This window comes from Alteromonas infernus (assembly GCF_902705815.1).
The window spans coordinates 346029-400498 of record NZ_CACSIG010000008.1 but is presented as its reverse complement, the minus strand read 5'-3'; the positions used below and the strand labels follow the sequence as shown (position 1 = coordinate 400498).

At 44.2% G+C, this 54470-nt stretch carries 52 protein-coding genes and 2 pseudogenes (1 of these 54 only partly in view); 37 read left to right on the top strand and 17 right to left on the bottom strand.

Going from position 1 to position 54470, the window contains the following annotated elements:
• Positions 1-85: 85 nt before the first annotated feature.
• Positions 86-1129 (bottom strand): CDP-glycerol--poly(glycerophosphate) glycerophosphotransferase, encoded by a 1044-nt coding sequence (locus ACX5J7_RS03735; protein ID WP_015065847.1) that lies wholly within the window; start codon positions 1127-1129, stop codon positions 86-88.
• Between the two features lie 145 nt (positions 1130-1274).
• On the opposite strand from ACX5J7_RS03735, the gene ACX5J7_RS03730 reads away from it, so the two are divergent.
• Positions 1275-1817 carry a gamma carbonic anhydrase family protein gene (locus ACX5J7_RS03730; RefSeq protein ID WP_012516554.1) on the top strand — a complete coding sequence of 181 codons (543 nt, stop codon included), beginning with the start codon at positions 1275-1277 and terminating at the stop codon, positions 1815-1817.
• Here the strand turns inward: ACX5J7_RS03730 and aroE are convergent.
• On the bottom strand, positions 1814-2653 hold the full coding sequence (gene aroE, locus ACX5J7_RS03725) for a shikimate dehydrogenase (protein ID WP_012516553.1): 840 nt from the start codon (positions 2651-2653) through the stop codon (positions 1814-1816). The genes ACX5J7_RS03730 and aroE overlap by 4 nt on opposite strands.
• Here aroE and ACX5J7_RS03720 point away from each other — a divergent pair.
• Positions 2652-3083, top strand: a complete 432-nt coding sequence (locus ACX5J7_RS03720; protein ID WP_012516552.1) for a group II truncated hemoglobin — start codon at positions 2652-2654, stop codon at positions 3081-3083. The two genes, aroE and ACX5J7_RS03720, sit on opposite strands and share 2 nt — an antisense overlap.
• A gap of 115 nt (positions 3084-3198) precedes the next feature.
• On the opposite strand, the gene ACX5J7_RS03715 is transcribed toward ACX5J7_RS03720, so the two are convergent.
• From ACX5J7_RS03715 to ACX5J7_RS03685, 7 genes are all read right to left on the bottom strand, one after another.
• Positions 3199-3873 carry an OmpW family outer membrane protein gene (locus ACX5J7_RS03715; RefSeq protein WP_012516551.1) on the bottom strand — a complete coding sequence of 225 codons (675 nt, stop codon included), beginning with the start codon at positions 3871-3873 and terminating at the stop codon, positions 3199-3201.
• A 235-nt stretch (positions 3874-4108) separates the two neighbouring features.
• Positions 4109-5041, bottom strand: a complete 933-nt coding sequence (gene hemF, locus ACX5J7_RS03710) for an oxygen-dependent coproporphyrinogen oxidase (protein ID WP_012516550.1) — start codon at positions 5039-5041, stop codon at positions 4109-4111.
• The gene (gene tsaC, locus ACX5J7_RS03705) at positions 5038-5643 is read right to left on the bottom strand and encodes an L-threonylcarbamoyladenylate synthase type 1 TsaC (protein WP_474372361.1); all 606 of its coding nucleotides are present in this window, start codon (positions 5641-5643) and stop codon (positions 5038-5040) included. The genes hemF and tsaC overlap by 4 nt, the downstream gene beginning before the upstream one ends.
• A 22-nt stretch (positions 5644-5665) precedes the next feature.
• Positions 5666-6208: a DNA topoisomerase family protein gene (locus ACX5J7_RS03700; RefSeq protein ID WP_012516548.1), complete on the bottom strand. Its 543-nt coding sequence runs from the start codon at positions 6206-6208 to the stop codon at positions 5666-5668.
• A 94-nt stretch (positions 6209-6302) separates the two neighbouring features.
• Positions 6303-6779 (bottom strand): DUF494 family protein, encoded by a 477-nt coding sequence (locus ACX5J7_RS03695; protein WP_498706152.1) that lies wholly within the window; start codon positions 6777-6779, stop codon positions 6303-6305.
• The gene (gene dprA, locus ACX5J7_RS03690; RefSeq protein ID WP_474372360.1) at positions 6776-7885 is read right to left on the bottom strand and encodes a DNA-processing protein DprA; all 1110 of its coding nucleotides are present in this window, start codon (positions 7883-7885) and stop codon (positions 6776-6778) included. The genes ACX5J7_RS03695 and dprA overlap by 4 nt, the downstream gene beginning before the upstream one ends.
• Positions 7886-7924: 39 nt before the next feature.
• Positions 7925-8998: a LysM peptidoglycan-binding domain-containing protein gene (locus tag ACX5J7_RS03685; protein WP_474372359.1), complete on the bottom strand. Its 1074-nt coding sequence runs from the start codon at positions 8996-8998 to the stop codon at positions 7925-7927.
• 216 nt (positions 8999-9214) lie between these two features.
• Here ACX5J7_RS03685 and def point away from each other — a divergent pair, with 216 nt between their 5' ends.
• From def to trkA, 4 genes are all read left to right on the top strand, one after another.
• Positions 9215-9724, top strand: a complete 510-nt coding sequence (def, locus tag ACX5J7_RS03680) for a peptide deformylase (protein ID WP_012516544.1) — start codon at positions 9215-9217, stop codon at positions 9722-9724.
• Positions 9725-9732: 8 nt separating this feature from the next.
• The gene (gene fmt / locus ACX5J7_RS03675; RefSeq protein WP_278383249.1) at positions 9733-10683 is read left to right on the top strand and encodes a methionyl-tRNA formyltransferase; all 951 of its coding nucleotides are present in this window, start codon (positions 9733-9735) and stop codon (positions 10681-10683) included.
• Between the two features lie 2 nt (positions 10684-10685).
• Positions 10686-12005, top strand: a complete 1320-nt coding sequence (rsmB, locus tag ACX5J7_RS03670; protein ID WP_015065843.1) for a 16S rRNA (cytosine(967)-C(5))-methyltransferase RsmB — start codon at positions 10686-10688, stop codon at positions 12003-12005.
• Between the two features lie 65 nt (positions 12006-12070).
• Positions 12071-13450, top strand: a complete 1380-nt coding sequence (gene trkA / locus ACX5J7_RS03665) for a Trk system potassium transporter TrkA (protein ID WP_012516541.1) — start codon at positions 12071-12073, stop codon at positions 13448-13450.
• 145 nt (positions 13451-13595) lie between these two features.
• Here the strand turns inward: trkA and ACX5J7_RS03660 are convergent, their stop codons facing one another.
• Positions 13596-15047, bottom strand: coding sequence for a TrkH family potassium uptake protein (locus ACX5J7_RS03660; RefSeq protein ID WP_012516540.1), 1452 nt, complete (start codon positions 15045-15047; stop codon positions 13596-13598).
• Positions 15048-15235: 188 nt separating this feature from the next.
• A complete protein-coding gene (gene elbB, locus ACX5J7_RS03655; protein WP_474376566.1) occupies positions 15236-15889 on the bottom strand; it encodes an isoprenoid biosynthesis glyoxalase ElbB in 654 nt (217 codons plus the stop codon).
• Positions 15890-16310: 421 nt separating this feature from the next.
• On the opposite strand from elbB, the gene polA reads away from it, so the two are divergent.
• Positions 16311-19103 carry a DNA polymerase I gene (gene polA / locus ACX5J7_RS03650; RefSeq protein WP_474376567.1) on the top strand — a complete coding sequence of 931 codons (2793 nt, stop codon included), beginning with the start codon at positions 16311-16313 and terminating at the stop codon, positions 19101-19103.
• 384 nt (positions 19104-19487) lie between these two features.
• Here the strand turns inward: polA and yihA are convergent, their stop codons facing one another.
• Entirely contained in the window at positions 19488-20126 is a 639-nt protein-coding gene (gene yihA / locus ACX5J7_RS03645) for a ribosome biogenesis GTP-binding protein YihA/YsxC (protein WP_012516537.1), read from the bottom strand.
• Between the two features lie 174 nt (positions 20127-20300).
• Between yihA and ACX5J7_RS03640 the strand changes: the two genes are divergently transcribed.
• The 4 genes from ACX5J7_RS03640 to ACX5J7_RS03625 all read left to right on the top strand — a co-directional run bounded on the left by ACX5J7_RS03640 (position 20301) and on the right by ACX5J7_RS03625 (position 23037).
• On the top strand, positions 20301-20924 hold the full coding sequence (locus tag ACX5J7_RS03640; protein WP_012516536.1) for a c-type cytochrome: 624 nt from the start codon (positions 20301-20303) through the stop codon (positions 20922-20924).
• A 300-nt stretch (positions 20925-21224) separates the two neighbouring features.
• A complete protein-coding gene (locus ACX5J7_RS03635) occupies positions 21225-21920 on the top strand; it encodes a class I SAM-dependent methyltransferase (protein ID WP_498706151.1) in 696 nt (231 codons plus the stop codon).
• Between the two features lie 127 nt (positions 21921-22047).
• Positions 22048-22551, top strand: coding sequence for a Der GTPase-activating protein YihI (yihI, locus tag ACX5J7_RS03630; RefSeq protein WP_015065839.1), 504 nt, complete (start codon positions 22048-22050; stop codon positions 22549-22551).
• A gap of 18 nt (positions 22552-22569) precedes the next feature.
• A complete protein-coding gene (locus ACX5J7_RS03625) occupies positions 22570-23037 on the top strand; it encodes a DUF2489 domain-containing protein (RefSeq protein ID WP_012516533.1) in 468 nt (155 codons plus the stop codon).
• An 86-nt stretch (positions 23038-23123) separates the two neighbouring features.
• On the opposite strand, the gene ACX5J7_RS03620 is transcribed toward ACX5J7_RS03625, so the two are convergent.
• On the bottom strand, positions 23124-23732 hold the full coding sequence (locus ACX5J7_RS03620) for a DNA-3-methyladenine glycosylase I (protein ID WP_474376568.1): 609 nt from the start codon (positions 23730-23732) through the stop codon (positions 23124-23126).
• A 145-nt stretch (positions 23733-23877) separates the two neighbouring features.
• Between ACX5J7_RS03620 and glyQ the strand changes: the two genes are divergently transcribed.
• From glyQ to ACX5J7_RS03605, 3 genes are all read left to right on the top strand, one after another.
• Positions 23878-24783, top strand: coding sequence for a glycine--tRNA ligase subunit alpha (gene glyQ, locus ACX5J7_RS03615; RefSeq protein WP_012516531.1), 906 nt, complete (start codon positions 23878-23880; stop codon positions 24781-24783).
• A 2-nt stretch (positions 24784-24785) separates the two neighbouring features.
• Positions 24786-26864, top strand: coding sequence for a glycine--tRNA ligase subunit beta (gene glyS, locus ACX5J7_RS03610; protein WP_498706132.1), 2079 nt, complete (start codon positions 24786-24788; stop codon positions 26862-26864).
• 84 nt (positions 26865-26948) lie between these two features.
• Positions 26949-27392 carry a putative periplasmic lipoprotein gene (locus ACX5J7_RS03605; RefSeq protein ID WP_015065836.1) on the top strand — a complete coding sequence of 148 codons (444 nt, stop codon included), beginning with the start codon at positions 26949-26951 and terminating at the stop codon, positions 27390-27392.
• Positions 27393-27602: 210 nt separating this feature from the next.
• Here ACX5J7_RS03605 and gyrB read toward each other — a convergent pair whose 3' ends face one another.
• The 4 genes and pseudogenes from gyrB to dnaA form a co-directional block, all read right to left on the bottom strand.
• Positions 27603-30023, bottom strand: a complete 2421-nt coding sequence (gyrB, locus tag ACX5J7_RS03600) for a DNA topoisomerase (ATP-hydrolyzing) subunit B (RefSeq protein WP_474376571.1) — start codon at positions 30021-30023, stop codon at positions 27603-27605.
• Between the two features lie 8 nt (positions 30024-30031).
• Positions 30032-31121 (bottom strand): annotated as a pseudogene (gene recF, locus ACX5J7_RS03595) (DNA replication/repair protein RecF).
• A gap of 111 nt (positions 31122-31232) precedes the next feature.
• Positions 31233-32333 carry a DNA polymerase III subunit beta gene (gene dnaN / locus ACX5J7_RS03590; protein WP_015065833.1) on the bottom strand — a complete coding sequence of 367 codons (1101 nt, stop codon included), beginning with the start codon at positions 32331-32333 and terminating at the stop codon, positions 31233-31235.
• Positions 32334-32365: 32 nt separating this feature from the next.
• Positions 32366-34030 (bottom strand): chromosomal replication initiator protein DnaA, encoded by a 1665-nt coding sequence (gene dnaA / locus ACX5J7_RS03585; RefSeq protein WP_498706129.1) that lies wholly within the window; start codon positions 34028-34030, stop codon positions 32366-32368.
• Between the two features lie 626 nt (positions 34031-34656).
• On the opposite strand from dnaA, the gene rpmH reads away from it, so the two are divergent.
• The 23 genes and pseudogenes from rpmH to ACX5J7_RS03470 form a co-directional block, all read left to right on the top strand.
• Positions 34657-34791: a 50S ribosomal protein L34 gene (gene rpmH, locus ACX5J7_RS03580; RefSeq protein WP_014290886.1), complete on the top strand. Its 135-nt coding sequence runs from the start codon at positions 34657-34659 to the stop codon at positions 34789-34791.
• Between the two features lie 16 nt (positions 34792-34807).
• Positions 34808-35167 (top strand): ribonuclease P protein component, encoded by a 360-nt coding sequence (rnpA, locus tag ACX5J7_RS03575; RefSeq protein WP_015068520.1) that lies wholly within the window; start codon positions 34808-34810, stop codon positions 35165-35167.
• Positions 35152-35400, top strand: a complete 249-nt coding sequence (yidD, locus tag ACX5J7_RS03570; RefSeq protein WP_012520236.1) for a membrane protein insertion efficiency factor YidD — start codon at positions 35152-35154, stop codon at positions 35398-35400. The genes rnpA and yidD overlap by 16 nt, the downstream gene beginning before the upstream one ends.
• 10 nt (positions 35401-35410) lie before the next feature.
• The gene (yidC, locus tag ACX5J7_RS03565; protein ID WP_015068519.1) at positions 35411-37066 is read left to right on the top strand and encodes a membrane protein insertase YidC; all 1656 of its coding nucleotides are present in this window, start codon (positions 35411-35413) and stop codon (positions 37064-37066) included.
• A 63-nt stretch (positions 37067-37129) separates the two neighbouring features.
• The gene (locus ACX5J7_RS03560; protein ID WP_012520233.1) at positions 37130-37612 is read left to right on the top strand and encodes a YajQ family cyclic di-GMP-binding protein; all 483 of its coding nucleotides are present in this window, start codon (positions 37130-37132) and stop codon (positions 37610-37612) included.
• Positions 37613-37614: 2 nt separating this feature from the next.
• Positions 37615-39005 (top strand): annotated as a pseudogene (mnmE, locus tag ACX5J7_RS03555) (tRNA uridine-5-carboxymethylaminomethyl(34) synthesis GTPase MnmE).
• A gap of 57 nt (positions 39006-39062) precedes the next feature.
• Entirely contained in the window at positions 39063-39500 is a 438-nt protein-coding gene (gene mioC / locus ACX5J7_RS03550) for an FMN-binding protein MioC (RefSeq protein WP_278383275.1), read from the top strand.
• A 27-nt stretch (positions 39501-39527) separates the two neighbouring features.
• The gene (locus ACX5J7_RS03545) at positions 39528-40196 is read left to right on the top strand and encodes a DnaT-like ssDNA-binding domain-containing protein (protein WP_012520230.1); all 669 of its coding nucleotides are present in this window, start codon (positions 39528-39530) and stop codon (positions 40194-40196) included.
• 6 nt (positions 40197-40202) lie between these two features.
• A complete protein-coding gene (locus ACX5J7_RS03540; RefSeq protein ID WP_020744591.1) occupies positions 40203-41030 on the top strand; it encodes an ATP-binding protein in 828 nt (275 codons plus the stop codon).
• Positions 41031-41749: 719 nt separating this feature from the next.
• The gene (gene mnmG, locus ACX5J7_RS03535) at positions 41750-43651 is read left to right on the top strand and encodes a tRNA uridine-5-carboxymethylaminomethyl(34) synthesis enzyme MnmG (RefSeq protein ID WP_498706126.1); all 1902 of its coding nucleotides are present in this window, start codon (positions 41750-41752) and stop codon (positions 43649-43651) included.
• A gap of 176 nt (positions 43652-43827) precedes the next feature.
• Positions 43828-44463 carry a 16S rRNA (guanine(527)-N(7))-methyltransferase RsmG gene (gene rsmG, locus ACX5J7_RS03530; protein ID WP_012520227.1) on the top strand — a complete coding sequence of 212 codons (636 nt, stop codon included), beginning with the start codon at positions 43828-43830 and terminating at the stop codon, positions 44461-44463.
• A 32-nt stretch (positions 44464-44495) separates the two neighbouring features.
• Positions 44496-45290 (top strand): ParA family protein, encoded by a 795-nt coding sequence (locus tag ACX5J7_RS03525; RefSeq protein ID WP_012520226.1) that lies wholly within the window; start codon positions 44496-44498, stop codon positions 45288-45290.
• 45 nt (positions 45291-45335) lie between these two features.
• Positions 45336-46214 (top strand): ParB/RepB/Spo0J family partition protein, encoded by an 879-nt coding sequence (locus ACX5J7_RS03520; RefSeq protein WP_012520225.1) that lies wholly within the window; start codon positions 45336-45338, stop codon positions 46212-46214.
• 243 nt (positions 46215-46457) lie between these two features.
• Entirely contained in the window at positions 46458-46781 is a 324-nt protein-coding gene (locus tag ACX5J7_RS03515; protein WP_498706148.1) for an ATP synthase subunit I, read from the top strand.
• Between the two features lie 101 nt (positions 46782-46882).
• The gene (gene atpB, locus ACX5J7_RS03510; RefSeq protein WP_012520223.1) at positions 46883-47716 is read left to right on the top strand and encodes a F0F1 ATP synthase subunit A; all 834 of its coding nucleotides are present in this window, start codon (positions 46883-46885) and stop codon (positions 47714-47716) included.
• 100 nt (positions 47717-47816) lie between these two features.
• Positions 47817-48038 (top strand): F0F1 ATP synthase subunit C, encoded by a 222-nt coding sequence (gene atpE, locus ACX5J7_RS03505; RefSeq protein WP_012520222.1) that lies wholly within the window; start codon positions 47817-47819, stop codon positions 48036-48038.
• A gap of 45 nt (positions 48039-48083) precedes the next feature.
• Positions 48084-48554 carry a F0F1 ATP synthase subunit B gene (gene atpF, locus ACX5J7_RS03500; RefSeq protein ID WP_012520221.1) on the top strand — a complete coding sequence of 157 codons (471 nt, stop codon included), beginning with the start codon at positions 48084-48086 and terminating at the stop codon, positions 48552-48554.
• A 15-nt stretch (positions 48555-48569) separates the two neighbouring features.
• The gene (gene atpH / locus ACX5J7_RS03495) at positions 48570-49103 is read left to right on the top strand and encodes a F0F1 ATP synthase subunit delta (protein ID WP_015068512.1); all 534 of its coding nucleotides are present in this window, start codon (positions 48570-48572) and stop codon (positions 49101-49103) included.
• 13 nt (positions 49104-49116) lie between these two features.
• On the top strand, positions 49117-50658 hold the full coding sequence (gene atpA / locus ACX5J7_RS03490; RefSeq protein WP_012520218.1) for a F0F1 ATP synthase subunit alpha: 1542 nt from the start codon (positions 49117-49119) through the stop codon (positions 50656-50658).
• Positions 50659-50716: 58 nt separating this feature from the next.
• The gene (gene atpG / locus ACX5J7_RS03485) at positions 50717-51577 is read left to right on the top strand and encodes a F0F1 ATP synthase subunit gamma (protein ID WP_012520217.1); all 861 of its coding nucleotides are present in this window, start codon (positions 50717-50719) and stop codon (positions 51575-51577) included.
• Positions 51578-51610: 33 nt separating this feature from the next.
• Positions 51611-52996 (top strand): F0F1 ATP synthase subunit beta, encoded by a 1386-nt coding sequence (atpD, locus tag ACX5J7_RS03480; protein ID WP_025257162.1) that lies wholly within the window; start codon positions 51611-51613, stop codon positions 52994-52996.
• Positions 52997-53056: 60 nt separating this feature from the next.
• On the top strand, positions 53057-53470 hold the full coding sequence (locus tag ACX5J7_RS03475; RefSeq protein WP_012520215.1) for a F0F1 ATP synthase subunit epsilon: 414 nt from the start codon (positions 53057-53059) through the stop codon (positions 53468-53470).
• A gap of 201 nt (positions 53471-53671) precedes the next feature.
• Positions 53672-54470 carry the 5' portion of a hypothetical protein gene (locus tag ACX5J7_RS03470; protein ID WP_287151072.1) on the top strand. The gene runs 149 nt beyond the window's last position, so only the first 799 of its 948 coding nucleotides appear in the window; its start codon is at positions 53672-53674; its stop codon lies beyond the right edge, outside the window.

Here is a 54470-nt window from a genome sequence, read left to right as displayed (position 1 = left end):
ATGCGCATTTTAGGGAAATGAGCGCTCACGTCAACACTTATTTTAAAAAAAGTGTCACATTCTTTCCGAACGCTCAAAATACCTACTATTTCCAGTATTTCAGCTTATTTCTTAATCTAAACTTACGCCACAGGTTTAAAGGCTTAGCTTTTATTCGGCCTTCGAAGTTAGATTTGAAATGGTCTACAGCATCTAAAACGCGAGAACAGTTATTTCCATCTCTATGCGCTTCGTGGTTCAACGTATATGTATCAATAGCTTCCATTAAGGATTTAGGCCTTGTTAATGCCGTCTCTAATGCAGGCTCGACGGCATCACACTCATTCACGTCTATTAAATGCGGTCCTGGGTTTGTATTTTTAAACGTGACTACGGGCTTACTAAGTAACATAAATTCAAGAATTATTGATGAACTGTCACAAAGCATTACATCTGCACGTTGGAATGTTTTTAAACCTTCATTTCTTTCAAAACTAACATTGTCGAACTTTTCTGCCAGCTTTTGGTATTTGTTTATTATCGAATGATCAGTGATTTTGGGATGAAAGGTTATTATCCATTCCCAATCTCTACGTTCAGCAATCTGATGTATTGTGTCATATAAGGCCTCTACCGAAGTTATACCCCGACTAAATGTAGGCGAATATAATATTGTAGTTTTACCTTCGTTCTGCAGAGTAGGTTCTGTAAAAAATGGATCAACCTTACACCAACCTGTTTCATAACATTTAAAGAAACCAAGCTTTTCTTCCAATTGCTTGAATACAGGTGTGCTGCTAGGACCTTGTGTACAATACAAGTCAAACCAATTTCGAATTGTAAAATGGTCATCCAGTACATTTCCCTTCTCACCACGTTTCCCTACTGCATACCCATGAAATACTGCGACCTTTATTCCAGGAAGAAAATGATAAATAAAGTTACCGCACGCAAAAATTGCAAGTGGGTCATAACTTTTTACGTCATCAATGTTTGCAAGCAAGACTTCAGTGTCATCAAGTAAATTTTCACACGTAGACTCTAGGTACCACGCAACGTCATCACCTCTCGCTCTTATCTCAGCTTGAAGTGGACGCAGAATTGAATATGCGTAGGGAAGAGACGCGAATAGTACGTAACGTTTAGCCATGTAAATTTCTTCTTAGCTTCTTTGTTTTGATAAGCGGATTTTCAAGTATAACTAACTTACCGTACTATTAGTATTATGAGCGCAACAAGACACTCATTGGTTAGTTGATTAGCTAATATGTTCATACTCAAAAGGAACGTTATAGATGAAGAACACTGTAGGTAGCTTTAAGGGCATTTTCCCATCAATAGATAAATCAGTATATATAGACGCTTCATGTCGAATTGTTGGTGATGTAAAAATTGAAAAAGATAGTAGCGTCTGGCCTTTAGTTGCTGCTCGAGGCGATGTAAACAAAATACGTATTGGCGCTCGCTCTAATATTCAAGACGGTAGTGTTTTGCACGTTACCCGTAAATCTGAGAAAAACCCTGATGGATTTCCGCTTATTATTGGGGATGACGTTACCGTTGGGCACAAATGTATGCTTCATGGTTGTCAGTTAGGCAACCGTATATTAGTAGGCATGGGCGCTATTGTCATGGATGGTGTTGTCGTTGAAGACGATGTGTTTATTGGCGCGGGTACATTAGTACCACCAAACAAGCGATTAGAGAGCGGTTTTCTTTACGTTGGAAACCCAATGCAGAAGAAGAGGCCGCTCAATGACGCTGAAATGGCGTTTTTAAAACAGTCTGCTGTTAATTATGTTGTGTTAAAAGATGAATACTTGGAAGAAGCGAACTAGTTTCGCTTCTCACTTTGCTCAACAATGTCACGAACTCGCTTAACAATATCAGAAGTGTCTGGGCGCTTTTGTGTCCATATATAGAACGCTTCAGCCGCTTGCTCAACCAGCATCCCTAACCCATCTATTTGCGTTTTAACACCTAGTTCAGCCGCATCTCTCATAAAACGCGTGGGTGAATTTTTATAAACCATGTCGTACACCACTTCACAGTGTTGTAAAACACCGTCATTCAAACTGCACGGCAACGCATTGCTTAAACTAGCTGCTGTTGAATTGATAATAATATGAGGTGCAATCGTTGCGATATCCTCAAGGGCCACTACGTCCACTTTAGGGTTTGAAGCAGCGCTTGCCACTTCTTCAGCTTTGGCTTTCGTTCTATTCGCAATAGTCAGTGTAGCAGCGCCCGCTTTTAATAACGGAGAAATGACGCCACGGGCTGCGCCGCCGGCTCCGATAAGTAACACGTGTTTATCTTTAATTTTCACGCCGCTATTTAGTAAATCATTGACTAGCCCCACACCATCTGTGTTGAACCCTAACAGCTCACCTCTGTCACCATTCATTAGTGTATTAACAGCTTGTGCGTCTTTAGCTGCTTGATCATCTACCTTTGCTAAGTTAAAGGCATCAAGCTTAAAAGGCATGGTGACATTGCAGCCTACAGCGCCTTCTTGAGCTAAAAACGCTTTGGCAGCTTCAACAAAACCATCTTCAGGCGCAAGTATCTTTTCATAAGAAATCTTTTCTCCGACCTGATCTGCAAACATCTGATGGATGGTTGGTGATAAACTCTGTGCAATAGGGTTGCCAAATACAGCGAATTTTTTCATGGGAATACGAGACTTATTTAATATAAAGAAGAAAAGCGATAATCGTGTTACGCAGAGTACACCATATGCGCGTATAGGTGGAGAGAAGAAAGTACGCGAATTGGCGAATACGTTTTACGACATAATGGAAACCGACCCATTAGCAAGCGAACTTTTGGCTCTTCACCCTCAACCGCTTGATAGAATTCGCCACGTGTTCTTTTTATATTTAAGTTTGTGGCTTGGCGGCCCAGATGATTATCAGCAGCAATTCGGCCACCCGCGACTTCGTGCACGCCACCTTCCTTATACCGTAACGCCAGAACTTAAAGCGCAGTGGATGTACTGTATGCGCAAGGCTATGTTTAAAACTGTCGATGATATAACGTTAGCGCAACAGCTACTTGAAGCACTTGACCAGCTTGCCAGCCATATGGTGAACACCAAATAAAAAAGCGCGTTGAAAGGAATAACCTTTAACGCGCAAGTCCCCTGTTACTGTCTACGCTCTTTGTGGCGTATAAAGTAGTACAATTACGAAAGCCTCAATTTTTGGGTGTTCGGCCTTAAAAGGTATAGCCTACCGATATGGTGTACACCCAAGGGTCTATTTCAATATCACTCACCTTACCTGCGGCATCACCAACCTTAAACGTGGCTTCAGTATCAATATCGATGAAACGTACTGATGCATTTACATGCCACTTTGTATCAATTTGGTAGTCCATACCCACTTGAGCTGATAAACCAAATGAGTTATCGAGTGATAGGTCGCTTAAGCCTGCATCCTCGTTTGCGCCAGTAAATTCCTCATCAAAGATAAAGGTGTAGTTAATACCCGCACCAATATATGGCTGAAAGGCTGAACTTGCATCGTTGAAGTAATAGTTAGCGGTGAGTGTTGGCGGTAAGTGAGTAACTTCACCAAGCTGATTTCCCGTACCTAACGGGTCGGCAACAGAGAAGTTCACGTCGTGCTTAAAGGGCGTTGCCGCAAGCAGTTCGATATTAATTTTATCAGTAATGAAGTATGCAACGTTCAAACCTAGCTGGGTATCGTTATCAATATTAAGGGCAACACCAAGATCATTGCCACCAGCGACGATGTTAGAAGTAGATTCGTCAGGAGCAACGGTAGTCAGACCGCCTCGAACAATCCAATCGCCCTGCTGATGAGCGCTAGCTAAAGGTGAAAGTGCAGCAAGGGTAAGACAAAGTGCAGATAAAGTGTGTTTGCGCATGATGTGTCTCTTTTGTGTTTAACTAAGATGGCGCTACTTTACGCCGTTAGCTAAACGAAACATTGATCCAGCGCAAAGTTAATAACCCACTGAAACACCAACGGTATTTGAAATTGATATAGATCAACAAGAAATGCCGCAGAGTGACTTCATGCGGCGTTTTTGTATGACTTTTTTATGCTTAAACTTTCTTTGGTGTAAGCCTGGATAAAGAAGTGATTGAATTGAACACTTTTTACCACGGAGTAGGTTTAAGCCAATCCGTAAGCTTAGCCTCAGCACTCCCTGGTGCCGGGGTATAGCAGTATTCCCACCGGGCCAACGGCGGCATAGACATTAAAATAGATTCCGTACGTCCACCGGTTTGCAAACCAAATAAGGTGCCACGGTCGAATACTAGATTAAATTCAACATAGCGACCTCTGCGATAAAGCTGAAAATCACGCTCTCTTTCGCCATAATCAGTTTGCTTGCGTCGCTCAACAATAGGGACATAAGCATCAATAAAACCATTGCCAACCGCCTGCATAAAAGCGAATGACTGCTCGAAGCCCCATTCATTAAGGTCGTCAAAGAACAACCCACCTACGCCACGGGTTTCGTTGCGGTGTTTTAAGTAAAAGTACTCATCGCACCATTTTTTGTACTTGGGGTATACGTCTTCACCGAATGGCTTGCATAATTTCTTGGCTGTATCATGCCAATGCACCACGTCGTCTTTAAAGGGATAAAACGGCGTTAAATCAAAGCCACCGCCAAACCACCAGATAGGTGCTTCGCCCTCTTTTTCTGCAATAAAAAAGCGCACGTTTGCATGAGAGGTGGGAATATACGGGTTGTGGGGGTGAATAACTAAAGATACTCCCATTGCCTGAAAGTTTCGCCCTGCAAGCTCCGGACGATTAGCCGTAGCAGACGCTGGCATTTGACTGCCGAACACATGGGAAAAGTTTACGCCGCCTTGCTCTATCACCGCACCATTTTTAAGCACGCGAGAGCGTCCACCGCCCCCTTCTTCGCGCTGCCAACTGTCTTCAACAAACTGGCCCTTACCGTCGGCAAGTTCAAGGGTTTGGCAAATGGTATCTTGCAACCCTAGTAGATAGCTTTTTACTTGTTCTATTACTTCAGCGGCATTTTTACCGTCCAATAACTCTGCTGATGTCATGCTCTTATTACCTCTGCTGTGTCACCATCGCGAATGGTACTGGGTTTAGTTGCACCGCCTACTTTACCTTCTACATAAAATACAGAATCTGCAAACACGGCTTTGGCTTCGTCGGTGTCTGTCGCTGGCGGTTGCCCTGTTAGGTTAGCGCTGGTTGAAACAAGTGGCTTACCCAACTTATTGCATAGCGCTACAACCACAGGATGATTAGTTACGCGCACCGCTATTTTACTATGTTTGCCGGTTAACCAAACAGGCGCCGATGACGACTTAGGTAATAGCCAGGTGTTAGGGCCAGGCCAGCTTGAAAAAATATCGGTACGTCTATCGGGACGAATTGCATTGTCATCTACGTAGGGCAAAAGCTGGCTGTAATTAGCGGCAATTAATATTACGCCTTTTTCAACAGGCCTTTGTTTGATATCTAATAGTGCATTAACCGCTGCTTCGTTGTCAGGGTCACATCCTATACCCATTACCGCTTCGGTCGGATAAACAATTAAACGCCCCGCTTCGAAAGCGGCAACAACAGGGCCGACTTCAGATGCATTAGCCTCAACGGGGGTAAACGTATTTACGTTCCCATTTTGAGTATCAGACATGATTTTTGTTCTCTACGTATGATTACTTTTTGTAGCCACAAGTTGGCTGCGGGCACTGAATTTGCCCTTTTTTATCTATCAACACTGTCCATCCACAGTCTGGGCAGCTTTCATTTACAGGCGTGAAATTTAGCACATATCGGCATTGCGGATAATGGTTACACGCAAAAAACTGTTTGCCGTATTTATTGGTGCGTGAAATTAAATGCCCTTTCTTACACTTTGGGCAGTCAACTAAGGTGTCTTCTTTTTCTTTGATAGGCTCAATGTGATGGCATGAGGGAAAGTTGGTACAGCCTATGAACATGCCAAACCGACCCTTTTTAATGGCTAGATCGCAGGCGCACTTTGGGCAGGCCATACCGTCTAGCGTTTTAAGGACCGTGGTTTGGGTATCGTGAAGCGGTTTACTGAAATTACAATCAGGGTAGCCAGTACAGCCTAAAAACGGCCCTGATTTGCTGTTCTTAATATGAAGGGGCTTGCCACATTCGGGACAGTCTCCAAAATTATCTTCTAGAGCGTGCTCGTGAGCAGAAAAAAGTGAGTGGTCTATTTTAGACATGATGTAGACATAAAAGCCTCGAACGCGCTACCAGCTGGCAACGCATTTAGTTAAATACAGATTCGCGAACCTAAATTGCAGCTGGGCTACCGCATTAATGTAGTATGCCGTCTGGTTCTTCAAACAATAGGTCTTCCATTTGTGCGTAGGCTTTTTCTTTACCGGGTACATTAAATAGCACCATTAGCACAACCCATTTTAAATCTTCTAAACAGAATTCGCTGGAATCGATTTCCATTACGCGGTCTATCACCATTTCACGCGTAGATGCGTCTAATACGTTAACCTGCTCTAGAAACATTAAGAAACCACGACATTCCACATCTAAACGCATTTGTTCTTCGTGGGTATATATCCGGCTTAAGCTAGTGCTAATGCCTTTGCAAAAATACGGCTTGATGTCTGTTTCTTGCAATGCCGCTAACTTTTCTAACCATGCGAGGGCTTTATAAATCTCATCGTGATGGAAACCCGCGCGCACAAGTTCTTCCGTTAACTCGTCTTGATCAACACGAATTTCCGTTTCACTGTGAATGAAGTTTTCAAACAGATACATGAGGATATCTATTATTTTCCCCTCAATTTAACGTAACCACCAGGGACAGCGGCTACTAAACCACGCAACTCATATTCTAATAGTGATGCCATTGCTTGCGATACAGATAAGGCATTGCGCTGCGCTATAACATCAATAGCGGTGATGTCATATTCCACACTAGCTAATAATTTATCAGTTGCCAAGCTATTCACTGCACTTTTTTCATTTTGTTCGCCAACATCAAAGCTCATTTGCTGAGGTTGAACCCCAATTTCCAAAAGAATATCGTTTACATTAGTTACTAACTTAGCACCTTGTTGGATTAACCAGTGACAACCTTCAGAGTAAGCGTGAAAGAGGCTACCAGGTACAGCGAATACATCTCGCCCCATATCTGCGGCCAAATTTGCAGTTATCAAGGTACCGCTTTTAATTTTTGCTTCCACAACCAAGGTTCCGAGTGAAAGTGCGGCAATAATTCGGTTACGCCGGGGAAAATGCCACGGCTTAGGCCCCTGCCCCGGGAAAAACTCTGTAACACTAACGCCGCCACTATCGTGTATTTCGTTATAAAGCTTACTGTTCTTTGTAGGGTATATTTTATCCGGCCCCGTACCCATAACAGCGATGGTACCTATACTGCCGGATATGGCACCCACGTGAGCGGCGCTGTCTATGCCCATCGCCAAACCACTGGTAATGGCAATGCCATTGTTAGAGAGCCCCATTGCAAAGTCAGTCGCTATACGCTTTCCTTGAATACTCGCCCTTCTACTGCCAACAATGGCTATTTGCGGTTGTTTTAGTAGCGCTTTACTTCCGGTAGCAAATAATACAAGCGGAGGGCTGTCTAGCTGCTTGAGTAACGGTGGATAGTCCGGTGAATCAAGGGTAATGACGTGCCTGTTTTCACTTACCTTCGCCCAATTCAACGCTGTGTCGATGTGCTTTTGTGTTATTTGATCAGTGAGTGTAGTGACCGCACTTCCCAAAGAAGAAGCTTGGCTTAAAAGTTCAATGGGAGAACATTGATGTTGCTCGAGCGCCTGTAACCACAGTTTAGGTGAAACACGCTGTGCAGAGGCTAGCGCTATCCATGCCGTTGCCGAGCTGTCTAAAGATGTAAATTGTGCGCTCATTGCCGCTCCTTACTAAGCGACAATGAGGCACTCGGAACGTTAAGGTTTAGCGACAATAAAGCCGCGCTTAATGCCTTTGTTCGCTCGTGAGATTAATCCGTAACTTGCCGCGTCAAATGTTTTGAATACCACAACTTCACCAACTTTAAGTGCGGGTTGCGACACTGTATCGATAAACCATTCACCACTTGTTTTTACGCCCGGTTCATCTACATAACGCGGACTTTCTTCATCTATGATGGCTGGACCTTGTGCGTAAACACCTAACACGGTTCCCGGTAAGACATCTGCCGCGCCCAAATCAAGGATAACAACGTCATACTTTCCTAACAGGTCGTGATCGTGTAGGTCTCCCACAACGGCCCCACGCTGAGACTTCGCAGGAACAAGTTCAAAGCTTTGCGGCTGTTTAAACCCACCAGCCATTAGCTTATCGCCGCGTTTAGCCTCTTGATTCGCATCATCAATAAAAAGCAGCATGGTGTCGTCTGCCTGACCTTTTTCTACTAAAGATGCCGTGGAAACATGGGTAACTTGTACGCCCAATATTTCTCCATCAAGGTTTTTAATAGTAGCGTGCTTTCTTATGACTCTATACTGGTCGTCAGTACTGAATTGCTGTTGGCTTAGTACAAAGTCATCTGCAGCAAACCTTACGTTTCCGTCTTGGTTCCCTAACAGTTTCGGTAATGCCTGATAACTCTCTTCGTCTAGTAACATATGTTGTTTAATAAACGGCGATATGGTTGTCCAAGAAAGTACGTCTACAGGCTTTGGTTTTAACCGTTTGTCCGTTGAAGGTGACAGTTTGTAGCTAGGTTTATCTCGTTTTACCGATAAAACAGGCTGTCCGTCTATATAGCCTACAACGATGACATCACCAGGATAAATTAAGTGAGGATTTTCAATTTGTGTGTTGGTGCGCCAAAGCTCTGGCCATAACCAAGGTTCATTCAAAAAAATGTTAGCAATGGCCCAGAGTGTATCACCACGTTTTACCGTGTAGGTTTCAGGTGCGGTATCTTTGAGTTGAAGTGCAAACGCTGGCAAAGACAGAATTGCACAAAGAAGGAGTGTTGCCCCGCGACGAGCGCTTATTAATCGCTTTTTCAAATTAACCACCTTCAAATTATTCACTATCACTTATTGTTGTTTTTTCAGACAATAGCACTATATCGGCATAAGTTCGTATTCTTATAGGGGTTCGGCAAAAAACTGCACGAATGCTCCCGATATACGTTAGAATAGTAACTTAATAAGCACTGTAAAGTGTGCTGGCAATTAGATCGTATATGTATTTATACAGCGAAAAGGTGAAGTAAGCGAGAAATGGCAATTTTAGACGTATTAAGTTTTCCTGATGAACGTCTTCGTACGGTAGCTAAGCCGGTAGAAGAAGTTAACGACGAAATTAAACAATTGGTATCGGATATGTTCGAAACCATGAAAGACGAGAACGGCATCGGCCTTGCGGCGACGCAGGTGAACCGTCATGTTCAAGTTGTTGTAATGGACGTATCGGAAGATCAAAACGAGCCACGTGTATTTATTAACCCAGAAATTACTCGCAAAGATGGCTCAACGATTAGTGAAGAAGGCTGTTTATCTGTTCCGGGTAATTACGCCAAAGTTGAGCGAGCAGAAGCGATTACGGTTAAAGCGTTAGATCAAAATGGCGAGGCATTCGAGCTAGACGCAGAAGGTCTACTTGCGATTTGTATTCAGCACGAGCTTGATCACTTAAAAGGTAAGCTGTTCATTGACTACCTTTCTCCGCTTAAGCGCCAACGTATTCGTAAGAAGCTTGAGAAAGAAGCGCGTCTTGCTGCGAAAGCCTAAGGAATAACGTGACAACTCCATTGAAAGTAATTTTTGCCGGTACACCGGATTTTGCAGCTAAGCATTTATCAGCCTTGCTTGATAGCGAGCATGAGGTCATTGCGGTTTACACACAGCCTGACAGACCCGCAGGGCGAGGCAAAAAGCTGACCGCCAGCCCAGTGAAAGTGCTGGCAGAAGAAAACGCTATTCCCGTCTATCAACCTCAATCACTTAAAGCCGAGGACGCACAGAAAGAATTAGCGGCCCTTAACGCGGATTTGATGGTAGTTGTTGCCTATGGCTTATTACTTCCCACGGCGGTACTTAACGCACCTAGGCTTGGCTGTATCAACGTACACGGCTCTATTTTGCCTAAATGGCGAGGCGCTGCCCCAATTCAACGCTCTATATGGGCCGGGGATGCCGAAACTGGCGTAACCATTATGCAAATGGATGAAGGCTTGGACACGGGTGACATGTTACACATTGCCACACTGCCCATTGCCAATGACGACACCAGCGCAACAATGTATGAAAAGTTAGCTACACTTGGCCCTAAAGCCTTAGTGGATGTGGTTAACGATTTCGAGAGTTATACCCCAACAAAACAAGACGATACCCAGGCAACCTACGCTAAGAAGCTATCTAAAGAAGAAGCGTTAATTAATTGGTCTGACGATGCTAAGCAAATTGAGCGCAACATTCGTGCATTTAACCCATGGCCGGTTGCTTGGATGCAAGTTGAAGATCAAAACGTAAAAGTGTGGTCTGCTGATGTAGTTACATTAGATAAAGACGTGAAGCCGGGCACGGTAATAAGCGCAGATAAAGCAGGCATCACTATTGCGACAGGACGAGACGCCCTTCGCATTACCTCTCTTCAAATACCTGGTAAAAAGGCGCTACCTGCAGCAGATGTTTTTAATGCCCGCCAGTCGTGGTTTGAAGTTGGCCGTTGTATTAAACAAGCAGACTAAAAGTGAAACCATTACCCCTTCCCAAACAAAAAAACCTGCGTGCAGATTGCGCGTGGGTTATTTACCAAATCTTAGAGCAAGGCAAATCATCACGCGAATGTTTAGAGCGAGTTCAGCGTAGGCACAATGCACGTGATAACGCTTGGTTACAAGAAATGTCGTTAGGGGTAATGCGTCGCCTTCCTCTTTTACAACATTGGCTAAGAGCCCTATTAGATAGGCCCCTTAAAGGTAATAAGAAAGTAATAGAGCACCTTATCCTGCTTGGGTTATATCAGCTGAACTTTTCTCGGGTTAGCAACCACGCGGCCGTGGGAGAAACCGTAGCAGCGGCGTCTTATTTAAACGCCGCTGGCCTTAAAGGTTTAGTCAATGCCGTTTTGCGTAATTTTCAGCGTGAGAACCTTGCCGATAAACCCGTCGACGATGCTATTATCAATAGCGGCTTACCGAAGTGGCTTTATAAAGCGATAGAGCAAGCCTACGGTGCAGAGGCCGACAATGTGCGTGCCGAAACTAACGCAATGGCACCGATTTGGCTTCGAGTGAATAGGCAGCAGGTGAGTTTTAGCGCCTTTACCGAAGCACTTGATAAGGCAGAAGTAAAATACACGCTAAGTGAAAGCCACCGCGATGCAATCGTCCTTTCTCAACGCGAAGATATTACGGGCTTACCCGGGTTTGAAAAGGGTCACTTTGCCGTACAAGACGGCGCGGCCCAATTAGCGGCACATTATTTACAACCACAAGCTAATGAGCGCATTTTAGATTGCTGTGCCGCTCCGGGCGGAAAAACCGGTCACATTGTAGAGTGTGCTCCTGACACTGAGTACGTGTTAGCACTCGATGCTGATGCCACACGCCTTAAACGCGTAGAAGAAAATATGACGCGATTGCAGCATAAGGTAGACATTAGGCAAGGTGATGCAGCTAACCCTGAATCATGGTGGGACGGAAAACCCTTCGATAGAATTTTGTTAGACGCTCCCTGCTCTGCCACTGGTGTTATTCGTCGTCATCCAGATATTCGCTGGCTGCGTAAAGCAAATGACATAGATAACTTAGCACAGCTACAACGCCGCATCTTAGATACATTGTGGGGCTTATTGAAACCTGGCGGTACGCTGCTTTATGCCACCTGCTCTATTTTACCGAAAGAGAATATGGCGCAAATACAACAGTTCCTTGCTGACACGCCAGATGCGTCGCTATCTCCTATTTTAAAAACGGAAACACCAGACAAGCCAGGCCGTCAAATTACACCAGGTGAGCAACAAATGGATGGTTTCTACTATGCGAGGCTGGTAAAGTCACAAGACTGAGGGCTCACGCATTGTGCAGCGGTACAATGTAAGACCAGCAAGAAGACGAAGGCAAAATAATAACGATGAAAATCATCATTTTAGGGGCAGGCCAAGTAGGCGGTACGCTTGCTGAAAACTTAGTTGGTGAAAATAACGAAATTACCGTTATAGATTCAGACCCCACCATTCTACGGGCACTTCAAGACCGTCTAGATCTACAAGTAGTCACGGGTGTTGGTTCTCACCCTGACGTACTGCGTAAAGCAGGGGCAGAAGACGCTGACATGCTTATCGCCGTTACTAACAGTGACGAAAGTAACATGTTGGCGTGTCAGGTGGCCTACAGCTTATTTAAAACCCCCACAAAAATAGCCCGCGTACGCTCTGAACAATACATTATTTATCAAGAGCAGCTGTATAAGCAGCAAGATATTCCTGTCGACCATATCATTGCCCCCGAACAGCTAGTGACCAAAGCAATTAAGCGCCTTATCGATTATCCCGGCGCGCTACAGGTAGTAGAGTTTGCTGAAGGCAAGGCAAGTTTGGTCGCGGTTAAAGCCTATTATGGTGGCCTGTTGGTAGGTCATGCGCTATCTGCCCTGAAAGACCATATGCCTAACGTTGAGACCCGCGTGGCCGCCATCTATCGCCGCGGCCGCCCTATTCGACCATTGGGCACGACGGTTATAGAAGCGGATGACGAAGTCTTCTTTATTGCAGCGACCAAACATATCCGCGCGGTAATGAGTGAACTACAAAAATTAGAGTCTAGCTATAAGCGCGTCATGATAGCGGGCGGTGGTTTAATTGGTGCAGGACTGGCTAAGCAGCTCGAGCACAACCACAATGTAAAACTTATCGAATACAGCCCTGAACGGGCTAAATACCTTTCTGCTAACTTAGATAAAACCATTGTTTTCAGTGGCGATGCCTCTGACCCTGAGCTACTCAGCGAGGAAAATATCGAACAGGTAGATGCGTTTATCGCGGTTACCAATGACGATGAAGCGAATATTATGTCGGCCATGCTGGCCAAGCGTATGGGTGCACAGAAAGCCATGGTGCTTATCCAACGCAGCGCTTACGTGGATTTAGTTCAAGGTGGCGAAATCGACATTGCGTTTTCACCCCAGCAAGCCACTATATCGGCCCTGCTTACTCACGTACGTCGTGGTGACATTGTGAATGTTTACTCGTTGCGCAGGGGCGCTGCTGAAGCCATTGAGGCCATCGCGCACGGCGATGAAAACACCTCTAAAGTGGTGGGCAGACAAATTGGTGATATTAAACTGCCACCGGGTACTACCATTGGCGCTATCGTTCGCGATGAACAGGTTATTATTGCTCATAGCGATACCAAGATAGAAGCTAACGATCACGTTATTCTGTTTTTGGTAGATAAGAAATATATCAACGACGTGGAAAAGCTCTTCCAACCGAGCGCTTTTTTCTTTGGCTGACACGCCATAGTCTGACCGTAGGGCTTACGCTGCGCAACCTAAGTCGCAGTTTGAGCACAGAAAATTAAACACAAAGGGCGATAGTTGCAGTTATCGCCCTTTCTAGTTTAATAAACCGATAATTTTAGCGTGTACCGCGAATGTATTAGCTGCGCCAAAAGGTAGGCGAGAACAGTACAAGAAGCGAGAATACTTCTAAACGACCAAACACCATACCGGTAACCAAAATCCACTTTCCGGCGTCGGTTACATCGGCATAGTTTGCCGCCACACTGCCTAAGCCTGGGCCTAGGTTGTTCAACATTGCCGCCGTTGCGGTAAACGCACTTAAGTTATCAAGACCAGTAGCGATAAGGCCAATCATAAGCACAACAAATACCACAGCATAGGCTGAGAAGAACCCCCAAACAGCCTCTACTACTCTATCGGGCATGGCACGGTCGCCAAACTTAACGCTGTACACAGCTTTAGGATGAATGAGCCTATCGACTTCACGTTTACCTTGTAAGAACAAGAGGCAAACCCTTACAACCTTCAACCCGCCGCCTGTCGAGCTTGCGCAGCCCCCGATAAAGCTTGAGAATATTAGCATTATCGGCAAAAACGTTGGCCATATTGAAAAGTCAGTGGTAGCGAAACCTGCTGTAGTGCTTATCGATACCGCTTGGATCATGGCTTGATCTAAAGCCTGCTCGGCGGAAGTGTAATAACCTGACAATGTCAGCACTAAGAAACAAATGCCAATAAGTGAAGCCTGAATAATAAAGAACGCTTTAAACTCAGGGTCTTTGAAATACCCTTTAACGGAACGAGAACTCACCGCGGCATAGTGCAACGAGAAATTAAGGGCGGCGATAAGTAGAAATACCGTACACACTACGTTGACCATGGGGCTATTGAAATACCCCAAGCTCGCGTCGTGGTTAGAAAAGCCCCCAATGGCGACGGTAGAGAACGCATGACAAATAGAATCGAACACATTCATACCCGCGAGCCAATAAGCACCTGCACACGCAATAGTAATTGATAAATAGATATACCAAAGGTGCTTTGCGGTGTCGGCAATACGCGGCGTCATTTTGTTATCTTTTACAGGGCCAGGCGTTTCAGCGCGGTAAAGCTGCATGCCACCCACACCTAGAATTGGCAAAATAGCGACAGCGAGTACGATGATACCCATCCCGCCTAACCACTGAAGCTGCTGGCGATAAAACTGTACAGAATGGGGCAGAAAGTCTATCCCTTCGATAACTGTTGCCCCAGTGGTGGTAAGGCCTGAAAACGACTCAAAAAATGCGTCGGTCACTGTCATGCTCGGCTGCTCGAGCAAGATAAGCGGAATTGCACCTACACTTGCCAGTACTGACCAAAACAGCGCCACGATAAGAAACCCTTCTCGTGCTCTTAAGTCACTTTTCTCCAAGCGGTTGGGATACCATAACGCCATGCCTCCTATAACGCACAATATAAAGGCCAGGGTAAAAGGTAAGCCACTGCCATCTTGATAAATCAACGACACAATAGCCGGTGGGATCATGGTTACGCTAAAAAGCGCGATTAATAACCCAAGTATTCGTATGATGGCACGGTAGTGCATTGTTCGTTATGCCTTTGTTTTTATAGTGGCGCAGTGTTAAAAAGTGCATTTATGGACACGCTAAAATGCTATTCGTAAAACGCGAATGCATCAATATTGCGTATAGGATTTTGATTATAGGACTATAATGAATGTGGGGAAACCTTTGTATCCCCACATCGCGAAACAAAAATAAACCGTACTTGTCGCTATTTCATTGCTAATACGGTTTTAACCATTTTAGTGATGCTGCTATGGGCTTGAGAAACACTTTCAGCCAACATATAAGCAGGGGTGGTGACAAGTTTGGCATCATTATCAACGACCACTTCATCTACTTTACAATCTACGTGTGATGCACCTAACGCATTGACACCATTAGCCGTGCCATCATCGTTACCAATAGTCAGCTTTACGTGGTTAGCGTATACCTTGGCAGCCAATACTGGAGCAATACAGGCATAGGCGGCTGGCTTTTTCGCCTGAGCAAAAGACTTGCACACATTTAATACGTCTTCATTAAACGAGCAGTTTTCGCCGTCTACCGCGAATGTACAAAAGTTCTTAGCGGCACCAAAGCCACCCGGCACAATTAGCGTGTCGAATGCGTTTACATCGCATTCAGTGACGGGCTTGATGTCACCCCGCGCCACGCGCGCAGACTCTACAAGTACGTTTCGAGTCTCGCCTTCTGATACTTCACCGGTTAAATGATTTACCACGTGTAATTGCTCTACATCTGGTGCAAAACACGTATAGGTTGCCCCTTCTTGTTCGATGGCTAGAAGCGTTAATACGGATTCATGCAATTCAGCTCCGTCGAACACCCCACTACCACTTAAAATAACGGCTACTTTTTTCATATTGTCCTCCTAGACGCGATGCCATCTACTTATTCAAAATTTGGCTATTAATCACACAACTGTTCAAAAAAAGTTCTTAATAAATCGTGTATACATTGTTAATGGTTATGCTACATTACTTGACCAACTTGGTTAAACCAAAAATAAACGTACACCAAGTTATCCACACAAAATGGAATGTTTAGTAGCAGGTACGCTGTTTTCACACCTTAGGCTCATTCCCTTATTTTTCTTGATTTGAAAGGTGATCTTTAACTTGACAAAGATCGCCACGATCGTCGTGCACCAAACTTTAGATCACAAAGTTATCCACAGGCAGATTGTGATCGCATATTGTCCTTAATGTGCCTTCATGATATGGCGATCAGCGCTAGTCTGTGGCATCCTTGCGCTCATATTGTATCTCGGAAAATCGCTATCTATGCCTGATTCTAAAAAGCCGCCATTTATTCTTGTTGATGGATCGTCTTATCTCTTTCGTGCTTTTCACGGTCTACCACCTTTAACCAACTCAAAAGGTCAAGACACCGGCGCTATTTACGGCGTTGTAAATATGCTCAAGAGCCTGATCAAACAATATAACCCAACTCACATGGCGGTTATTTTTGACGCTAAAGGCAAAACCTTTCGCGACGATATTTATAAAGAATATAAAGCTAACCGCCCGCCTATGCCGGAAGAGCTAAGAAGTCAGATCGCGCCCTTACACACGATTATCAAAGCGATGGGTCTACCGGTTATTGTTGAGTCGGGTGTGGAAGCTGATGATGTTATTGGTACATTAGCAAAGCACGCTACAGAAAAAGGGATCGATACACTTATCAGTACGGGCGACAAAGATATGGCTCAACTGGTGAACAAGCATGTCACACTAATCAATACCATGACTAACCAGCTTATGGATGTGGAAGGTGTAAATACTAAATTCGGTATCCCTCCTGAACTTGTGATCGACTTTCTCGCGCTTAAAGGCGACAAGGTTGATAACATCCCAGGCGTGCCAGGGGTTGGTGATAAAAGCGCTCAAGCACTATTAAACGGTATCGGCGGTATTGACGATATATATAAGAATTTAGACAAGATCGCCGACCTTTCATTTAGAGGCAGTAAGTCGATGGCAGCTAAAATGGAAGAGTATGAAGAACAGGCCCGCCTGTCTTACACCCTCGCCACGATTAGTATCGATCTGGAATTGGACTACGATGTCGAAACGCTAATGCCTTGCCAAGCCGACAATGAACAACTTCGTGATCTATTTGCCGAATACGAGTTTAAGCGGTGGCACGCTGAAGTGAGTGCTTTGTTAGCAGGCGGCGATACATCTAGTGCTACAGAATCCACAAGCGCAGAAAGCAGCGACTCTACGCAAACGAGTGAATCTGCGACATCTGGCGATATTGATAAGTCTAAGTATGAGACCGTGCTAGATGAAGAAACATTTAATACTTGGCTTGGCAAATTGCAAAAAGCACAGCTCATTGCGTTTGATACTGAAACGACCAGCCTTAATTATATGGATGCAGAGCTTGTTGGCGTCTCATTTTGTATTGAAGAAGGTGAGGCTGCCTATGTACCTGTCGCGCATGATTACCCAGATGCTCCGACACAGTTATCTCGCGAGTTTGTATTAGATGCACTTAAGCCTATTTTAGAATCGAACGATATCATTAAAGTAGGCCAGCATATCAAATACGATAAAAACGTATTGGCAAACTACGACGTTACGTTGAACGGTATTGGCTTTGACACCATGCTTGAGAGTTATGTGCTCAACAGCACTGCACAACGTCACGACATGGACTCCCTTGCTCTTGCCTATCTCGGTCACAAAACCATTCACTTTGAAGACATTGCCGGTAAAGGAGCGAAGCAACTTACGTTTAACCAAATTGCTCTTGAGGAAGCTGGGCCGTATGCTGCTGAAGATGCGGATATTACGCTTCGCTTGCACAATACAATATGGGCTAAGCTGAAAGAAATTCCAGAGCTTAAGAACTTGTTAATTGATGTAGAAGTGCCCCTTGCTTGCGTACTGTCGCGAATGGAGCAAGAAGGGGTATTAATTGATAGTCAAAGATTGAGTCAGCAAAGCCAAGATCTTGCCGCCCGTATCGCTGAGCTGGAAAAAGAAGTCCATGAAGAAGCCGGCGAACCATTTAACCTTGGTTCAACAAAGCAGCTTCAACATATTCTATTTGAAAAGATGTCGCTGCCCATAATAAAGAAAACGCCTAAAGGCGCGCCATCAACGTCTGAAGACGTGCTACAGGAGCTTGCCCTTGAATACCCGCTTCCCAAGAAAATTATGGAATACCGGGGATTAACCAAGTTGAAAAATACCTACACCGATAAGCTTCCAAAGATGATCAATCATCGAACAGGCCGTGTCCACACATCTTACCATCAGGCCATAACAGCCACCGGAAGACTCTCTTCTACCGATCCGAATTTACAAAACATCCCTATTCGCAACGAAGAAGGCCGTCGTGTACGCCAAGCCTTTGTTCCCCGTAAAGGAAACAAGTTTGTTGCTGCCGATTACTCGCAAATTGAACTGCGCATTATGGCTCATCTGTCAGGGGATAAAGGTCTGTTAGATGCGTTTGCACATGGCAAAGATATACATAAAGCCACCGCATCAGAGGTATTTGGGGTGCCGCTTGACGAAGTAACAACCGAACAGCGACGTAGCGCTAAGGCCATTAACTTTGGCCTTATTTACGGCATGAGTGCATTTGGGTTGGCTAAGCAATTAAATATTCCCCGTAATGAAGCCCAGAAATACATGGATCTTTACTTCGAACGTTACCCTGGTGTACTTGAATATATGGACTCAACCCGCGAGAGTGCAAAAGAAAAAGGCTATGTTGAAACGGTATTTGGCCGACGCCTTTACCTGCCAGATATTAAAGCAAGCAATGGTGCCCGTAGAAAAGGCGCAGAGCGCGCCGCTATCAATGCGCCTATGCAAGGTACAGCCGCAGACATCATTAAAATGGCTATGATCAAAGTGGATGACTGGATTTCAAAGAATGCCGCAGACGATGTCACTATGATGATGCAAGTGCACGATGAGTTAGTATTCGAAATAAAAGAAGATAAAGTCGATAGCTATGTGAAGACCATCAATACGCTTATGGAAAGCGCTGCAACGCTTAATGTACCGCTTGTTGTTGAAGCGGGTGTTGGTGAAAACTGGGACGAAGCGCACTAGTTTAGTAATTAGATTACAGTTTTATCGTTAAAAGGCAGCGTAATTTCATTAATTTTGGTAATTTAATTACATAACGCTCTTGCCTTTTCTGTGCTTTGTTGTAATATTACGCATGTAGGGTACAGAGGTGAGAAAGCTGTTTTCAAACCTTTGCTTTAACCCCGACAGTTTTGTCGGGGTTTTTTTATGTCTGAAGAAAATAAATAATCATTAATTATCAACAGTTTAAATAAAAACAAAGAAATAATTTAGATTTTTCTGAACTTCTTCACTTTTAGCTACTCTATATCTTCGGTTTTTATGTGTTTTCTCTCAGTTTACGCCTCGCACTATGCGAGGCGTTTCTTTTTTCTAACACAGCAATTTGTGACATCATCTCAAGCGCTAATCTTGTCCCTCGACAACAGCCCCCTCTTCATCACTTTTTTTGTCTAGCCCGAACCATCCATCTAGAATACGTTCAAGTTCTGGTAAACCGTGTTTATTTAATGAAGAGAAAGTCTGAACCGTGACATCCCCCATAAACGCAAGTGCTGCTTCTTGTGCCATAAGCAGCTGCGCCTTACGCTTACCACTTTTTAATTTGTCGGCTTTAGTTAATAGCGCTAACACTGGAATATTCGACTCTACAGCCCAGTGAATCAAGTCTTGGTCTAGGTCTTTAAAAGGATGGCGGATGTCCATTAATACGACTAACCCTTTAAGCGACTTACGCTTTTGTAGGTATTCGCCCAACGACGCCTGCCACTTCTTTTTCATCGCGACAGGGACTTTTGCAAACCCATAGCCAGGTAAGTCAACTAAACGCAGTTCTTCTTCTAATTCAAACACGTTGATTAACTGTGTACGGCCAGGGGTTTTACTGGTTCTTGCCAAATTTCGTTGGCGCGTTAACGTATTTAGTGCGCTTGATTTTCCCGCATTTGAGCGGCCGGCAAACGCTACTTCAATTCCGGTATCGTTCTTCAAGTGACGAATATCAGGTGCACTCGTAAAGAACTTTGCTTTGGTGTAATACGACATCTAGACTTACCTCCACATGCGTCTCAACCTTCGGTTTACAGTTTTTTAATGAATAAACCAACTAAAAACCATAGTTTTATCATGGAATAGGTTTTTCTGACGCGTTAAATGTGTAAAATACGCATGATATCACGTATATCACGCTAGCCGTTGGATCCATTAAAGAGATTTATTATGAAAAAACTGTGTTTGTTGGTATGTATGTCTTTAGGTTTAAGCGCAACTGCGATAGCAGAAGGCGACGCCGAGGCAGGTAAAGCGAAATCTGCAGTCTGTGCAGCCTGTCATGGCCCTGATGGCAATAGCATGATTGACATGAACCCTAAGCTTGCTGGCCAACATGAGAAGTACATTGTTAAGCAATTAACCGAATTTAAACTTGCTTCACAAACAGGTGGTGAAGAAGGACGCAACAATGCTGTGATGAATGGTATGGCTGCCCCACTTTCAGAGCAAGACATGAAAGATTTAGCTGCTTACTTTTCTAGCCAAGAGCCTAAAGCGGGTGAGACACCAGAACAATACGTTGAAGCGGGTCGCGCACTTTATCAAGGCGGCGATGAGTCTAGAGGCGTAACAGCGTGTATTGCATGCCACGGTCCGAAAGGTAACGGCATGGGCTTAGCAGGTTTCCCTGATATTAGTGGGCAACACGCTACCTACACGGCTTCACAGTTAAAAGCATTCCGTTCAGGCCAACGTCATAACGACATGAATGGCATGATGCGTGATATTGCGATGAAATTAACTGACGAAGATATCGAAATTTTATCTAATTATATTGCGGGCTTACACTAAGACGCAGCCTGTTTACACATTGTTGTTAAATATTTGTTACCAAAAAAGTTGTATTTTAAAATTATTCGTGTAATCTAACGGCGTAGTTTGTAGGTGCCTTTGAAAAGCTACAAACTAAATAACAAGAATAATAATAAAAATGCAGCATGGAAGACGGGATAAAGAGCCACGAGGGCCAAAAACAACAATACAGCTCTGCGAACAATAAAAATAAGGGGAGCATAGCTAGGGAAGCCAGCTACACATAGAAGTGTATAACGGGAGAGGTGTCATCTGACACTCAATCAATGTAAGGTGATGGTGAAAGCCATCACCTTTTTCTTTTTCAGCGCTTTAATATTCACGTTTCCTATGACTTGCCCTTTATGCCAAAGCCCTCACGCATCTCATTATCACACCGATAAGAAACGCGATTATTTTCAGTGTAGTCGGTGCGAGCTTGTTTATGTGGGACCTGCCTATTTGCCCTCTAAAGAACGCGAAAAGCAAGAGTACGACCTTCATGAAAACAGTTTTGAAGATGTCGGCTATAGAAAGTTTTTACGAAAGGTTTTAACGCCACTTACACCTTATATTGATGCCCATGAGTCTGGCACACTAAAAGGCTTAGATTTCGGCTGTGGCCCTGCTCCTGTACTCGCGGCGATGCTAACAGAACAAGGCGTTCAAATGAGTACGTATGACCCGTTTTACGCCAACACGTCCGATGCGTTATCACACACATATAATATTGTTACATGTACAGAAGCCATCGAACATTTTCATGCTCCTCACAAGGAATGGGCCTTGCTCAATTCGCTTTTGGCACCAAAGGGTATACTTGCCATTATGACGAAGCGCGTTTTAGATAAAGCGCGGTTTGAAAATTGGCATTATAAAAACGATATTACCCACGTCAGTTTTTTCAGTGAGGCAACGTTCAGATTTTTAGGGCAAAGAGACGGCTTAGACGTGGCCTTCCCTGCTGACGATGTTGTTTTACTGAAAAAGATCTAGAACAGAACCGTCTACAAGTAAGCTTCACCCGTATTGATTTTACATAGCTAACCCAAAGATCGATACGTAGATACGAATTCGCGCTATAATAGCGCTGTTTTTTCATTCTCTTTGTTATTTGGAAATTATGGCACGTTCAAAGAAATCTCGTAAAGTCGGCCTCATCGGCGTTCGTAAAGATCCAGACTTTAAACCTAGCGAAAACCGTAAATCAGACTCGCCTCGCCCTAAAAAACATAAGGGCAAGCCCGCTGGTAACCGCCACAATGTTGAACAGAAAAAAGTGACGGGCAAAAAGAGTGCAGAGAATAAAGACCCTCGCCATGGCAGCAAAAAGCCAATCCAGCTTGTTAAAACGGTAACGCCTACTCCAGTACAGAAGAAAAAGTTTGCTACGCCAGCACAAGAACTCGCAGCTCTTGAAGCAGATCAACGCCTAACGGACTTACTTGACAAGCTAGATGATGACAAGACCTTAACCCGTGAGCAACAAGCTTATGTGGATGAGAAAATGGCGCGCCACCGTATATTGTGCGACCTACTAGGCATAGTAGAAGAAGATGATGAAGACGACGATATGGATCCGTTTGACGATTTAGACGCTATTAACATCGACGACTTTAAGCATTAATAATTACGGGAAAGAGTCATGCTTTGGGCAGTACTTTCAGGCATTGCGCTACTAATCATTCTTGGGCTTGGGTTTTACGCAGGCAAGCTGCTGTTTTTATTGAATCAACAGAAGAAACGACAGGAAGCCGCAAGGCAGTCTCGGATTGTCAATATCACCGACAGCGTCATTGTAATAGCCAAAGCAATGGACCAGCAACAGTGCGACCTTTCAGAAGGTGTGATCCGCATTGTAAACTTGCTTAATGCACTGCCGATTAGTTCGCCACCCGATTTTAAAGCGCAGTATCCTCATATTCATGCGCTTTTTACAGAAGTAAGTGGCTTCGCTATTTTAGAAGAGAGGCAACAACTTCCTAAAAGCGAGCGCCGAAAGCAGGATATTGCCAGAGAGCAAATCGAGTCGGAATATGAGTCAAAAGTGTTAGAAGAACTTCCTGCTTTGCAGTCCTATTGTGGAAGCTTGTTGGCGGCTCAGAACGGCTAGTATTAGAGCGACAGTAATAGAAGAAGATTTAGGCTGAGTACTTAGTGTGCTCGGCCTTTTTTATTTGAATTGTACTTTTTGCGCGTTTACTTCACTGCCAGTTCGCAGGTACGTTCGTAACAATGACAGCTAATTTCATGGTCATTCACCATACCTACCGCCTGCATAAACGCATAGCAAATTGTTTCGCCAACAAAATTAAACCCCTGCTTTTTTAACGCTTTTGACATGGCTTTTGATTCATCGGTCGAGGTAGGCGCTTGCTTAAAGTCTTCCCACCTATTGATAACGGTGCGCCCGTCTGTGAACTGCCAAATAAATTCACTAAATGGCTGCGTTTGTTCTATAGCGAGAAAGCCTTTAGCATTTCGGATGATCGACGCAATTTTTAATCGATTGCGAATAATACCTTTATCTTGCATAAGTCGCTCGATATCAGATTCGCCCATTACGGCAATCTTTTCTGGGTTAAATTGATGAAAAGCGTTCTCAAAGTTTTGCTGCTTTTTAAGAATTGTTAACCAAGACAACCCCGCCTGCTGACCGTCTAAACATAACTTTGCAAACAATGCTCGACTGTCTAATTCGGGGACGCCCCACTCAGTGTCGTGATAAGCGAGATAAGTGGGGTCATTACTCACCCATCCACACCGGTGTAGCGGCTGCTTTTTCTCTATTTTTGTCTGATCACCCATGGTTAAAAATTAAATCCTTGTTGTGAAGCGGCATATTACCCTTATTCAACCCGTTTTTTCACGGTTTACACCTACATACTATGCCTGACAAATTGTATACTATCCCACCTTTATTTAAGTCAGATAACTAATAAGCAGCGGATGTATGCAGAAATACGATATTAAGACCTTTCAAGGGTTGATCCTTGCGCTTCAAGATTATTGGGCGCGCCAGGGCTGCGTTATTATTCAGCCTCTGGATATGGAAGTGGGTGCAGGAACTTTCCACCCGATGACGTTCCTACGTTCTTTAGGTCCAGAGCCTATGAGTAGCGCTTATGTTCAACCGTGTCGCCGACCTACTGATGGTCGTTATGGCGAGAACCCAAACCGCTTACAACATTACTATCAGTTTCAAGTAATGCTTAAGCCTTCGCCTGATAATATTCAGGAGTTGTACTTGGGCTCTTTGAAAGAGTTAGGTTTCGATCCGCTAGTTCACGACATACGCTTCGTTGAAGACAACTGGGAATCGCCAACGCTAGGTGCGTGGGGTCTAGGTTGGGAAGTATGGCTAAACGGTATGGAAGTGACTCAGTTTACTTACTTCCAGCAAGTAGGCGGTATTGAATGTAAGCCTGTTACCGGTGAAATTACCTATGGCCTAGAACGATTGGCCATGTATGTTCAAGGCGTAGATAGCATTTACGATCTTGTATGGACTGACGGTCCGATGGGTAAAGTAACCTACGGTGACGTATTCCACCAAAATGAAGTAGAGCAATCGACGTATAACTTTGAGCACGCCAATGTGGAAGCGTTGTTTAGAACCTTCGACGAATGCGAAGCGGAAAGTAAAAAGCTGATAGAAAACAGTCTTCCACTTCCTGCTTATGAACAGGTAATGAAAGCGTCCCACGCGTTTAACCTTTTAGATGCACGACACGCTATCTCTGTTACTGAGCGCCAGCGCTATATTCTTCGCGTAAGAACGCTCGCTAAAGCGTGTGCAGAAAGTTATTACCAAGCGCGTGAAGCACTAGGCTTCCCACTATGTAACAAGGAGGCATAAGCGTGCGTACAGAAAATTGTTTAGTTGAATTAGGTACTGAAGAGTTACCACCAAAAGCACTTAAGTCTTTGGGCGAAGCCTTCGCCACACAATTTGAAGCAGCACTTAGCCAAGCTGACTTAAGCTTTGACTCTGTAAGCTGGTTTGCAGCCCCTCGCCGCTTAGCGGTTTACGTTTCAGGTCTTGCTGAAGGTCAGGCTGACAAAGTGGTAGAGAAGCGAGGCCCAGCAGTATCTGCGGCATTTGACGCTGATGGCAACCCCACTAAGGCAGCTCAAGGTTGGGCACGCGGTAACGGTATAGACGTTTCTGACGCAGAGCGTTTGGTTACGGATAAAGGTGAATGGCTTCTTCATAAAGCCCACGTTCCGGGACAATCTGTCGCTGAGTTGTTAGAAGGTTTGATTAATCAAGCAGTAAGCAAGTTACCTATTCCAAAGCCTATGCGCTGGGGTAACTACAACACTCAGTTTATTCGCCCTGTGCACACCCTTTGTGTGCTTTATGGAAGCGAAGTGGTTAACGTTTCAGTATTGGGCCTAACAAGCGGCCGCGTTGTACAAGGTCATCGATTCCACGGCGAAGGTCGTTTTGAGCTTGATCATGCTGACAACTACGCCTCTGCATTAGAGCAACAATATGTGTTGGCAGATTTTGAAGCGCGTAAAGATAAAGTACGCCAGCAACTTGAAGACGCAGCCAAAAACTTATCGCTTAAGCCAGATTACGACGAAGAACTGCTGGAAGAAATTGCTTCCCTGGTAGAGTGGCCTGTAGTGCTGCAAGCAGGATTCGATAAGGGTTTCTTAGAAGTGCCGAAAGAAGCACTTATCTACACAATGAAGGACGACCAGAAGTATGTGCCGCTGCTTGATAGTGATGGCGCACTTTCTAACACTTTCTTGTTTGTGACGAATATTGAAAGCCATGACGCATCTCAAGTTATCTCAGGTAATGAGAAAGTTATCCGCCCTCGCCTTGCCGATGCAGAGTTCTTCTTTAACAGCGATAAAAAGACAACGCTAGAAAGCCGCCTTGAAAGCTTAGAAACCGTGTTATTCCAAAAGCAGCTTGGAACGCTTAAAGAAAAGTCTGAACGTATTTCTGCCCTATCGGCGTTTATCGCTTCGCAAATAGATGCGAATGAAACACAAGCAGCACGAGCTGGTCTTCTAGCTAAAACCGACTTAATGTCGAACATGGTTATGGAGTTTCCAGACGTTCAGGGCGTTATGGGTAAATACTATGGGTTAAACGACGGTGAAGATGCACCTGTTGCTGAAGCGCTGTACGAACAATACATGCCGCGTTTTGCTGGCGACGCCCTTCCTAGTTCTGGCGTAAGCGCATCAGTAGCCCTTGCTGACAAACTTGATACACTAGTTGGTATATTCGGTATTGGCCAGCTGCCAAAAGGTGATAAAGACCCGTTTGCACTTCGTCGTGCAGCTATTGGTGTTCTGCGTATTGTTACCGAGCTATCACTGCCATTAGACCTTGAAACGCTTGTAAGTAAAGCTATTGACGTTTACGGCGATAAGTTAACAAATGCTGAAACACAAACGCAGGTTGTTGATTTTGTATTAGGTCGCTTCAATGCCCTCCTACAAGATCAAGCTATCGCCATTGACGTTATTCAAGCCGTAGCAGCCCGTCGCCCTACTAAGCCATCTGATTATCTAGCTCGTGTCCATGCGGTTGATAAATTCAAGGCATTAGAAGAGGCAGAGGCGTTAGCTGCCGCTAACAAACGCGTAGCAAATATTCTTGCTAAGCAGAACGTCGAAGTAACAGCAACTGTCAATATTGATGAATCACTGTTGGCTGAAGACGCTGAAAAAGCGCTTTACGTTGAGCTAAAAGCTGCCCAGAAAGAAGTCGAAATTGCCGTTCCTTCACAGGACTACACGCGTATTCTTACCACGCTTGCAACCTTACGAAATGTAATCGATAACTTCTTTGATAACGTAATGGTTATGGCAGATGACGAAGCAGTTAAACATAACCGACTTGCTTTGCTATCGCTTTTAAGGCAACTTTTCCTTACTACCGCGGACATCTCAATTCTCGCGAAGTCGTAGGCTAGTAAAGTTTTTGCGGTTATTCACCGCTTAGAACATAAAGCCCAGCCTTAGTTGTTGGGCTTTTTTATAGATGGAGACGCTGTGAAAAAGTTATTAACTATTGCTTCTATGTGTATGGCACTTTCAGCATGCTCTAGCAGTGGAAGTTTTAAAATTCCAGAAATAGCACCGGAAGTGCCACGCATTCAATTTGAAAACATGTTTTTAAGAGGCGTGTTTAACTGGTGGGAGGCTGACCCAAGCTACAAGCTTCAACGTTCAAATTCAGGTTGGACAGTAGACGTTGAACTCATAGCAGACGGGCAACCTTATGACTTCAGGTTATCTGATGCAAGATGGACGCCCTCACAGAGCTGTGGAGGCAAATATAAAGGCCAGCCTGTAATGCTAGGCTCTACCGCTTATTTAGTCTGTGAGCAAGGCTCAGAGAACTTACAATTTACTCCCTCTACTACAGGTACTTATCGCTTTACTGTAAACCCTGCTAGTGCGGGAGAAGTTGCATTGGTAGTGTCTAAACTCTAAAGTAGCTATAAATTTGGCTAAACACCTACTGCGAGAAAGGCAATTTATTATTAACCTTTCTCGCAGCAAGTTTTAAAAAAGCTCCATTTCAAGTTCGACTAGCATCATTGTCCCGTTATCGCTTGTTTAGGTTTGAGCGGAACACATTTCGTCATGCAAAAAAAACGACCCTGTCGGGTCGTTTTTGAAAAAGATTTCTATCAGGTAATGCTACACGTCTAGGTTTTCTACCTTTAACGCATTTGCTTCGATAAACTCTCTACGAGGCTCTACTTGGTCGCCCATTAACGTTGTAAACAGCTGGTCACAACCAATGGCATCTTCAATGGTAACTTGAAGCATACGGCGACCTTCTGGATCCATGGTCGTTTCCCAAAGCTGTTCCGGGTTCATCTCGCCTAACCCTTTATAGCGCTGAATGTATTGACCACGTTTTGCTTCATTCATTAACCACTCTAAAGCGTCTTTGAAAGACTCTACTGGCTGTTTACGTTCACCACGCTTAATGTAAGCGTCTACCCCCATCATGTCATTAATAGCTAAGTTAAGCTCTTTCAGACGCTGGTACTCAGACGACTCGATGAATTCGTGGTCGATAATGTACTCATAATCGATACCGTGCATACGCATGATGATCGTGATGTAGTATTCGCTCAGCTCAGCATCAGTACGAATTTCATAACGGTATGTAGCACCATCATTTTCACGTTCTGTTAACTGTTCAACGAAGTGTTTTGCTACGTGCTCTAGAGCCGCTTCGTCTTTTAAGTCTTCTAGATTTAGCGTAGGCGTGTACAGCATACGGTAAAGAATTGCTGAAGGCATCTTGCGCTTCATACGCGCAATCATTTTCTCTACTGACTGATATTGCTTAACTAGGTTTTCTAGCCCTACACCACTGATGCCTGGGTCCTCATCACTGGTGTGCAAAGATGCGCCATCAATTGCAATACCTGTTAGGTAATTAGTCAAAGCATCGTCGTCTTTTAGATACTGCTCTTGCTTACCTTTTTTCACTTTATAAAGAGGCGGCTGCGCAATATAGACATAACCACGCTCGATGATTTCAGGCATTTGACGATAGAAGAAAGTTAAAAGAAGCGTACGAATGTGAGAGCCGTCCACATCAGCATCGGTCATGATAATGATGCTGTGATAGCGTAGTTTCTCTGGGTCATATTCGTCACGGCCAATACCACAACCTAGTGCTGTGATAAGCGTTGCAACTTCTTGTGAAGAAAGCATCTTGTCGAAACGTGCTTTCTCTACGTTAAGAATTTTACCTTTAAGCGGCAAAATAGCTTGGTTCTTACGATTACGACCCTGCTTAGCTGAACCGCCCGCAGAGTCACCCTCCACTATGTACAGTTCACTTAGTGCAGGATCTTTCTCCTGACAATCAGCAAGCTTGCCCGGTAGACCAGCTAAGTCTAGTGCGCCCTTACGACGTGTCATTTCACGAGCTTTACGGGCAGCTTCACGCGCGCGAGCAGCATCGATAATTTTACCCGCAATGATCTTACTTTCCGCTGGGTTTTCTAATAGAAACTCAGCAAGCTTTTCGTTCATTGCCGATTCAACAGCAGGGCGTACCTCAGAAGAAACCAACTTATCTTTTGTCTGTGAGCTGAATTTCGGGTCAGGTACTTTTACGGAAATAACGGCAGTTAACCCTTCACGAGCATCGTCACCACTGGCATTGGTCTTGGCTTTTTTATTCAGCCCTTCCTTTTCCATATAGTTATTTAATGTACGTGTAAGCGCACCACGGAAGCCCGCTAAATGCGTTCCGCCGTCTCGTTGTGGAATGTTGTTAGTGAAGCAAAACACGTTTTCTTGGAAGCTATCGTTCCACTGCATTGCGACTTCTACTGCAATGCCATCCTCCTGCTCACTGCTAAAGTGGAATACTTTTTGATGAACAGCAGTTTTCTTTTGATTCAAATATTCAACGAATGCCTTGATACCGCCTTCATACATGAAGTGGTCTTCTTTACCATCACGTTCGTCTTTTAAACGAATAGAAACGCCAGAGTTCAAAAACGACAACTCACGAAGACGCTTAGCTAAAATATCATAATGATAAAGCGTATCGGTAAAGGTATCAGAACTTGGCCAGAAGCGAATCATGGTTCCGGTTTTATCAGTATCACCAGTAACCGCTAGTGGCGCTTGTGGAACACCGTGTTGGTATTCTTGTTCATGAGCCTTTCCACCACGGCGAATACGAAGCTTCAATCGGCTTGAAAGTGCGTTCACTACTGAAACACCTACGCCGTGAAGACCACCTGATACTTTATATGAGTTATCATCAAACTTACCGCCTGCGTGAAGCACCGTCATGATAACTTCAGCTGCAGATACGCCCTCTTCAGGGTGCAACTCTGTAGGAATACCGCGACCATCGTCAGACACAGATACTGAGCCATCGCTGTGAATCTGCACAACAATCTCAGAACAATGTCCAGCAAGTGCTTCATCGATAGAGTTATCGACCACCTCGAAAACCATGTGGTGTAACCCGGTACCATCATCAGTATCACCGATATACATACCAGGACGCTTTCTTACGGCATCTAATCCTTTAAGTACTTTAATACTGGACGAGTCGTAGTTGTTCTCTGCTGACATACTAGCTTTTACTCCTCTTTCACGCTTCCATGTTCCACGTGAAACATTTTCTTTTCGTTGTATTTTTGTATAAAAGCGAGTTGCGAGGATTCTATTGCAGTAACGAAAACCTGCGTATCCATCTTAAGCAACCCATCAATAAATTGTTCTCTTTTATCGGCATCTAGTTCAGCGCCAACGTCATCAAGTAGAAATATGCTTTTACGCTGCGTTGCAGAGTTAAATAGCTTGGTTTGTGACATTTGAAGCGCAGCTACTGCCATTCTAAGCTGCCCTCTCGATAAAAGCTCCTGGGCATTCACCCCATTCACTTTAAGCCTTAGATCAGCTTTATGGGGCCCAGAAGAGGTATGTCCTATTTTACCATCATACTCACGTTTTTTAACTAGGCTTTCTGATAAAGAAACATCTTTTTCCCACCCCTTATAGTAACTTAATTCAACATTAAAGTTCGGAAGAAATTTCTTCCGCGTAAACTTTAAATAATGGAATAAGTTTATCTATGTAACTAACGCGTATGGAGGTTAACGATTCTCCCAACTCTGCGAACTTTTCTTCCCAATACGTATTTTGAGGTGCTGTAAGACTCGCCTGTTGTTTCAATAGCGCGTTGCGGTGTTTTAGAAATTTAGTGTATTGGTTCGCAAGAGTTTGGAAATCATGTTCCACGTGAAACAATCCCCAATCACAAAATCGTCTTCGTTCTGATGGAGAGCCAATAATGAGATCGGTACTTTGAGGCGTAAAAAGTTGAAGAGGAACAAGACTGACCAAATCAGAAAGCTTATTGGAGTGCTCACCATTTATGCTGCAAGTGAATGAATCATTTCTATTACGCTGAAAGCCAAGCTTTAACGCTTCACCTAACTCATCTTTACAGGAAGCGAAAACACTAAAATTATCTTTTTCATTTTGGATAACAGCGCTGTGTTTATTTGTTCTGAACGAGCGACCAAAACCCAAATAATAGAGGGCTTCGATGAGCGAAGACTTACCACTTCCATTCGCGCCAACAATAACAGTCAACGACGGCGAAGGAGAAAACGATACGGAAGTTAGATTACGGAACTGGGTAATCTGGACTTTGTCCAGTTTCATGATATCACGCTGAATATAAAAAGAAGCGATAGGCACTAAGGCTTATCGCTTCTTGTATTTGGACAGTTAAAAACAAGATGGGTTTATTAACGCTTAGAATTAGATAACAGATTACAGACGCATCGGCATAATTACATATAATGCGGCATCATCTGCTTCATCTTCAATTAGCGCACTTGCATTTGAATCTGACAAACTTACTTTCACGCTCTCAGAGCCAAGTGAATTTAAAACGTCAATAAGATAGGCCACATTAAATCCGATTTCTAAATCATCACCCTGATACTGAACGTCTACAATTTCTTCAGCTTCTTCCTGTTCAGGGTTATTGGCGGTTATCTTCAACTCACCAGAAGAAAGGTTTAACCTCACACCCCTGAATTTTTCATTAGACAAAATAGCAGCTCGCGAAAATGCTTCCTTTAAAACTGGCTTGCTAGCGATAATTTCCTTATCACCATTTTGCGGCAATACACGACGATAATCAGGGAAGCGACCATCAACTAACTTAGATGTGAAGATAAAGTCGTTTGAAAAAATACGTAGATGATTTGCACCGATTTGTACTTTAAGCGATTTATCGTCTTCACTAATTAGGCGAGATATTTCTAAAACACCCTTTCTGGGTATTATAACCTGACGAGAAGGTAATGCTGTTTCATAATTTAAACGGCAAAGCGCTAATCGGTGGCCGTCTGTTGCGACAGTGCGAATGACGTTTTCTTCTGTTTCAAGCGACATACCGTTTAAATAATAGCGCACATCTTGTTGGGCCATTGAAAAGCTCGTTGCGTCAATTAAACGTTTAAGATCGCTGCAAGATAGCTCGAACTCAACTTCTCCTTCCCAATCCTCTAAATTCGGATAGTCATTTGCTGAGAGTGTTGAAAGTGTATATCGCCCTCGGCCTGCACGAATTAGTGCCTTACTTCCGTCAAGAGAGAAATGAATATCTGTTCCCTCAGAAATACCGCGAATAATATCAAACAGCTTCTTAGCAGGAACGGTAATCTCACCTTCAGTGTATTCACCTTCCAGCTTCACACTAGAAATCAGTTCGACCTCTAAATCTGTACCCGTTAACCAAAGTGCGTCCTCACTAACTTTAATGAGAACGTTGGAAAGGATTGGTAATGTGTGTCTGCGCTCAACTGCGCCAGACACTAATTGTAGGGGTTGCAAAAATTGTTCGCGGCTTATAGTAAATTTCATCGCAGTGCTATCTCGCCTCTAAGGTCGTGTTGTTAGGAAGACAAAGTCCTAATGAGGTTCTTATAGTCCTCTTTTATATCATGACTTTCTTCTCTTAGCTGCTCTATTTTTCTACATGCGTGTAAAACAGTTGTGTGGTCCCTACCCCCAAACGCATTTCCTAATTCTGGAAGGCTGTGGTTAGTGAGCTCTTTGGCAAGCGCCATGGCTACTTGGCGAGGTCGTGCAACACTACGGCTTCGTCGTTTAGATAAAATATCAGCTACTTTTATCTTATAATAATCTGCAACCGTTTTCTGAATATTATCAACGGTTACCAGTTTTTCCTGTAACGCTAACAGGTCTCTTAATGCCTCGCGTACGAAATCAATGGTTATAGGACGGCCGGTGAAATTAGCATTAGCAATAACCCTGTTCAACGCCCCTTCTAACTCTCGCACATTTGAGCGCAAACGCTTAGCGATGAAGAAAGCTACCTCGTTAGGTAAATGAATACGATTTTCAGCCGCTTTGCGCATTAGAATGGCGACACGGGTTTCTAATTCAGGGGGCTCAATAGCAATTGTTAAGCCCCAACCAAATCGCGACTTTAACCTATCTTCTACGCCGTCAATTTCCTTTGGATATCTATCCGAGGTAAGAATAATTTGCTGATTACCTTCAAGTAATGCATTAAAGGTGTGAAAGAACTCTTCTTGAGAGCGCTCTTTGTTAGCGAAGAACTGAATATCATCGATAAGCAACGCATCTACACTGCGATAGAAGCGCTTAAAGTCTTCAATTGCGTTATTCTGAAGCGCTTTGACCATGTCTTGAACAAAACGCTCTGAGTGCATATACACTATCTTAGCATCGCAATTATTAGCGACAATACCGTTACCTACCGCGTGAAGTAAGTGAGTTTTACCTAAACCTGTACCACCGTAAATAAACAGTGGGTTATAAGAGCCGCCAGGATTGTTGGCCACTTGCGTAGCTGCTGCCCGAGCAAGCTGGTTCGATTTACCTTCTACGAAGTTATCGAATTGATACGTTGGGTTAATGTTGCTCTTGTGCTTCATCGCCTCAGGGATCGGGATCACTTTAGGTGGTGCAGACGATCGGTTAGGTTGGCTATTATAACTGTTGTTATAACCGCTGCGATCGTGACTTTGCCTGCCGTGATCATTTTGATCGTAGCCCTGCTGCTTATGATTCCCTAGGCCATTATTCATTGCATTGTGCTGGCTATGATCATTTGCATTAAAACCAGAAGAAGGTGGAACAAGCTGTGACGAAGGCTGACGATAACTTTTCTGCTGCGTATTGCCGCTATTACTGCCTGAATTAAGCGAAGAACGACTTGCACTGTTATCTTGACTTTGAACATTGGCATTAAAATGGCTGTTGTTGGCACCACTGTTTGCATTGCTAGGTGTCGACGCAGACGAAGATACGGTCTGACTACGGCTAACGCTGTTGCGACTCATGACTTCTAATCGCAACTGAGGAGCATCGTTACCGGCAAACTCTCTAAGTAGTGCGGTAATATTATTAAGGTACTTGTCTCGAACCCAATCTAGTACAAAACGATTAGGCGCGTAGAGCGCAACAACGCCACCTTGTTCTTCACAAACAAGCGGTCGTATCCACATACTAAACTGCTGCGTTGGTAATTCTTGACGCAATCTTTCAAGGCATTGGTTCCACAAGGACATGGTACGTAGTTAGCTCCCGTAACTCGCTAGAAAAACCAACTCCTGAAAAGCCAAGCATAAAGAAAGCAGGCACTAAAAAGCGCCATTAGAAGAAAATAGCGTTGGAAGTGTTGGGTAGCAGCGAGAAATTAAGTTATCGTTTTAATCGCTGTGGATTATCTTACTTTATCAACACAATGTAAATGGCGATCCCGATCGATCTTTTCGATCAAAACAACAAGCAACTGATTAGCAAGCTTTTTTCTTTTAGATCAAATCAAACTATAACGAGAAAAATTCATTCTAAATTTGTGCTAAAAAACCGTTAGATCACCTTGCTTTTTATATCTATCTCTGTGTTTTTCACAACGCACTGTGGATAACCTAACCAAATTTTACGCGTTATTCACAGACGATTTGTACGAAAACTGCGTTATCGATTAAGCTATCGATTAGAAAATGCAAAAATTGTTCACTTATTCATCCGAAAAGCGAGAATATGCATTGACAGCACGCCCCGAGATCTCTAGAATTCAGCGTCCTTTTTCGATGGGCTTTTCTGGTGAAAACACCACATTGTTCTGGCAACAGCATAATGTGTTACCAAAAACGCCTATGTTTAACTAAATATAAGTGAGACTTTGGTCATGAAAAGAACATTTCAACCGAGCAATCTAAAGCGCAAGCGTTCTCACGGTTTTCGTGCTCGTATGGCGACTAAAAATGGTCGTAAAGTACTAGCAGCTCGCCGTGCAAAAGGCCGCGCTCGTCTTTCTGCTTAATTAGAAAGACACCAAAGTGGGCGAGAATAAATTTTCTAGGGAGTTACGTCTGTTAACTCCCACCCACTTTACCTATGTGTTTGATAACGCAACCCCTGCTGTATCTCCCTCTTTTACCGTCCTAGCTAGAAAAAACTCAGTCACTACACCTCGCCTTGGTATTACACTTGCCAAAAAACGTATTCGTAAAGCACACGATAGAAATCGTTTGAAGCGATTGGTAAGAGAAAGTTTTCGGCACAAACAGCACAATTTACCTAACGTCGATATTATCGTTATAGGCAAGTCTGGCGCTGATAACCTTAGCAACCAAGAAGTTTTTGCTACATTGGACAAGCTATGGAAAAAATTAAACAAGCGTTGCGGCAACTCTTAATTGTAGTGCCTTTAGCCTTGATAAAATGCTATCAATGGTTCATTTCGCCTATGTTAGGCCAACGTTGTCGTTTCCATCCATCCTGTTCTTGGTATGCTATAGACGCATTAAAAACACACGGATTGGCAAAAGGCGGTTGGTTATCTATTAAACGCATATTAAAATGCCACCCTTTGCATGCCGGCGGATATGATCCAGTGCCGGAAAAACAACAAGATAAACACTCAAAATAAAGAGACCTCTATGGAATCGCAACGTAGTTTTCTGATAATTGGCCTCGCGCTAGTTAGCTTTTTGCTTTGGCAACAATGGCAAAAAGATTATGGGCCACAGCCTGTAGAACCCGTTGAGCAACAAGCTCAACAGACAACGCAAGGTGTACCGTCTTTTAACGATACGGGTAATGAAGACGTACCAAGCAGCGATAGTGTGCCTGCCGCACAGCCTGCTGTGGCTGCGCAGTCTACCAACCGTATTATCGAAGTAAAAACAGATACGTTAGACCTGCGCATCGATTTGCTCGGCGGAGATGTTATATCAGCAGACCTGCTAAAATTTCCAGTAGAGCAAGGCTCAGACATTCCATATAGCTTGCTTCGTTCAGGCAATGGTCTTTACGTAGCCCAAAGCGGTCTTATCGGTGCCCAAGGCCCAGATGCAAGTGCAAATGGCCGCCCTGTTTATACAGCGCAAAGCGAATTCTATGAAATGACCGGCGATACCCTTGTTATTCCATTAACTTGGAAAAACAATCAAGGCCTGTCTATTACTAAAACATTTACGTTTACAAAAAACCACTACGACGTAAACGTAAGCTACGACATTAACAATGGTACGGGCAGTGCCGCTACGGTTCAGCCGTATGCTCAGTTAAAGCAGGTTATGGAGTTCGAAGACGACGGTAATATGTTTATGCCAACCTACCGCGGTGCGGCATATTCGACAGAAGACGACCGTTATCAGAAATACTCTTTTGACGAAATAGAAGATGACAACTTGCGTGAAACTACAAAAGCAGGTTGGGTTGGCATGCTCGAGCATTATTTCGTATCAGCATGGGTGCCTTCGCAAGAACAAACGAATACGGTTTATTCACGTAACCTGAAAAATCAATATGCCGTTATTGGTGTGTTATCGCCGTCTGAAACGGTTGCTTCTGGCGATACCAAAACCATAGCTTCTACCCTTTACATGGGTCCAAAAGACCAAGATAAATTAGCAAAAATTGCACGTGGTTTAGATCTAACCGTTGATTACGGTATCCTTTTCTGGATTTCTCAGCCTCTGTTTGCCCTGCTTACTTTCCTTCACAGCTTAGTCAACAACTGGGGTGTCGCGATTATCCTTATCACTATTGTAGTGAAAGGTGCTATGTACTGGTTAACTAAGAAGCAGTACGAATCAATGGCTCGTATGCGCAACCTTGCACCTAAGATGCAACAGTTGAAAGACCGCTTTGGCGATGACAGACAGAAAATGTCTCAAGCCATGATGGAGCTATATCGCAAAGAAAAAGTGAACCCAATGGGTGGATGTTTACCACTTCTTCTGCAAATGCCTATCTTCCTAGCACTTTACTGGGTACTCATGGAAAGTGTTGAACTACGCCATGCAGACTTCGTACTTTGGATCACTGACTTATCAACAAAAGATCCGTACTTTGTACTACCTATTCTTACCGGCGCAAGTATGTACCTATTGCAAAAACTTCAGCCGACCACCATTACAGATCCAATGCAGCAAAAAATCATGCAGTGGATGCCAGTGGCAATGAGCGTATTCTTCCTGTGGTTCCCTGCAGGTCTAGTACTATACTGGCTAGTGAGTAACGTGATTACCTTGGTTCAAGCCAAAATGATTTATGCTTCTATGGAGAAGCGGGGCATCAGCAGTAAATAAACTGTTGAGCAATTAATTACACAGCCCGCCTACGCGGGCTGTTTTGTCTTAGAGGATTAAACTGTGCCATCATTTGATATTGTTTCAGAAATCAACATGGAAGAAGTGCGTAACGCAACGGACAATGCCAGCCGTGAACTGTCTACACGTTTCGATTTTCGCGGCATCGACGCCAGCTTTGAATACAAAGATAAAACCGTTGTGATGAAAGCCGAAGCCGAGTTCCAACTTCAGCAAATGGAAAGTATGTTTAGAACAGCCATGTCTAAACGCAACGTTGACACATCGTCAATGGACGTGAAGCCTTACGACGCACACGGTAAAACTTACCGTCAAACGATTGCGTTTAAAGAAGGTATTGAACAGCCCACTGCGAAGAAAATCGTAAAGCTAATTAAAGACGCCAAAGTAAAAGTACAAACAGCCATACAAGGCGAAGAGCTTCGTGTAACCGGTAAAAAGCGTGATGACCTTCAACAGGCTATTGCCTTAGTTAAAGAGGCAAATTTGGGCCAACCTTTCCAATTTAAGAACTTCCGCGACTAATTATGGAATCACTCACCCTTTCTACCGACACCATTACCGCACAAGCTACCGCCCCTGGCCGTGGCGGCGTAGGTATTGTGCGTGTATCTGGACCAAAAGCAAAAGACATTGCTGAAGCGTTAGTACCAAGTGAGCTTACACCCCGCCTTGCAACCTATACGCCCTTTGTTGACGCCAACAAAAGCGTAATAGACCAAGGTATCGCGCTATTTTTTAAAAGGCCCGAATTCGTTTACCGGTGAGGATGTGCTTGAACTACAAGGCCACGGCGGTCAGGTTGTTATGGACATGCTTATAGACGCCGTACTTGCTACCGGGCACGCCAGGTTGGCCAGCCCTGGCGAGTTTAGCGAACAAGCCTTTTTAAATGACAAGCTCGACCTTGCACAAGCAGAGGCCATAGCAGATTTAATTGATGCTAGCTCTAAGCAAGCCGCACGTAGCGCTTTACGTTCGCTACAGGGTGAGTTTTCCACACAAATTCAAACGTTGTCAGACCAAATCGTACACCTTCGTATGTACGTTGAGGCAGCCATCGACTTTCCAGAAGAAGAAATCGACTTCTTATCAGATGGAAAAGTATCAGGTGACTTAAGCACTATCATGCAAAGTCTGACTAAAGTACGTGAGCAGGCGAAACAAGGTACCTTGCTGCGCGAAGGGATGCAGGTGGTTATTGCCGGTCGTCCAAATGCGGGTAAATCGAGCTTGCTAAATGCCCTCGCTGGCCGCGACAGTGCAATCGTAACCGACATAGCAGGTACCACACGAGATGTGCTTAAAGAGCACATACATATTGACGGTATGCCGGTTCACATAATTGATACCGCAGGTCTTCGTGAAAGCCCTGATAAAGTAGAACAAATAGGTATCGAACGAGCGTGGCAAGCTATCAATGAGGCAGATCATGTTTTATTTGTTGTAGATTCCACTGCAACAAGCGTTATTGACCCTTATGAAATATGGCCTGAATTTATGGCTCGCCTGCCACAAGGCATACCTGTTACGGTAGTACGCAATAAAGCTGATCTGAGTACATTGAGTATTGGACAAAGCAGCGTTAGTACCCAGCAGGGGGATTATTTCGGTAATTAACCTCTCTGCAAAAGAAGGCAGCGGTGTAGACACGCTAAAAGTACATTTGGCCAAAACCATGGGCTTCGACACAACGACCGAAGGCCAGTTTATTGCCCGTCGACGTCATATTGATGCACTTGATCAAGCCTACAGCTATGTGAGCACCGGCGAGCAACAATTGCATGATGCAATGGCAGGCGAGCTGCTAGCGGAAGAATTGAGGTTGGCCCATCAGGCACTCTGTGAGATAACCGGTGAATTCACCTCAGACGATCTGCTTGGCAAAATATTTTCATCATTCTGTATTGGCAAGTAATGTAGGCGGCGGCGCGGCCGCTAGATGTACAATAAATAACAGAGAAGCACCCCATAAATGAGTAAGCACTTCGAAATAATTGTCGGCACCATGTTAGGTGCCTCTGAATATGTGGCAGATGCTATTGCTGAGAAGCTTGATGCAAGTGGGCATACGCATACTATTCACGCTGAACCGAATTTAGATAACATCAATACCGCATCAATATGGGTTGTATGTACGTCTACCCACGGCGCAGGCGAGCTACCTGACAATATCCAGCCGTTTGCCAAGCAGCTTGAAAGCGCAGACTTAAGCACGGTACAGGCCTATGTTATTGGACTAGGTGATACCAGCTACGACACTTTCTGCTTTGGCGCAAAGGAAATGGAAAAGCACATCGTTGATGCAGGCGGTACGCTAATCACCGATGCACTCTACATTGATGTACTTGAGCACCCCATTCCAGAAGATGCAGCCATAGAGTGGTTTGACGACAAGTTAGCAAGCGCCTAATCGCCTTTATACTAAGGAGCTGACGCAATGAATAGCAACCTCACCCAAGCAGAACTTGCCGCTTTGCAATGCCCGATTTCTAATGACTGCCGCGTGTTGTATTTGCTTGGGCTTCGCGTAGGTGCTAACACCGCTACCACATCGTCAGCCCCTATTGATTATAAACATCTGCTAAATTTACTTAATGGGGATAGCAAAGACGAGCCGTATCAGCGAGGCCGTCAGATCAATAGCCTAGTAAAGCAATTAGAACAAGTGGGGTTGGTTGCCCTGCCCTTAGCGTTAGATCTAGAACACACTATTAATGGTAAAACACTCCTTCTACCGCTTCTAAGCGAAGCCCAGTCAGACTTTGATCAACTGCACGCTAGACACAGTGCGATGACAGCTACCTGGGCCCCAAATAAAGCCCTATTTGAAGAAATGGCCTCACTATTAGGCATTATAGATAAAACCTATGATGACAACGAAGTGGGTGAATTTATCGCCTATTGGCTAGGTCGGCCAAGCTCAGTATTCAGTGAATTTCAGTGGACACAAAAATTTGCTAACAATATCAAACGCAAGCGCTTAGCGTCTGGCTACGCTCCTACAAAAGTGGTGGGAACACAACAAGTGAAAGTTGCAGCCGGCATTGAAGCAGATGATAATGCAAGAAAGCTGGTGGAAAAGTATGCCACAACTAAGAAGAGTTAAATCGTTATGGACCGTATAACCGACAAAATTGCCAATTTAGCGAAAGCGCTCAAAAAAGATGTCGATCCCAATGGTGAGTATATCGACTACAAAACGCTGCGTAAGCAGTATGAAGTCAAAGCCAATGAAGAAGTGTCGCAACTACAGCAGCGCAGCAAGAAAGCGCGTGTAGAGGCCATACACGGCCGTTCAGATCTAAATCCTAAATGGACGTTTACCAACTTAGTTGAAGATAGCGATGATGTGATAGAAGCGGTTTCTATCGCACAATCTTTCATTGCAGCTCATGACGACCCTGCTTGGCGACAAAGCGGCTCGCACATGATGATATTTTACGGCGACTATGGGCGTGGCAAGTCACATATTGCCGGTGCAATAGCACACCAACTTATTGAGCAATACGAAATCTCAGTGCTCTATCGTCAGTTATCAACACTACTGGAAATGCGTAACTTCTCTTTTGACTTTTCTGCCACTGACAACGCGAGTCAGCGGTTTAGAGAGATCAATCAAGAACTATTAGACGTGGATCTTCTGATATTAGACGAGGTGTGTGTTAACGAATCAGCGCTAAAGAAAAACGCGCAAAGCTGGTTTGGCAATCTACTTAGGCAACGTTTGGTAAACAAAAAGAACTGTATCTTGATCACCAACCACAATTTAGCTGAGCTAGAAAACGCACTGGGGCGCTACTGTTTTGAATCGATAAAAGAGTACGATACCTACAAAGTTCGCTTCCAAGGCCCGAGTCGTCGTGAAGGACTGACTATTGAGCAAGAAGACATGCAGGGCTCAGTTGCACAACCGCGTTATCAACCTAATCAGGTTCGATAATGTAAAGCGTGTATTGAGTAAAAAACAATTGATTTAAGGGCAGTGAAAGCGTTTCTTCACTGCCCTTTTTTATTGTTTGAGCCGATAGGTAATACGTTTTTGTCAGTCAAATGCGACGAATGACATCGCCGATCGAAATATTGTTTGCGAAGTGAAAATGACGATCATGCGATCTAATCACAGGATTAGTAAAAGATCTCCTCCACAATGAGATCGACCTATAAGCCACGTCACTACACGATCTTTTGATCTATAAACATAATTAGCAAACATTTTATCCCCAGTTGGATCACATCTTGATCACGCCTGTGGATAGGATCCTACAAACCACTGTGTATAAGCTTTGATCCAAAAAAGAATAACTTTTAAAAAGAAATGGGGTGTGGATAAAAAGGGTATTTATACACAAGTTTGAATGGGGGTTATGGATCTGTGTTTCCCAATGTTGTTGATCGCGTAACTTGATGATCTTTATCTCCTTTGATCGGTTACCCACAGATCTTGCCGATCCTAATAAAAGTAAAAATAAACAGATCTAAAAGAGATCTTAAGATCTTATTATTCGATCACACTTCTTTAAAAACAGGTTTTGAGGAAAATTTAATCATTTTCTTTATTCAATAAGTCAGATAAAATACGCGCCCTTTTTTCGGCAGACTGTGCTTAGAAAAAAGTTAGATTTTAATAGGCTTGTCGTACGTTAATAGTGAGGTTTATCCATGTTTTATACTGAAGCATTTGATGTCATCGTTGTAGGTGGTGGACATGCGGGTACAGAGGCAGCGCTTGCAGCTGCACGCATGGGTGCAAATACACTTTTGCTAACTCACAATATTGAAACGATTGGCCAAATGTCATGTAACCCAGCTATCGGTGGGATCGGCAAAGGTCATTTGGTTAAAGAGATCGATGCATTAGGTGGCGCAATGGCGCTAGCTATCGATAAAGGCGGTATTCAGTTTAGAACACTAAACTCTTCAAAAGGACCTGCTGTTCGCGCTACACGTGCACAAGCAGATAGGACTTTGTACAAAAATGCCATTCGTGACATTGTAGAAAATCAAGAAAACCTAACGTTATTCCAGCAAAGTGTCGACGATCTCATTGTAGAAAACGATCGCGTATGCGGTGTGGTTACCCAAATGGGCTTGAAGTTTAAAGCCAAGTCTGTGGTATTAACCGTGGGTACGTTCCTTGGCGGGACCATACACATCGGCCTTGAAAATTATCGCGGTGGTCGTGCGGGCGATCCACCGTCTATTGCGCTTGCTGATAGACTACGTGCCCTTCCGTTTCGTGTTGACCGATTAAAAACCGGGACACCAGCAAGACTGGATGCACGCTCTTTAGATTTTTCTGTAATGCAGCCTCAGCCTGGTGACAGTCCAACACCGGTATTCTCGTTTATGGGTGATAGAGCCATGCACCCTACACAGATCCCGTGTTACATTACCCACACTAACGAAAAGACCCACGATATTATTCGCGGCGGCCTAGATCGCTCTCCAATGTTTACCGGCGTGATCGAGGGGATTGGCCCGCGCTATTGCCCGAGTATCGAAGATAAGATCACCCGTTTTGCAGACAAGACATCGCATCAAATTTTTGTTGAGCCAGAAGGCTTAAACAGCATTGAAGTTTATCCGAACGGAATTTCAACCAGTCTACCATTTGACGTACAGATGAACCTTGTCCGCTCGATCAAAGGGTTTGAAAACGCACATATCGTTCGTCCGGGTTATGCCATTGAATATGATTTCTTTGATCCGCGTGATTTGAAACAGACCCTGGAAACCAAATTTATTCAAGGTCTCTTCTTTGCTGGGCAAATTAACGGTACCACTGGCTATGAAGAAGCCGGTGCACAAGGACTAGTGGCTGGCGCGAACGCTGCACTTCAAGTGCAACAAAAAGACCCGTTTATCTTACGTCGCGATCAGGCTTATATGGGCGTACTGATTGACGACTTAGCGACAATGGGAACCAAAGAACCCTATCGTATGTTTACGAGCCGCGCAGAATACCGACTGCTACTTCGCAAAGATAACGCCGACAGCCGTTTAACTGCGATGGGTCGAGAAATCGGTCTTGTTGATGATGCGCGTTGGGCGAAGTACAACGATAAAATGGAAGCGGTAGAAACAGAGCTTCAGCGTTTACGTGGTCAGTGGATCCATCCTGATCACGCAGCGACGCCTGAACTCAATACCATGCTGAAAAATCCGGTAAGCCGTGAACATTCGCTGGAAGAATTGATTCGACGTCCTGAAATGACCTACAGCCAATTAATGAAAATTGAAAGCGTGGGTCCGGGCATTGACGATCCCATTGCCGCCGAGCAGGTAGAAATTCAAATTAAGTACGCCGGTTATATTGCCCGCCAAATGGACGAAATCGCGAAAACCCAACGGCATGAGAATACGTTGCTACCGATTGATATGGACTTCAGCAAAATTTCTGGCTTGTCAAATGAGGTGGTAGCTAAACTTACGGAAGCGCGTCCAGAGACTATCGGCAAAGCATCTCGTATTTCTGGCATTACGCCTGCGGCCATCTCGTTATTGCTGGTTTACCTTAAAAAACACGGCATGTTGCGTAAACAAGACAAAATTAGCGCGTAAAACACGCGCTTGCATCAATAGACGACTACGAGCGCTTAGTATTTCCGATTTATTCGCGTATCATTGCACTATAGAAAACGATATATAGAGATACTAGGCGCTTTCACTCTTCCCAATCTGTTTTGGGCCTGCGTAAAGCAACACCCTATAATCAAATCCACTAGACAGAATTTTTGATGACTATACAGCAAGAATTGCACACCATTTTGGTCCAAGGACTTGACGCCCTTTCACTAGAGTTAAGCGAAAGGCAACAACAGCAATTAGTCGATTATGTTTTACTGATGGATAAATGGAATAAGGCATATAACCTCACTTCAGTACGCGATCCTAAACAGATGATGGTGAAACATATTCTAGACTCGTTGGCCATAGTGCCTCATCTTGAAGGTGACAACATTATTGATGTGGGAACAGGACCTGGCCTACCAGGTATGCCATTGGCTATTGCTTTTCCTGAAAAGCGATTTACTTTGCTCGACTCCCTTGGCAAGCGTGTACGCTTTATGACGCAGAGTGTTCACACCCTTGGATTGAAAAACGTTACACCCGTGCAAAGCCGGGTGGAAGCGCACAACGGTGAAGTGCCTTACGATATCGTGTTAAGTAGAGCTTTCGCTTCGCTAAAAGATATGTTGCACTGGTGTCAACATCTGGTAGATTCAGAAGGACAATTTTTGGCGCTCAAAGGTCAGTTTCCGCAAGATGAGATAGAAGAAGTGAGTGATCACTTTCATGTGAGCAAAACGGAAAACCTCACTGTGCCAAATTTAGTAGGCGAACGACATCTGGTTTGGCTAAAAAAGAAATAGCCAAAAATAGAATAGACAGAACAGGATCTAACGTGGCTAAGGTAATCGCGATCGCGAATCAGAAAGGTGGTGTAGGAAAAACAACCACCGCAGTTAACGTGGCAGCGTCAATGGCAGCAACGAAGCGCAAAGTGTTGCTTATTGATCTCGATCCACAAGGCAATGCGACCATGGGCAGCGGCGTTGATAAATACGACGTTGAATCTACGGCCTTTGAGTTGTTGATTGAAGAAAAGCCGATTGATGACGTCATTGTAAAGGGAACAAGCGGGAAGTACGACTTGATAGCTGCAAACGGTGATGTGACCGCAGCAGAAATTAAGTTAATGGAAATGTTTGCCCGTGAAGTTCGTTTGCGCAATGCGTTAAAGCCTGTAATGGACTACTACGATTTTGTGTTTATCGACTGTCCTCCTTCGCTTAACCAGTTAACCGTCAATGCGCTTGCTGCTGCAGACTCTGTGATGGTTCCTATGCAATGTGAATACTATGCGTTGGAAGGTCTTACCGCCTTGATGGATACCATTCAAAAATTAGCGTCGGTAGTGAATCCTGAATTGAAGATTGAAGGCGTATTGCGTACTATGTACGACCCGCGCAATCGCTTAGCGAATGACGTTTCAGAGCAGTTAAAGCGCCACTTCGGTGAACAAGTTTATCGCACGGTCATTCCGCGTAACGTTCGCTTAGCTGAAGCGCCTAGCTTCGGTACGCCGGCTATGTATTATGATAAGTCGTCTACAGGCGCAAAAGCATACTTGGCCTTGGCGGGTGAAATATTGCGCCGCAGGGATAAGACAACGCCTGCACAGGCAAAAGCAAGTTAAATGATAATAAGCTGAACACTATCAGCACATGCCATAGAGGACACTATGTCAGCACGTAAAAGAGGCCTTGGCCGCGGTTTAGATGCGCTACTCGCAACCAGCCAGTCATCTGCTCAAAAAGAACAAGATGCCGCCGAGGTTAATTCAACAAACGGCGAGTTGAGTAAACTGCCTATTGAATACTTAGTGCCGGGTAAATATCAACCTCGTAAAGACATGTCACCTGATGCACTAGAGGAGTTAGCGTCTTCAATTCGTGCACAAGGCATTATTCAGCCTATTGTGGTAAGAAAAGTTGATGAGCACCGCTATGAAATTATAGCCGGTGAGCGTCGTTGGCGAGCATCTCAACTTGCTCAGCTTGATGAAGTACCGTGCATTGTTAAAAACGTGCCCGACGAAGCTGCGGTTGCTATTGCGCTTATCGAAAACATCCAGCGCGAAGATTTAAACGCAATGGAAGAGGCGCAAGCCCTTGACCGATTGATGAGTGAATTTGCTCTCACGCATCAGGAAGTGGCTGAAGCCGTAGGTAAATCACGCACCACAGTGACAAACTTACTTCGCCTAAACAATTTGAACGATGACGTAAAATTGTTAGTTGAGCATGGCGATATTGAAATGGGTCATGCCCGTGCGCTTTTGGCATTAGAAGGGGAAACCCAATCTGAGACGGCGCAAGTAGTATCTGGCAAAGGTCTTACTGTTCGCGACACCGAAAAGCTGGTGAAAAAGCTTTTAGAGCCCGCAAAACCTAAGCCAGAGAAGAAAGTTGATCCTGATGTTCAAAACCTTATGACAAGACTTTCAGAAAATTTAGGCACGCCTGTGAGCATCGACCATAACGCAAAGGGTAAAGGTAAGCTCACCATTAGCTTTAGTGATTTAGAACAACTTGACGGAATTATTTCGAAAATTCAGTAGTTTAAAACTATAAGAATAATGTTAGAACCTTTGCCTACCCGCAATTGACACGCTGTCCGGAAAGAGTTCCGGACACTCTCCTTTCCGGTTATAGCAATAGAATATTTTCAGAATAACTTTCAAAAAGCGATGTACTGTTGAAAAATGTCGGTAAAACAGTATACTTCTGACGCTTTTTGTAAGACGTGAACAAGCTGCGAGAAGACGTGACGAACAGTTAGCAAAACGCTACTTTTTCAGGTTATAACGGGCCTTATCGTTACGATTTTTGCAGGTGCTGTATCAGGCTACCATTCAGCCATATCAGCAGGCGCGGGTGCACTGATTAGCATACTGCCCAATATGGTTTTCGCTGCTTTTGCATTTCGGTATGCAGGAGCGAGCAAAAATCAACTTGTTGCGCGAAGTTTTAGCCAAGGCTCAAAATTGAAGCTGGCACTGACAATCATTTTATTTGTAATTGCTTTTAAAGGCCTAAACGCCACGCCATTAGAAATCTTTGTGGCATTTGTGATTACAACGGCTAGCCACGGGCTAGCGATGTTTCATTACGGTTCGAAAGAATAAAGACAACGCAACGCGTTGCGATAACGAAAATAACGTATCGTTCCGATTGAGACATAGAAACCAGTCACCAAATTTTTACACTTTACAACTTGGGTTAAACAATGGCATCTGAATACACTACCTCAGAATACATCAAGCACCACTTGACCAATGCCACCATGTGCTCAACTGACAACGGAATTGCTTTTAACAAAGCCTGTTCTGATGCCGGTTTTTGGGCATGGCATGTTGATACACTGGCATGGTCAATCGGTCTTGGTCTTCTTTTCTTAATCATCTTTAGAAGCGTTGCTTCAAAAGCGACAACAGGCGTACCTGGCAAAATGCAGGCGTTCGTTGAGCTTGTGGTTGAGTTTGTTGACGATAACGTAAAAAGCACATTCCACGGTAAAAGCGCATTAATCGCGCCATTAGCACTCACTATCTTTGTGTGGGTGTTGCTGATGAACCTTATGGATTTAGTGCCTGTTGATTTAATTCCTTGGGTTTCTGGTCTTATCGGCCAAGCTGCCTTTGGTATGGATCCTCACGACGTTTACAACAAGGCTGTTCCAACGACTGACCTTAACCTAACGTTCGCACTGGCTTCAGGCGTATTCATTCTTATTCTTTTCTACTCAATCAAGATGAAAGGTATTGGCGGCTTTGCTAAAGAGCTCACTATGCAGCCTTTCGGTCACCCGATTTTTATCCCGGTGAACTTCATTCTTGAAACGGTTACTTTACTTGCGCGCCCGCTTTCACTAGCGCTGCGTTTGTTCGGTAACTTATACGCCAGTGAGCTAATCTTCATATTGATTGCTACAATTGGTTACTTCCAGCTTCCACTGCACTTTATGTGGGCTGTGTTCCATATTCTGGTACTTCCGCTTCAAGCGTTTATTTTCATGATGTTAACCATCGTGTACTTAAGCCTGGCGTGTGAAGACCACTAAGCATTAACGTGTGCTGGTAACCTGGAAATACTGGCACCGTTTTTTACAGAGTTTGACTTTTAAACATTAACTTTAAATTTAACTTAAATCGGAGACGTAAATGTTATACATCGCTGTTGCACTACTGATTGGTCTTGGTGCCCTAGGTACCGCTATTGGTTTTGGTCTACTAGGTGGTAAATTCCTTGAATCTGCTGCTCGTCAACCTGAACTAGCACCTCAACTACAAGTTAAGATGTTCATCGTAGCGGGTCTTATCGACGCCATCGCGATGATCGGTGTTGGTATCGCTCTATACCTATTGTTCGCTGTTGGTGCCTAATTTTACTAAACACTTTTTTAGCGAACTTTAAGAGGAGGGGCGATTGTGAATTTTAACGCCACTTTTATAGGTCAATTAATCGCCTTCGCTGTGTTCGTGGTGTTCTGCATGAAATATGTATGGCCTCCACTAATGGCAGCGATTGAAGAACGTCAGAAGAAAATTGCCGATGGGCTTGAAGCTTCTGAACGTGCAGAGAAAGACTTAGAGCTTGCTCAAGCGAAAGCTACTGAGCAATTGAAAGATGCGAAAGCGCAAGCAGCTGAAATTATCGAGCAGGCTAAAAAGCGTGCCAACCAATTGGTTGACGAAGAAACGCAAAAGGGCCATGCGGAACGCGAGAAAATTATCGCTTCTGGTTATGCCGAGATTGAAGCTGAACGCAATCGTGCCAAAGAAGATTTGCGCAAGCAGGTTTCTGCACTAGCAGTAGCCGGCGCACAGCAAATCTTACAACGTGAAATCGACGCAAGCGCGCAAAACGACATTGTTGAAAAACTTGTCGCTGAGCTTTGATAGGGAGATGAGCCAATGTCTGAATTGACTACTGTTGCTCGTCCTTATGCGAAAGCCGCTTTCGATTTTGCTGTCGAGAAAGATGCCATTGCAAAATGGCAAGAAATGCTCGCCTTCGCAGGTGAAGTAGCAGCAAATGAAGACATGCACCAGTTGTTAACTGGTGCGGTTGCCGCTGATACGCTTGCCGACATTTTTAATAATGTTTGTGGTGAGCAACTCGACGAACACGGCCAGAACCTTGTAAAGGTTTTGGCTGAGAATAAACGTTTAGCCGCGTTGCCTGAAATTTCTACTTTGTTCGATGCGTTTAAAGCAGACTATGACAAAGAAATAGAAGTGGACGTAACCTCAGCATCTACGCTGACCGATGCCCAACAAACTGAGTTGGTAGCATCTTTGGAAAAACGTTTGGCACGTAAAGTGAAGCTTAATTGTAACGTGGACCCTGCCCTGATCGCTGGAATGGTAATAAATGCCGGTGATACAGTTATTGATGGTTCCGTAAAGTCGAAATTGAACCGTCTAGCAGACGCGTTGCAAGCATAACGGGGATAAGAGCATGCAACTTAATTCCACTGAAATTGCTGAACTGATCAAGAAAAGAATTGAACAGTTCAATGTAAGCAGTGAAGCACGTAATGAAGGTACTATCGTCGCAGTAACTGACGGTATTATCCGCATTCATGGCCTTGCAGATGTAATGCAAGGTGAAATGATTGAGCTTCCTGGAAGCCGTTACGCAATTGCACTAAACCTTGAGCGAGACTCTGTAGGTGCAGTTGTTATGGGTCCATATGCGGACCTGAAAGAAGGCGATAAAGTACAATCTACTGGCCGTATTCTTGAAGTACCAGTAGGTAACGCACTTCTTGGTCGTGTTGTTAACACACTAGGTGAGCCTATTGATGGTAAAGGCGCAATCGACGCAGCTGGTTTCGAGCCAGTTGAAAAAATTGCACCTGGCGTAATCGAACGTCAATCAGTAGACCAGCCAGTACAAACTGGTTATAAGTCAGTTGATGCCATGATCCCAGTAGGTCGTGGTCAGCGTGAGCTTATCATCGGTGACCGTCAGTGTGGTAAAACAGCAATGGCTGTTGACGCTATCATCAACCAAAAAGGCACAGGCATTAAGTGTGTGTACGTAGCGGTTGGTCAGAAAGCGTCTACTATCGCTAACGTAGTACGTAAACTAGAAGAGCACGGTGCACTTGACCACACTATCGTGGTTGCAGCATCTGCGTCTGAGTCTGCAGCGCTTCAATACCTTGCGCCTTACTCTGGTTGTACTATGGGTGAATACTTCCGTGACCGCGGTGAAGATGCGCTAATCGTATATGATGATTTGTCTAAGCAAGCTGTTGCTTACCGACAAATCTCACTACTACTTAAGCGTCCACCAGGCCGTGAAGCCTACCCAGGTGACGTATTCTACCTTCACTCGCGTCTACTAGAGCGTGCTGCACGTGTAAACGAGCAATACGTTGAAAACTACACGAACGGTGAAGTGAAAGGTAAAACGGGTTCACTAACTGCGCTTCCAATTATCGAAACGCAAGCTGGTGACGTATCGGCATTCGTACCGACTAACGTAATCTCAATTACCGATGGTCAGATCTTCTTAGAAACTGACTTGTTTAACGCAGGTATCCGTCCAGCGGTTAATGCTGGTATCTCGGTATCTCGTGTTGGTGGTGCTGCACAGACTAAAATCATCAAAAAATTGGGTGGCGGTATCCGTCTAGCCCTTGCTCAGTATCGTGAACTTGCGGCGTTCTCGCAGTTTGCTTCTGACCTTGATGATGCCACTCGTGAGCAACTTGAGCACGGTGAGCGCGTAACTGAGCTGATGAAGCAGAAGCAATACGCTCCACTATCAATTGCTAACATGGGTGTATCTCTGTTCGCGGTAGAAAAAGGTTTCCTTAAGGGTATCGAGCTTAACAAAATCCTAGATTTTGAAGCTGCTCTTCACTCTTACATGAACAGCGAACACGCTGACCTTATGAAGACTATCAACGAATCAGGTAACTACAACGACGAGATTGCCTCTAAGTTGAACGACGCTTTAACTAACTTTAAAGCGACACAAACTTGGTAATCAATGGTGCTGGTGTTTAACCACCAGCGCAATTCGTTGAGTAATCGGAGAGAGAGTCATGGCCAGCGGTAAAGAAATAAAAGGTAAGATTGGGAGTATCAAAAATACTCAGAAGATTACCAGTGCGATGGAAATGGTTGCTGCGTCTAAGATGAAAAAGGCGCAGGAACGTATGGCTTCTGGCCGTCCATATGCACAAAATATGCTTAAAGTGATTGGTCACATTGCAAACGGTAACCTTGAATATCGCCATCCATATTTGGAAGAGCGTGAAGTCAAGCGCGTCGGTTACATTGTGATTTCCACTGACCGAGGCTTATGTGGTGGTTTGAACACCAACGAATTTAAGCTCGTCACCCAAGACGTCAAAAAATGGCGGGAACAGGGTGTAGAAGTGGATTTCGCTGCATTAGGTTCTAAAGCGTGCAGTTTCTTCAACCGTTTTGGTGGCAAGTTGCTTGCTGCTGAATCTGGTTTAGGTGACAAGCCGTCTGTGAGCGATGTAGTAGGTGTTGTACGCGTTATGCTTAAAGCGTACGACGAAGGACAAATTGACCGAGTATTCTTGGTATTCAATGACTTCGTTAACACCATGACACAGAAACCTGTGATCAATCAGTTATTGCCTTTGCCAAAGTCAGAAGACGAAGAATATCAACATCGTTGGGACTACATCTACGAGCCAGATCCAAAAGAAATTTTGGAAGCACTAATGGTTCGTTACATTGAGTCTCAGGTGTATCAGGGTGTTGTAGAAAACGCGGCGTCAGAGCAGGCTGCGCGAATGGTTGCCATGAAGGCAGCAACCGACAACGCCGGTAACCTTATTGATGAGTTACAACTGGTATATAACAAAGCGCGTCAGGCTGCAATCACACAAGAAATCAGTGAGATTGTTAGCGGTGCCGCAGCGGTGTAGGCAAAGGTTTAAAAGAGATAACGAGGACAAATTATGAGTCAAGGTAAGGTCGTCCAAATCATTGGCGCCGTTGTGGACATTGAGTTTCCACAAGATGCGGTACCAAGAGTTTATGACGCACTACGAGTTACCGAAGGTGACTTGTCAGGTCTAACCCTGGAAGTGCAACAGCAATTAGGTGGCGGTGTTGTTCGTGGCATCGCACTAGGTACTACTGACGGACTAAAACGTGGTCTTGCAGTAGAAAATACCGGTAACCCAATCATGGTTCCAGTGGGTACGAAGACACTAGGTCGTATCATGGACGTATTGGGTAACCCAATCGACGAAGCAGGCCCAATTGGTGAAGAAGAGCGTATGTCTATTCACCGTGAAGCGCCTAGCTACGAAGATCAGTCTAGCTCGGTAGAACTACTAGAAACTGGTATCAAAGTAATCGACTTGGTTTGTCCATTCGCTAAGGGTGGTAAAGTTGGTCTATTCGGTGGTGCGGGTGTAGGTAAAACCGTAAACATGATGGAGCTTATCCGTAACATCGCAATCGAACACAGCGGTTTCTCAGTATTCGCTGGTGTTGGTGAGCGTACGCGTGAGGGTAACGACTTCTATCACGAAATGAACGATTCAAACGTACTTGATAAAGTATCGCTTGTATACGGTCAGATGAACGAGCCACCGGGTAACCGTCTACGTGTTGCACTTACCGGTCTAACTATGGCTGAGAAGTTCCGTGACGAAGGTCGTGACGTTCTATTCTTCGTAGATAACATCTATCGTTATACACTAGCAGGTACTGAAGTATCAGCACTTCTAGGTCGTATGCCATCTGCGGTAGGTTACCAGCCTACTCTTGCAGAAGAGATGGGTGTACTTCAGGAGCGTATTACGTCAACGAAGACAGGCTCAATCACGTCAATTCAAGCGGTATACGTACCTGCGGATGACTTGACTGACCCATCTCCAGCGACAACCTTTGCTCACTTGGATGCAACGGTAGTACTTTCTCGTGATATCGCCTCTCTTGGTATCTACCCTGCGGTAGACCCACTAGATTCAACGTCTCGTCAGCTAGACCCACTAGTAATCGGTCAAGAGCACTACGACGTAGCGCGTGGCGTACAGACTGTTCTTCAGCGTTATAAAGAGCTGAAAGACATCATCGCGATCCTAGGTATGGACGAACTATCTGAAGAAGACAAGCAAGTGGTATCACGTGCTCGTAAGATTCAGCGTTTCCTATCTCAGCCGTTCTTCGTAGCAGAAGTATTTACCGGTGCACCTGGTAAATATGTTTCGCTAAAAGACACAATCAGTGGATTTAAAGGCATTCTAGACGGTGAGTACGATCACCTTCCAGAGCAGGCCTTCTACATGGTTGGTTCTATCGAAGAAGCGCTAGAGAAAGCCAAGAAAGCATAACGGTGAGGCTAGCGTGAGCTAGCCTAGCATCATGCTAACGTACCTAATCAGGAGGTTCACATGGCAATGACAGTACATTTGGACGTAGTAAGCGCGGAAAAAGCGATTTTCTCTGGACGCGTTGAATCGATTCAGGTGACAGGTAGCGAAGGTGAATTGGGTATTAACCCAGGTCACGCGCCACTTATCTCTGCTATTAAACCTGGTATGGTGCGTTTGGTTAAACAGCACGGTGAAGAAGAAGTTATTTATGTTGCAGGTGGTGTACTAGAAGTACAGCCTAACAACATTACCGTACTGGCTGATACCGCGGTTCGAGCTGAAGATCTTGACGAGCAGGCAGCACAAGAAGCCAAACGACGTGCAGAAGAGCACATCGCCAACCCAGGCGCTGACTTTAACTACGCAGAAGCAGCTCACGAGCTTGCTGAAGCAATTGCTCAACTTCGCCTTATTCAGAAGTTACGCAAGTAAAAAGCACAGCTTTGAAAAAACCCGCCAAATGGCGGGTTTTTTATTGTCGAACGAAAAGTAAACGTTCACATTCTCTTACGTTTATTTCTATTGCTAACCTAGCCCTTTAGGCTTAAGGTTGACGAGTTATCTTTGGCAGGCATGAAACGTTTTCTTTGGTTGAACTAATTGGGTTAGCTACTTTTAGTAACTATTTAAATAATGAAGCTTAATCCTTACTCAAATGTACATAATCAAGCATTATTAGGTCTTTATCCGTTTTTATTGATCACGGTACTTTTCATCGTGCACTACTTTTTCGGTACTCTTGAACTACCTGATAAAGGAGATCTTCGAAGCCTCAGAGATTTTAATACAGCAATAGGTATGTCTTTACTCTCAGGTTATTTTTGGTTCTGTTTGCAACTGAATCATAAAAATGTCGTAAGTACACTGATTTCCATTTTGGTTAAAACAAATCAGCTAAGTCATCTAAATGAACACCGTCGAAAGTTAGCTTATAAATTTCAATTACACTGTATAAACTGTCTTATTACTGCAGTGTTTATTACCGTTTTATATGTATTGATTGAGAATCTTTTTATTTCAGATGTACAGACATACCAATATGTCATTGCTGTATGTGCTGTTTTATTCTGGTTTTTGTTTTTCCTTTTTTTAATTCAATCCACAACAAATGTTATTTATCTGAGAAAGCAAGTACTCAGTCAAACCGAAAATTATTTAGACTACTTAAACTCTTTAGCCTCTCTAGCTCGGTATTCTTTTGTAAATGCTACGTTGTCAATTGGGGCAGTAACTCTTTTTCCTATTTTTTGGTTTGGTAAAAGCATTCCAATGTTCGATCTTGTTATGGCCTTGTCGTTTTCTTTAGTGGTTGTAGTTTATCTATTTAGTCCAGTATTAAAGTTACACTCTCTGTGGGCAAAAGAAAAAGACCAAGTAACCACCAAGCTTCACGAAAAGAGAGAGTCGAGATCGAAACGCGTTGAAAAATACG

Bases quoted from the DNA above. Each gene is read 5' to 3' on its own strand.
- ACX5J7_RS03620 (WP_474376568.1), bottom strand. From the start codon at position 23,732: ATGGGTGATCAGACAAAAATAGAGAAAAAGCAGCCGCTACACCGGTGT.
- atpH (WP_015068512.1), top strand. From the start codon at position 48,570: ATGTCTGAATTGACTACTGTTGCTCGTCCTTATGCGAAAGCCGCTTTC.
- tsaC (WP_474372361.1), bottom strand. From the start codon at position 5,643: ATGTCTGATACTCAAAATGGGAACGTAAATACGTTTACCCCCGTTGAG.
- aroE (WP_012516553.1), bottom strand. From the start codon at position 2,653: ATGAAAAAATTCGCTGTATTTGGCAACCCTATTGCACAGAGTTTATCA.
- ACX5J7_RS03730 (WP_012516554.1), top strand. From the start codon at position 1,275: ATGAAGAACACTGTAGGTAGCTTTAAGGGCATTTTCCCATCAATAGAT.
- ACX5J7_RS03540 (WP_020744591.1), top strand. From the start codon at position 40,203: ATGGACCGTATAACCGACAAAATTGCCAATTTAGCGAAAGCGCTCAAA.
- ACX5J7_RS03735 (WP_015065847.1), bottom strand. From the start codon at position 1,129: ATGGCTAAACGTTACGTACTATTCGCGTCTCTTCCCTACGCATATTCA.
- hemF (WP_012516550.1), bottom strand. From the start codon at position 5,041: ATGACATCAGCAGAGTTATTGGACGGTAAAAATGCCGCTGAAGTAATA.
- trkA (WP_012516541.1), top strand. From the start codon at position 12,071: ATGAAAATCATCATTTTAGGGGCAGGCCAAGTAGGCGGTACGCTTGCT.
- yihI (WP_015065839.1), top strand. From the start codon at position 22,048: ATGGCACGTTCAAAGAAATCTCGTAAAGTCGGCCTCATCGGCGTTCGT.
- atpD (WP_025257162.1), top strand. From the start codon at position 51,611: ATGAGTCAAGGTAAGGTCGTCCAAATCATTGGCGCCGTTGTGGACATT.
- ACX5J7_RS03720 (WP_012516552.1), top strand. From the start codon at position 2,652: ATGGGAATACGAGACTTATTTAATATAAAGAAGAAAAGCGATAATCGT.
- ACX5J7_RS03640 (WP_012516536.1), top strand. From the start codon at position 20,301: ATGAAAAAACTGTGTTTGTTGGTATGTATGTCTTTAGGTTTAAGCGCA.
- mnmG (WP_498706126.1), top strand. From the start codon at position 41,750: ATGTTTTATACTGAAGCATTTGATGTCATCGTTGTAGGTGGTGGACAT.
- polA (WP_474376567.1), top strand. From the start codon at position 16,311: ATGCCTGATTCTAAAAAGCCGCCATTTATTCTTGTTGATGGATCGTCT.
- gyrB (WP_474376571.1), bottom strand. From the start codon at position 30,023: ATGTCAGCAGAGAACAACTACGACTCGTCCAGTATTAAAGTACTTAAA.
- rpmH (WP_014290886.1), top strand. From the start codon at position 34,657: ATGAAAAGAACATTTCAACCGAGCAATCTAAAGCGCAAGCGTTCTCAC.
- ACX5J7_RS03520 (WP_012520225.1), top strand. From the start codon at position 45,336: ATGTCAGCACGTAAAAGAGGCCTTGGCCGCGGTTTAGATGCGCTACTC.
- atpE (WP_012520222.1), top strand. From the start codon at position 47,817: ATGTTATACATCGCTGTTGCACTACTGATTGGTCTTGGTGCCCTAGGT.
- ACX5J7_RS03625 (WP_012516533.1), top strand. From the start codon at position 22,570: ATGCTTTGGGCAGTACTTTCAGGCATTGCGCTACTAATCATTCTTGGG.
- ACX5J7_RS03700 (WP_012516548.1), bottom strand. From the start codon at position 6,208: ATGTCTAAAATAGACCACTCACTTTTTTCTGCTCACGAGCACGCTCTA.
- atpA (WP_012520218.1), top strand. From the start codon at position 49,117: ATGCAACTTAATTCCACTGAAATTGCTGAACTGATCAAGAAAAGAATT.
- yidC (WP_015068519.1), top strand. From the start codon at position 35,411: ATGGAATCGCAACGTAGTTTTCTGATAATTGGCCTCGCGCTAGTTAGC.
- ACX5J7_RS03715 (WP_012516551.1), bottom strand. From the start codon at position 3,873: ATGCGCAAACACACTTTATCTGCACTTTGTCTTACCCTTGCTGCACTT.
- rsmG (WP_012520227.1), top strand. From the start codon at position 43,828: ATGACTATACAGCAAGAATTGCACACCATTTTGGTCCAAGGACTTGAC.
- elbB (WP_474376566.1), bottom strand. From the start codon at position 15,889: ATGAAAAAAGTAGCCGTTATTTTAAGTGGTAGTGGGGTGTTCGACGGA.
- dnaA (WP_498706129.1), bottom strand. From the start codon at position 34,030: ATGTCCTTGTGGAACCAATGCCTTGAAAGATTGCGTCAAGAATTACCA.
- yihA (WP_012516537.1), bottom strand. From the start codon at position 20,126: ATGTCGTATTACACCAAAGCAAAGTTCTTTACGAGTGCACCTGATATT.
- dnaN (WP_015065833.1), bottom strand. From the start codon at position 32,333: ATGAAATTTACTATAAGCCGCGAACAATTTTTGCAACCCCTACAATTA.
- atpG (WP_012520217.1), top strand. From the start codon at position 50,717: ATGGCCAGCGGTAAAGAAATAAAAGGTAAGATTGGGAGTATCAAAAAT.
- glyQ (WP_012516531.1), top strand. From the start codon at position 23,878: ATGCAGAAATACGATATTAAGACCTTTCAAGGGTTGATCCTTGCGCTT.
- dprA (WP_474372360.1), bottom strand. From the start codon at position 7,885: ATGAGCGCACAATTTACATCTTTAGACAGCTCGGCAACGGCATGGATA.
- ACX5J7_RS03475 (WP_012520215.1), top strand. From the start codon at position 53,057: ATGGCAATGACAGTACATTTGGACGTAGTAAGCGCGGAAAAAGCGATT.
- mioC (WP_278383275.1), top strand. From the start codon at position 39,063: ATGAGTAAGCACTTCGAAATAATTGTCGGCACCATGTTAGGTGCCTCT.
- ACX5J7_RS03545 (WP_012520230.1), top strand. From the start codon at position 39,528: ATGAATAGCAACCTCACCCAAGCAGAACTTGCCGCTTTGCAATGCCCG.
- def (WP_012516544.1), top strand. From the start codon at position 9,215: ATGGCAATTTTAGACGTATTAAGTTTTCCTGATGAACGTCTTCGTACG.
- atpB (WP_012520223.1), top strand. From the start codon at position 46,883: ATGGCATCTGAATACACTACCTCAGAATACATCAAGCACCACTTGACC.
- ACX5J7_RS03660 (WP_012516540.1), bottom strand. From the start codon at position 15,047: ATGCACTACCGTGCCATCATACGAATACTTGGGTTATTAATCGCGCTT.